Source organism: Butyrivibrio sp. INlla21 (assembly GCF_900116875.1).
Lineage (GTDB): Bacteria > Bacillota > Clostridia > Lachnospirales > Lachnospiraceae > Butyrivibrio.
Map to the genome: position 1 here is coordinate 1 of NZ_FPCC01000005.1, position 57,671 is coordinate 57,671.

Below are 57,671 nucleotides of genomic sequence, written 5' to 3' on the forward strand. Positions count from 1 at the left end.
GAAAGGGATTTTAATGAGTGTGACAGGATCCATGCTGGGCCTGCCCATATCTGATGAATACTTATCTTCAACAAGGTCATATATGAATGACCAGTCAATTGCTTTATCAATAAGCCTGAGCATGTGATCCTGAGGTACCAGATCATCCATGCTCACAAACTGCATCTGTTCACGCTTTCTTTCGGTATTAGAAGTCATCATAAAGGCTATCCCCATCCACAACTTTGATACTTTTATTATACCATAAAAAGTGCCTCAATCCCAGATAAATACAGGGCTTGTGACACTTTTTAAAAGAAAAATCCACAGCATTTGCCGTGGACTTTGTCTACAGTCTGAAAGCCACGCATAAAGCGTGGCTTTCTATTATCAATCTCAATTTGTTGCAGTTGCAACCGCTGCAACTCTTACGAAAGCGAGAGGTCCGTGCTGTGTAAGGTTTACGGTTACGTGGTTATCTGTAATGGATGTAACCATTACCTGAACCCAATTCTTGCCCTGAAGCTGGTATACTGCAATTGAGTCGTTTGCACTTACGCCGGTAATAGTGAAATTTACTACCGCTGTCTTAAACGAAACTCCGGGTGAGCTTGTTGTTACGCAGTGAAGAAGTGTTCCGCCGACACTGTTTGCATACTTGTTTGCAGAACTCAGAACACCTGCTGTGGGAGCTGAAAGTGTAAATGTAACATTGCTCTTTCCGCCGTTGATCTGAACATGTCCGCCCTGAGCAACGTATCCGCCGTCTCCGTCACCGACAGCGTTATTTCTGCTAAGCACCTGTTCTCTTGAAGGAGTCTCTCTTCTCTTGGGAGCGGCTGTCGCATTTTTATATTTTTCTTCGTATTTTTCCTTTGCTGTAACAGCTGCGCTAAGACTCTTATTTGTTGATTCAAGCTGCTTTGTCAGTTGTGCTTTCTTCTGTTCGAGTTCTTTATTATCATTTGCGAGAGTGGCAAGTTTCTTACTAAGTTCCTCTTGTACTGATTTAAGCTCACCAATCTTCTGATTTAGTTCGGCTTTGTCCTTTTCAGCCTTTTCCCTATCAGCCTGAGCCTGTTCTTCTTGTTTTTTGAGCTTGTCTTGTAACCCCTTTATAGTCGGGCTGGGATCCACGTCAGAATTTGCCTCCGTAACTGTATTCTCACCGGTAGTATCCTCCGCAGCAAAAACACATACGGAACTCGTCACCAAAAGTGTACCTGCAACTGTAAGAGCCAGAATCTTTTTCATAATTTTTTTGCCTCCGTTCTTTTATCTAAACAACATTATCCTTCTGTTACCATTCAGCCTGAATATTAATGTCGTCTTCATCTCCGTAATCAACATCTCTGTCAATTTTCCCGGCTACGTCCCCCATCAGACATCCGATAACCACCGTCTGCTTTCCCGGTTCATCGATGCTGTCCGTAGTAAGCGTAATAAGGAAATGTTCGGGTTTAAGCCCCGTCTCGCAGCCATCCCTGATAATCTTAGAATCATCTCCTTTTCTGTAGATCTCATTGATAAACTCCATACATCCGGAAGCATATGTGAAATCATACTGTGCAAGAAGCTTTGTATCATCACGGATATAAGCGGCAATTATATAATATATAAGGGAGTTATCCTCCATATATACATGTACATACTCGTGCTCATCAAAATATTCTTTATCCAAAAAATTGTTGAGCTGCGCAAATCCGGTTCCATCCTTAGGCGACGATCCGTAAATGACTTCATTAAAGTCACACATGTCATTAAGATTTGCAGCCTCGATATGGATAGCCCCGTTTTCATCAGGCTCTTTGTACTCGTTATGACTTTTGTAAAAAGAATCATCACCTTCAGAATCCTGAAGAATGGGACAATTTATATCCGTCCCCGGAATGTATAGCCATGCAAAAGCATCCTCATTTAAGCTCCTGATGTCTTCAAATCCGGTTTTCTGCTCCGTCGGAAGAGCACTTTTTTCATAAGCGGTGTTACGTCCGGCATCTGTATCCTTCCGTGAACATCCGATAAGAAAAACTACCATCAGCGGTAAAAAGAGTCCTTTTACGGCTATCATCTCTATTATTCTATATCGTCTTTTCGTATACATTTCATTAGCCTGCTTGATCAATTTTTTCATAAAAAACATCTATTATAGTCTCATAGAGGCTTGCATCATCAACTCTAAACTCCTCATACTTGCCATCTCTGGAAGTTTCACCGTCAATTGATATGATGTCATCTGCATTAAACGTATACGATACAAGATACGGAGCAAGATATGAGATCTCATCAGCGGATATATTCGTTACCATCTTACTTCCGATCGCCGTAAAAAGCTCCACTGCAGCATTATTATTTTCACTGCACTTAATTCTGGCAGCATTTATAAAAGCATTTATATACTGTTTCTGCCTTTCAAGCCTTGAGCTGTTTGAGCCCGATATGTGTATATCTCTGCTCTTTATGTAATGATATGCCGTCTTTCCCTCAAGATGAACTTCGGCGCCCTTTTTCAGTGTCTTATCAAACTTTGTGAGGTCCTCGAGAACAACAACATCAACTCCTCCGACCTGATCGTTTATCGTAGGAATCGCGCTCATATTTATAGCAGCATAGCCGTGAATCGGAAGCTGGTAAAAAAGACTGGACACCGCCTTCACCTGATATTCACAGGATTCTTCCATTCCGTCACCGAAACCGTGTTGCAGACAAATCTGCGCTTCTACCGTAGTCTGATATCTTCCGTATTCATCATAAACATCCACATCGGTCATTGTATTTCTGTTGATGCCTATAATGCTTATCTTCTGAGTGTGCGGGTTGAGAACAAGAAGAAACAGCGCATCTGCCTGTCCTCCTTCGCCTCCCTCAGATACCTTCGAGACAACTTCATCATCTTTGTCTATTCCCATTATTAAAAAAGTAATTATATCTTCATTGTAATCATATACATCACCGTTATATGTGATCCAGTCATCCTGCCATTCCGCGCTTGCATTCGAAACAACATTGGGATCTTGCTGTCCCATCATCGGCGCCGATGTGGCCGATTTGGAACCCAGATTTGCTTTTCCCATTACTCTCATTATCTCAAATCCGACAAGTCCACCCGCAACAAACGTCATGAACACTGCCCAGATAATGAGAAAAACTTTTCCTTTTCCCCTCATTTACTGCTCCTGATCATCTGTAGAGGCGCCCTCTGCACTCGCGCCTTCAACAGCTCCTTCTCCTTGTGTTCCGTCCGGGACCATATTGGGAAAAAGAGGATCCTCCATAGTCTCAGATGAATCTCCGTTAAAATCTATATCTCTGATGTCTGCGGGAAAAACACGTGACTGTTTGGCAACATTGCCGCTAAAGTCCGCTACCGCATAGTAAACAACCGCTGTCTCCGCGTCTCTGTTAAGAACAACCTTTTCGACAACGATCCTGCCTGTCATGTCTCCGTCCTTGGAATCGTAGGCGTTGACACCCTGTATCAGATCCTTGTCTGTTGTCTTGGAATCATAAACAAATCCAACCGCGGAAAATCTAAACTCAGGCGCTAGTTTGTCGCTTCTTCCGTAAGCGATAACGATAAGCGCCGCAAGAACCCCGCTTAATATTGTAAAAAATATTCCGAGAATATTTCCTCTCACTTGTCTCCTCCAAATCAGTCTTTCCTCGTAACTCCTGCGAGGTAATTAAGCTCATCAAGATCATCATCGTCAAGTCCGATATCGGGTTCCGGTGCCTTGGGTCTTGTCATTGAACTACTGTCACTGTCACCGCCGTTGCCATAATATTTGCCATAATACTTACCATAGTACTTGCCGTAATAATGTCCGTAGTGACCGTAATAACCTTTACCGTTAAGATCGACCTTATTAAGCACAACGCCAAGCATCTTGGCTCCCGCTTTATCAAGCTGATCCTTAACTCTCTGAGCAAATCTGTAGCTGATAGCATTGTTCTCAACGACCATGATCGTGCCGTCGCACTGCTTGGCAACAACGGCTGCGTCAATAACGCTTCCGAGTGGAGGCGTATCAATGATTACATAATCAAATACCTGCTTCATATTCTCAAGGACCTTACTGAAGATCCTTCCACCCAAAAGCTCACTGGGGTTGGGAGGAACAGGTCCGCTGAATATCACATAAAGATTGGGTGTGTCGGTCTCGCAGATGACGCTGGAGAGCCTCTCTCTTCCAACAAGACAATGTGTAAGTCCAAGCCTTACGGAGCCTGTCTTGTAACGTCCGACAAGAACTGACTTACGCATATCGGCGTCGACAAGTATCGTCTTTTTGCCAGCCTCGGCAAAAGCTCTCGCAAGAGCCATGGCAACCGTAGTCTTTCCTTCACCCGGAGTACAGCTCGTGACCGAGATAACCCGTACGTTCTGTCCGCTGAACTCAACGTTACTGCGAAGGGTCTTATATGCTTCTTTTACCTGATAATTGTTTTCCGCCTGACTGAAATGAAGCTTCGCGCTCTGCATAGAATCTCCGTTTCTGTTTACCCAACAAATTTACTTTTTCTTAGATTTCTTTTTTCCCTGCTCTTCAAGAGAAAGCGGGATAAGGCCTATCGTGCTGAGTCCCAAGTATCTCTCGACATCATCGGAACTCTTGATCGTATCGTCGAGAAGGTATCCGAGCACAACAAAGAACGCAACAATGACCGCGCCCAAAAATCCCGAGATAACAGTCCATCTTCCGACTCTGGGACTAGCTTTCTTGGTAGGAACGTTAGCAGTCTCCGCAACATTGATGGCATCGATATCCATAACGTTGGTGATGTGCTCACTCGCAACTTCTCTGATACAGTTCGCGATCTTCATCGCCATCAAAGGATCCTCGTCCCTTGCGGTGATCGAAACGATACGCGTATCCGAAGGTGTATCTACTTTGAGAACGTCCGCGAGATCTTCATAGGTTATGTCCACGAGATTGAGTCTCTGCGCAACCTCTTCAAGCACGTATCTGCTCTTAATGAGCTCTGCGTAGTCCTGTGTGAGCTGCGTTGAAATCTGAACGTCCGAATAAGTAACGGTCTGATTTTCCTCTTTATTCAATATGTAAATCTTGGTGGTCGATTCATATGTGGGGTGAAGAACAAACTTACTGACAAAAAGACCTGCCAGCGCAAAAAACAGTCCGGCGCTGATGATCAAAAAAGCTCTTCCCAATATGACAGACAAAAGCTCGCCAAGATTAATTTCAATTATGTCTTCTTTTCTGTCCATGCTCCTCCATGCTTGCCGCGCACCGGGCCTGCGCAGTGCCGCTCTAAGCTATATTATCCGGCCGCGGATGACGCTCATAGGGTTCTCATAAAAGATCCTGTCTGCATAATCCTTGCCGTATTTTCTCTGAATATATGATCTGCAATCGGCCATGTACGGTGCTCTTCTCTTGGTATCATGAGCATCCGTAGCGACAAAATGCACCAGCCTGTTCTTGAGAAGTTTTTTTACAAAAAGCTTTATTCCAAAGCCGTACTTACCCATGACGGATAAGGCGTTAACCTGAATATAACAGCCTTTGTTTATAAGCTCTTCCACATAAGCAGGGTGTGACACTATATCGCTGTATCTCTCAACATGCGCTATTATCGGAATAAAACCGGCGCCCTGGATCTGATAGACCGCATTGCTTATAGCTCTGTATGGATTGGTGGGATGAAACTCTACAAGAACATACTCTGAATCTGCGAGTGTACATATCATTCCTTCTTCGAGTTGTCTCTGTGTCTCATCGCTGTAATATATTTCATTTCCGGAATACAATCTGATGTCGATGCCGGCGCTCCTTACCGCTTCATTAAGCCTCTTGGTATAGATCTTGTTGCGCTCGACACTCACGTTGTGATGCAGTGGCTTATGGTGAGGCGTAAGAATAACGTCCGTGATGCCTTCCCTTGCTGCTATCTCCAGCATCTTTAAACTTGTATCCATATCCCGAGAGCCGTCGTCAACTCCCGGCATTATGTGACAGTGTATATCGACAGATGCTTGCATTTCATTCTCTCTTTGCTATTTTTAGGCAATAACTCACATTTATTATACACCTTAAAAATGAGCCGTTTCAATATAATGTGGTAATAAAAAAACATTCCCAACATCTTGGGTTTTGGGGTATAATGATTTTATGATTTAAAAAAGAAGCGGAGCAGTCCGCTTATCACACTCCCGGAGGTGGAAAGATGCCGGAAGATCCGATCATGTTATTCAGTTTTTTGAACATGAAGCTAAGAGACATGTATAGCAGCCTTGATGCGCTTGCCGACGATATGGACATAAGCGCACAGGAGCTTGAGAATATTATAAAAAAGTTGTCAGACGCAGGTTTTACGTATGACGAGAAAAGAAATCAGTTCGTTTGAGAATTCTTTTCACCTAAACACGAAGCACTTTAAACCAACATAAACCCAAAAACGGGAAATCCCAAGAGCATTTAAGCTTACCCTCTATAAGCTGCCCTTGGGATTTTTCGTTTTTCTTATATTTCGCGAGCTTTTTCTTTATGCTCTGCTGCTCTTTGCTACGAGTTCTCCGTTCTCCACGCCGAACTCTATCGTATCGTGCGGCTGAACCTTATCTTCAAGAATAAGTCTCGCCGACAATGTCTCTACGTACTTCTGAATGTATCTCTTAAGCGGTCTTGCGCCGTAGATCGGATCGTACGCGTTGTCTATAACGTAGTCCTTTGCTTCCTGTGAAAGCCTTATGGAAATCTCTCTGTCCGCAAGTCTCTTGTTAAGGTCATCTATGATAAGCTCGATGATTCCGCCGATGTTATCTTTTGTAAGAGGCTTGAACATGATGATCTCATCAAGTCTGTTGAGGAACTCGGGTCTAAAGTGTGCTCTAAGATCCTCCATTGTCTCTTTCTCGGCTTCCTCACTGATACTTCCGTCACTACTTATTCCGTCGAGCAGGTACTGCGCACCGATATTGGAAGTCATGATAAGGATCGTGTTCTTAAAATCTACGGTTCTTCCCTGAGAATCCGTGATACGTCCGTCGTCAAGCACCTGTAACAGGATGTTGAAGACATCGGGATGTGCCTTTTCAATCTCATCAAAAAGAACTACCGCATAAGGTTTTCTTCTTACGGCTTCCGTAAGCTGTCCGCCCTCCTCATAGCCCACGTATCCGGGAGGTGCTCCGATAAGACGGGACACACTGTACTTCTCCATGTACTCACTCATATCGATACGTACAATATTGTTCTCATCGTCAAAAAGAGACTGTGCAAGGCTCTTTGCAAGCTCTGTCTTTCCGACACCTGTGGGTCCGAGGAACAGGAATGAACCTATAGGTTTTCTCGGATCCTTGATTCCCGCTTTCGATCTCATGATCGCTTCGGATACTTTTGTAACCGCATCGTCCTGGCCAACTACTCTTTCGTGAAGCTCGTCCGCAAGGTGAAGTGTCTTGTTTCTCTCGCTCTCAGTAAGCTTATTTACGGGGATTCCGGTCCATCTGCTGATGATACCCGCGATCTCTTCATCTGAAACTCGCTCATGAACAAGAGTTGTGTCGGCTTCTTTCTTGTGAGCAGCTTCCTCGGCTTCCTCAAGCTCTTTTTTAAGAGCAGGGAGTTTGCCGTACTGAAGCTCTCCGGCCTTCTCATAATCACCGTTTCTCTGCGCGATGGCGATCTCCGAATTTATCGTATCGATCTGCTCACGCATTGCCGCAAGCTTATCAACCGCCTGCTTCTCGTTCTCCCACTGAGCTTTTCTGGTATCAAAGTCTTCCTTGAGATCGGCAAGCTCTTTTTGCAGGTTGGATAATCTCTCTTTACTGAGGCTGTCGTCCTCTTTCTTAAGAGCGGCCTCCTCGATCTGCATCTGCATGATCTTACGATTGAGCTCATCGAGCTCCGCCGGCATCGAATCCATCTCGGTCTTTATAAGCGCGCACGCCTCATCGACAAGGTCAATCGCTTTATCGGGAAGGAAACGATCGGAAATGTATCTGTTAGACAAAACTGCAGCACTTACAAGCGCACTGTCCATGATCTTAACGCCGTGGAATACTTCGTATCTTTCTTTTAAACCTCTAAGGATACTGATGGTATCTTCAACCGTAGGTTCATCAACCATTACAGGCTGGAAACGTCTCTCAAGCGCTGCGTCTTTTTCTATGTACTGTCTGTACTCGTTGAGCGTTGTTGCACCGATGCAGTGGAGCTCTCCTCTTGCGAGCATGGGCTTAAGCATGTTTCCCGCATCCATTGCGCCGTCTGTCTTTCCGGCACCGACTATCAGATGAAGCTCATCGATAAAAAGAATTATCTCTCCGTCCGAACCTTTTACGTCTTCAAGAACGGCTTTAAGTCTTTCCTCAAACTCGCCTCTGTACTTGGCTCCCGCTACGAGAGCGCCCATGTCGAGTGAAAATATCTTTTTATCCTTAAGAGCCGAAGGTACGTCACCGCTTGCGATTCTCTGTGCAAGCGCCTCAACAACCGCTGTCTTACCGACACCGGGCTCACCGATGAGCACAGGATTGTTCTTGCTCTTTCTTGAAAGGATCCTTATAACGTTTCTGATCTCGGTATCACGTCCGATAACAGGATCCAGCTTCTGGTTCTTGGCCTTCTCGACAAGCTCTGTTCCGTATTTGGAAAGCGTATCGTAAGTAGCCTCGGGGTTATCCGTCGTCACGTTCCTGTTACCTCTGACCTCGGAAAGCACCTGAAGGAATCTGTTCCTGTCGATACCGAACTGAGCAAAGATCTCTTTTACCTCTTTATTGGCATGCTTAATAAGCGCAAGGAAGAGGTGTTCCACGGAAACATACGCATCGCCGAGTGCCTTGGCCTCATCCTCCGCAGACAAAAGAGCTTTATTAAGCTGCGCTCCGATGTAAGGCTGGCCGCCCTGAACCTTGGTTCTCTTGCCGATTCCTTGCTCGATTCTTGTTAAAAAAGAACCTGTATCAACGCCCATTTTCTCTACAAGCTTAGAGATAAGGCTATCTTCTATTGTCATAAGAGCGTAGAGCAGATGCTCTTGTTCAATCTCCTGATTTCCGTATTCAACGGCGATCTTCTCGCATCCGCTCACAGCCTCTATGGACTTTTGTGTGAACTTCTGTATATTCATAATTTCCTCCTCAAAAGATGAATATGCGCTTGTTTCGCCTTTTTTACGCGCAGACGGAACTTAATTCTATTTGTTCTACTACAACTATAACACGATTATTTTAAATGTCAACACATAAAAAAGCAGACCGAATTGCCTTTATACAGCAATCGGTCCGCCAAAGCATCTTCAATATTCAATTCCGCGCCTTGCATCAATTCCCTTATCGTACGGATGACGTATCTTTTCCATGTAGGTAATGTAGTCCGCTTTCTCGGAAAGCATCTCATCGGCGTTTCTTCCGGTCATTACTATTTCCATGTCATCCGGCTTGTTGTCGATAATATCTTCAAGCTTCTTTTTATCTATAACACCGTAGTTAAACGGATATGTAATCTCATCCATAATGAGCACGTCGCACTCGCCGTTCTGAATTAGCTCTGCGATCTTATCAAGTATCTCGTTATGAACCACGCGGAACATCTCGCACTGCGCCTCGTCGTCTCGTTTGAGCCAGCCAAGCTCCTTCTCGCTTCTAACTATCGTAATTCCCGGAATCAGCTCAAGGCTGTTAAGCTCGGAAGTTTTCCTGCCTTTCATAAACTGTGAAAAGACAACCTTCTTTCCCGCGCCTGCTGCCCTAACGGCAAGTCCGATCGCCGCCGTGGTCTTTCCTTTTCCTTCTCCGGTGTAGAGATGGATAAGACCTTTTCCGCTCTTGTCATCATCCTTGGAAGCCGCTATTTTCTTAGCCGGCTCTTTTCTCATGGGACAGCTGACCGCGCTGCAATTCTCGCAGTCTGAATGCTTCCTGCTTCTCTTTTTATGAAGCTTTGCGGAAAAGACAACGCTCTTTTTCGGAACAAGCACGAAAGATTCGTTGCACTTTACAATCTTCTGTCCAAGCTTTTTCATTACTGCGGCAAGCTCTTCAAGCGGCATCTTATCGCTGCCCGCAAAGACATAGCTTCCCACGTAAAGTCCGGTCTTTTCGAATATCTTTTTATCAACCTCTTCGTAAGCAATCGAGAGCATCTCCGTTCCGAGACAGTCGACGATAAACGCCTTTTGGATCTCACCTTTTTGCAAAAGAGAATCCTGAAAGCTATCGAAGGCATCTCCGAGCGTAACGACAACATAGACGGTCTCGCCCTCGATCACATGGTGAAAGCTCGCATGCACTCTCGGATGAAGCTGCCTATATAGCATCACAATATCTTTTTTCTCACTTGTCTTAAAATGGTAACGCTTGATAAAGCCTGAAATCCCGCTCTCATCAAGCTCAACCGCCAGAGGTTCAAAGGTCATGACCGTTCAATCTCCATTACATCTTTTTACAGGTTCAAAATAAAATTACAACTATTTTCGCCTTTTTACAACTACTTACCGGTTTTTACAGATTTGGATTTATTAACTTTTTATAACTAATATTTCGCACGTCTTTCACCGATATATAATAGAGGTATCCACTGATTCAATTATGAGGGTTATGTATGGTAATACAGCACAACATGGCATCGATGTTTGCACATCGCCAGCTGGGAATTACAACAAATACAAAAGCAAAATCCGCCGAGAAGCTATCGTCGGGTTATCGTATAAACCGTGCTGCGGATGATGCGGCAGGGCTTGCTATCAGTGAGAAAATGAGAAGGCAGATTCGCGGACTGGGGCAGAACATGCTGAACATCCAGGACGGAATCAGCTTTATTCAGGTTGCGGACGGATATCTCAACGAAGTTCACGACATGCTTCAGAGAATCAATGAGCTCTCTGTAAAAGGTGCCAACGGCACTCTTACCGACAAGGACAGAGAATTTGTCAATGAAGAAGTTCAGCAGATAAAGGACGAGATTGAAAGAGTCTTCGGTTCCGCTACTTTTAATGAAATGAAGATCTTTAAGGTGCCCTATGCACCTTCTGTTACTCCCAATACAGAACCGTATGATATCCAGGTCTTTTACAGTGCGCCGGGCACTATCGGAGGTCTGGACTTTAATAATGTCAGATACAATCTTGATGAGCTAGCCGCAAAAGGTCTTGAGCTGGACGGAAACGGCAACTCGACCAAAGATCAGACTGTGGAATTCGATCTTTGGGACGGTGAAAAGGTTCATATAAGCCTTAAAGAGGGAGAATCTCTTGATAAAGTCGTAAGAAAATATGAGTGGAAAGCCGATGAGACAGGTATAAAAGTCAACAATGTAGACGTTGCCACATGGGCGGATCTCGGAATAAGCGGAAACGGAACAGACGCAGGCACCTACTCTTTTGACTATCACGGAACCACAGTAAGCTTTGATGTAGAAGAAGGCGACGATCTTTCTTCAATAATTGAAGGCATCAACGGTAACAGCATCACCGAGCCTTCATACTGGAACATATCGGCTTCTTCTGCAACATCAAAAAGGATCTTTACACTTCCGAATGGTGTTAATAGCGTTACTGTTACCAACGCCAACAAGAATGTTGCGGATGACAAATATGAGATACTTGCCACTACCGAAGGTCTTTCTGTCAAAAGGACCGATAGAAATGATTCGACCGAAACATCAACGACAGGAGTAACCTCATGGGGCAGCTTTAAAAACATTTCAAGTAATCCTGTTCCGAGGACTCCTGCAGAGAGTACAGATTATCCGATTTCCAACTGGGGTCTTGAAAATGATTCCAACAACTCAAGCAGCATAACTTTTGATTCCGATGCAAAATACAACTATAACAAGACACTCGATAACGTGAGTATCAACTATAACTTTAAGCTTGCCGATGTTTCGAGTAGAGATGAAGTTATAAGCGCCATAAACGAGACCAATCTTGGCGGAAGTGTAACTCCGGGAAATTCATCTCTTACAAACGAAAACAATTTGGGATTCAGCATCAGTAACAATAATAAAAACATCTCGGCAAACAACTACAACGCTTTTGTTCTGCAAAGAGCATACGGTCGTAACTTCGATCAAACAGGTTCAAGTATTACCGGTGAGATCAGTTGGGCCAGCACCAAGACTAATGAAACAGAGCATGAACTGCGTACGGGAACTCCAAAATCCATAAGCAGTAACACAACTTATTCGGATCCGACAAGCTATTATTACCAAACAGATGACGGAAAAGTTTATCTTAGATCAAATGAAATGACTGTAACCAGAACCGACAATATGCAAAGGGTTGATACTTATACCTGGCGTGAAGATTATAATGTTGCTTTCAGCGGTTCTCTCGGAGACAGCACAATGGATGGAGAAACTCGTAATATCAGTTCTAACTATACTCAGACCAAAACATATAACTACACTGTAAAAAGCTATACATTTTCTTATTCGAGCGACCGCTTGATCACAGGTGCCGAGCTTGACGAACTTAGGCAACGAGTTGACGAGGGTAACGCCATAATTGAAAACGGTGCTCACCAGATCCCAGCAGAAGAATCAACCACTCCAACCCTTGCAAGTGACACCACTTCTCATACAAGCGGTACATTGAGCTTAAGCTCAAGCTATGTTGACAACAGCAAGTCCAATCTCAGTGCTTTTGATTACAGATATGATGTTTCTTACAACGATATAATAAATAAAGCCGGTGCGGCTAAAGGCGACAGCGTAAACCTTAACCTTACATTTAACCAAAACGCCACAAGAAGTTTTAATCCTTCGCTCAGAGGAAATAGTGTCAATGAATACGACTTCATGAACATTGTGATCGTTCCTCCGAGAAAAGAAATGATCATACAGGCAACCCCCGATGGTGTATTGGGAGAGCAGATTCCTATAAATTGGAGTGCACTCAGTCTTTCCATTATCGGAATGACCGGCGCAAACACTCTTACACAGGAAGCATCTCAGGGATCGATCGATCTCACCAAGGCGGCGCTTGATAAAATATCACTTGAAAGATCCGGCTTTGGTGCGGCACAGAACAGACTCGAGCATGCGTACAATTACACCGCAAATGCTCAGGAAAATACTCAGCACTCGGAATCTATAATCCGTGATACGGATATGAACGCCGAGATAACAAGACTTCGCAATCATGAAATCCTTCAGCAGGCCGGTGAAGCAATGCTTGCTCAGGCCAACCAGTCCAAGCAGGGCGTTTTATCATTATTACAATAAAAAGGAAGTTCAATGTATGGATCGCATTGAACTTCTTTTTTATTTCCTTTTTTAAATCTTTCCTTTTATAGCACTTTTTCTTAGATATTACTTACCGCTTTCCTTGTATGCCTTAGATATGTAATTAACATTGCTGACCTTATCGTTTTCGTTTATTACGAAGCCAAGCTCAAAACCATCATATTCATATGTGAGGATCGGTTTGCCACTATCTTCTTTTGGCTCACCGTATGAAGCAATGACATCGTCCTTACTGTCTCCAACACTAATTCCCTTTGCTGTTTCCGGGCCCTGAATATTGAAGTCAATCTGTGCGGCAGACTCTTTTCCATTGTCCGTATATGTAACAAAAAGGATGCCTTCGTCCACCGTATCTGTGTGGGTACCGTAATCATAATAATTCATATCACCGGCACCTGAATTCTTTTGCTCAGGTTCTCCAAGTGCAGCAAGGATTGTAGCTACATCATCAAGAATTGATACCTTCTTGCCGTTATATGCAAAAGCATCATCGGTCATAGAAGATAAATCCACGGATGTCTCTGTAGCTGCTCCCTCCGTAACTTCAGAGTCTGCGGAATCCGCCGCATCGGTCTTGTCTGCATTGCCGGTATTATCTGCATCACTTTCCGAAGCATCGATAACGGCTTCAACAGAAAGCTCTGTCGCAGAAGTATCCGATGTTCCGGAACCACACCCCCATAGCCCGCACATCATTACAGATGCCGTCATGATCGCCAATACATTTTTTGTTTTCATTGTGCCTCTCTCCTTTCGTTAGCTGATATATACATCAAGATATAAAGAGCTTTTGCTCTATATCAGATGTTCTCATTTCTGATCGTTTCAATCGTATTTTGCTTCTTTATTTTGCCGATTGAATAATTCATGATCAACGAGATAAGGAAGAATACCGCCAATACAGCTATTATTATGGGGATGATAGGTAAGCTGTATCCATGTGCCGTACCGGAGGTATTTGAACCATACATGGCACGATACATTGCAAAAGATAATGCTGCTCCTAATATTGTTCCGAAAAACAACGATTTAACACCCATAAAGACGGTTTCCAAACGGATCATTCTGTTAAATTCTTTTGTAGTCATACCAACGGACCTAAGCATGGCAAATTCAGGTTTCCTCAGTTCCATGTTGGTCGTTATGGTGTTAAAGATATTAGTAACACCAATCAAAGAAATAACTATAATGAATCCATATAAGAAAATACCAACAAGGGTAACCAAATCTCTGCTCTGTCTTACACTCTCTTCAATATTTCTCAAAAAATAATGTGTTTCGGTACTTAATAATTCTTCTATATCATCCTGTAATTTATCAGCATCAGTGGAGTGATAGTAAATAACCATTATTTCAGCCGGTTGCTGTGGCAACAGTTTGTCAAACAATTCATCACTGATGATCACACATGGAGTATCTATATCTCTGACTCCAAAAGGTTTTTTATCTGTTACATACCCGATCTGCAGTGTTTCATCAAAAGTTTCGCTCTGTACCTTGTCTCCGACCTGTCCGTCTCCTATTGAAATTCCTTTTTCTTTGATATCTTCATAATTTAAACCAAGTTCTTTTATATATTTATTGTATTGCTCTTCTCCCACAGCGTAGATATTGTCATAGTATCCCAGTGCTCTAAACACCGTGTACTCATCGATAGTCTCAAGTTTTGTAGTTGAAATATACTTATTGTATCTATCCATGTCACCAAAAGAAGAACATGACATATACACGTTGTATTCCGATACTTTCAACTCATCTTCAACTGATGAAAGTATCATACCCATAAAGCTTGATAGCGCTATAAATATGCACACCGATACAACAATTGAAATAACAGTAGTCCTGTATTTCTTTTTATTTCTCTTTAAGTTCTTATAAGATATTTCTCCGCCGATACCAAAAAGTTTTTTTATTATCTTGGGAGATCTTATCTTTTTGGCATTTATCTTGATGCCTGCGCTGTTTCTTATGGAATCGATGGGAGATACCTTGGAGGCTCTCACAGCCGATCTTAATGCCGAGAAGTAACATGATTCCTATGATAGTGACTATAGTTCGCTTCCTGTTCAGCTTCAGATTCTTGGCAGTAATCTTGTTAAGTAAGTCCATGTTCATACCTCCTCAACAATTTTTCCATCTTCGATCTTGATGATCCTGTCCGCAACCTTTGCGATCTCCATATTGTGTGTGATCATAATAATCGTTTGATCCAATTCTTTATTGGATTTCTTCAAAAGAGCTACGATCTCATCGCTTGACTTGGAATCCAAGTTTCCTGTAGGCTCGTCCGCAAGAACAATTGTAGGTTCGGTGATCAGCGCTCTGCCTATACTTGTTCTCTGCTGCTGGCCTCCGGATAATTCGTTTGGAAGATGTTTTTTTCTTTTTTCCAAACCAAGCAGATTCAACATATTGTCCAATGCTTTCTTATCCACTTCACGGTCATCCAATGACAATGGAAGGGATATATTTTCTTCTACGTTTAATATTGGGATCAGATTATAGAACTGATAGATAAGACCGATCTGCTGTCTTCTGAACACAGCCAGTTCATCATTTTCCATCTACAAAGACTTTACCTGATGTAGGTCTGTCAACTCCTCCAAGCAGATGAAGCAGTGTTGATTTACCGGAGCCTGACGCTCCGACTATTGCAACAAATTCCCCTTTTCCAACAGAGAATGATGCGTTATCCAATGCAACAACTTCGGTTGTATCTTTACCATAGACCTTGGTCAGGTTTTCAACCTTTAAAATATCCATAAAGCCTTTACCTCTTTCCTTTTATTAGCGTGTATTAGTTGTACTAGTACAGTTGTACCACATGAATTTACGCCTGTCAACCCGCGTTTTTGCCTCAAAGGCTTTAATAGTGTAGAATAAACGAGAACCGATAATTAAATTGTAATGGAGAAAAAAATGGTAATTAAGAATGTAAACCTTGAAACGGTTTGTGGAATAACCAGTACTCTTCCCGATAACATACATCCCGAATTTGCTTTTGCGGGAAAAAGTAATGTCGGCAAGAGCTCACTTATAAACGGTCTTATGAATCGTAAGAACTACGCAAGAACCTCACAGGAACCGGGCAAAACTCAGACAATCAACTATTACAACATCAATGATGAGTTTTATCTTGTGGATCTTCCGGGATACGGCTTTGCAAGAGTTCCGGAGAAAGTTAAACAGCAGTGGGGAAAAATGATCGAGAATTACCTCCACACATCAAGGCAGCTTGTAAGAGTCTTTCTGCTTATAGATATAAGACATGAGCCTTCCGCCAATGATGTTCAGATGTATAAATGGGTTGTTCATCAGGGCTTCCAGCCCGTCATCATAGCGACCAAGGCTGATAAGATCAAGAATTCACAGAGAGAAAAGCATCTCAACATGCTAAGAAACGGTCTGGGACTTCCCGAAGATGTAAGAATCTTCCCTTACTCAGCCCTAAGTAAAGAAGGCAGACAGGAAATCTATGATTTCATGGATGAGCTTCTTGCTGAAGTTAACGGAGCAGGCGAAGAAAACTAAACAAATATAATAAGCATAAAAAAGCCGCGGAAACTTTAGGTGTTTAAACACCTAAACCTCCGCGGTTTTCTTTATCTCTTTTTATCTATCAGACAAATATCAATATTCTTTTTCTACAAACACAGCGTCATACACTCCACCGTCCATCACTACAACTCTTATATAATTGGCATCCTTAAGTTCAGGAGCAAAGTCTTTATCTCTTTCCGCTATAACTCCCTTGGGATAAATCTCATAATAGCACTGTGATATTTCATCAACGTAATATAACTGGACATGGTATGAACCATCGGCATTTTTAGTTATCTTTTCCGGAATCCCATAAGGAATTAGGTTGTTATCAGGTGTTGTGTACTGAGACATTCCGCCTTCTATCATTCCTGCAGCGTCAAGCTCAAGATCACCGACTATTTCACCGCCGCCATAGTTACTGTTTGTATTATCTGTAGCTCTGTATACTCCTGCATAATCCCAGAAATCACCGTTAAGTACAAAATCATCACCGGGCAGTCTGTCAAATTCTCCGCCGCCGTATGGAAGCTCTATTCTTAAATGATCTCCGGTAAGAGTATAACCATAAGTATCGCCTTTGAAGGTAGTCATTGTCTTATCGTTAAATTTAAATCCGCCAACTTCACCATCAAAATATGCTCCGGTTCCGTCTTTATGGAAAGCATAATAATATGTGTATTGAATTTCTTTTCCTTTATAAAGTTCCGTAATGGTTCTTGCATATACTCCGCAAGGTGTTGAAGCATTGCTCTGTACACCGGCTTCCGCAGAAGTGTTCGCTGTGTTCTGCATGGCACCGTTATCATTTACATTTTCTTCACTGTAATCATCTGATTTCGCTGCATCGGCTTCAATTAGATCCGCAGCCGCTTCTGAAGTTGATTTAGATTCCGAAGCCTCTGATGTTACGGAAGCTTCTGTTGCCGAAGCCTCTGATGTTACAAAATTTTCATCTGTATCCGATATTTCTTTACTGCATCCGCATAGAACAAGTGTTAATGCGACCGCCCCTACTATAAGTCTTTTCATATTTATCTCTTCCTTTCGTTGCATTTCAATTGTTATCTTAGCATGGAAAAGATTGTAACATATGTTTTATTATTTGTAAAGTTTTGTAACAAATATTTTTACAAATAAAATGGCTGCCTCTCATAAGAAAGGCAGCCTAATATATATCTAATGAAGTTCCGCTCTCGCAGGGTGATTACTTTTATTTAGCCTGTTTAAGTCTCTTGGAATCGTTATGTACGATCAGCGGCTGGCTGTCGCCATCGACACACGCCTCGGTGATAACGCACTCTGTGATCGTATCATCTGAAGGAATCTGATACATAACATCCATCATAGATTTTTCCATAATGGATCTGAGTCCTCTCGCTCCTGTCTCTCTTTCGTAGGCCATCTTGGCAATCTTGTGAACCGCCTCATCCTCGAATGAAAGCTTAACATTATCAAAATCAAAGAGCTTCTGATACTGCTTAACAAGAGCATTCTTGGGCTCTGTCAGAATTCTTACAAGAGCTTCCTCTGAAAGTCCCTCGAGAGTTACAGTGATAGGCACACGTCCTACGAACTCAGGGATAAGTCCAAACTTAACAAGATCCTGAGGAGTAACCTCTTTGAGAACTTCTCCGATCTCTCTTTCAGACTTATCTGCTATCTCTGCGTTAAATCCGATGGAATTGCGGTCAAGTCTTGCCTCAACAATCTTCTCAAGTCCGTCAAACGCACCGCCGCAGATAAACAGAATGTTGCTTGTATCGATCTGAATAAGTTCCTGATGAGGATGCTTTCTTCCGCCCTGAGGGGGAACGCTGGCAATAGTTCCTTCCACGATCTTAAGAAGTGCCTGCTGAACGCCTTCACCGGAAACATCTCTTGTTATGGATACATTCTCGCTCTTCTTGGTAATCTTATCGATCTCGTCGATATAAACGATACCGTACTGAGCTCTCTCAATATCATAATCCGCGTTCTGAATGAGCTTAAGAAGAATATTCTCAACGTCCTCACCTACGTAGCCTGCCTCTGTAAGAGTTGTGGCATCCGCAATAGCGAAAGGCACATTGATAATCTTGGCAAGTGTCTGCGCAAGATAGGTCTTACCTGAACCTGTAGGTCCAACCATGATGATGTTACTCTTCTGAAGTTCAACCTCGTTCTTATCTTCGGACTTAGGTGCCATAACACGCTTATAGTGATTATAAACGGAAACGGCGAGAACCTTCTTGGCCTCTTCCTGTCCGATTACATAATCATCAAGGAAGTTCCTGATCTCTGCGGGCTTAAGCAGGTTAATCTGCTGATTGCCTGTCTGGACAGGCTCATCCTCGAACTCTTCATCGATAATATCTGAGCAGATCTCTACACATTCGTCGCAGATATACACCCCCGCGGGACCTGCTATCAATTTTCTTACCTGATCCTGTGTCTTGTTACAAAAAGAGCACCTGATCTCTGCCGGGTTCTTTGCCATTATTTTTTATCCTCTTTCTTGGGACGATTCTCAACAATTGAATCGATAAGGCCATAATCAAGAGCTTCCTGTGCTGACATCCAGTTATCTCTCTCTGTATCAGCGCATACCTGCTCATAAGGCTTACCTGTGTTCTCAGCGAGCATTCTGTTAAGTTTTTCCTTAGTCTTAAGGATATGCTTAGCAGCGATCTCAATCTCTGTTGCCTGTCCCTGTGTTCCGCCAAGGGGCTGGTGAATCATGATCTCAGCATTGGGAAGAGCCATACGCTTGCCCTTTGCTCCGCCTGCAAGAAGGAATGCTCCCATGCTTGCTGCCATACCGATGCAGATAGTACTTACATCGCATTTGATATAGTGCATTGTATCGTAGATTGCCATTCCGGATGTGATCTCTCCTCCGGGGCTGTTGATGTACATATGTATATCCTTATTGGGATCCTCAGCCTCAAGGAACAAAAGCTGAGCCACAACTATGCTGGCACTCTGTGCATTGACCTCCTCGCCTAAAAAAACGATTCTTTCTTTTAAAAGTCTGGAGTAAATATCATAAGATCTCTCTCCGCGGCTTGTCTGTTCAATGACGTAAGGTATTAAACTCATAATTTCTCCTTCTCTAGCCTTGATAATAATAATCCAATATCCATTATATCAGTTAATAATAAAAAAAACATCCCGCAAACTATTTGTTTACGGGATGTTTATAATTACAAGTCAAAAGAAACCTCATTTTTACTTGATCAAGTTTCAAATATATATTCTTTCATGCTGTCATCGATGCTGAGTATACCTTCAACAGTGACATCCTCAGTCTCTCTTAGAACAACCTCCGGAAGCTTTCCGATAACCCTGCCTCTTTCGGAAGGTCTCTCGTCAAGCGCCATTTCTTTTCTATTGCTCTGATCTGTAAAAAGGATCCTGATATCCTTGATCTCAACGTTAGTAACCGGAGAAAAATTCTCTCCTGCTATTATAATAGGTGCTTCGCTCTTCATGACCATGTGATCTATATAGACATCGTGTACTTTACCCGGGAGTCTGTCAACATTCGCACGCTTTGCCACGGAAATAAAAATAGGTTCACCTTCGCCCCACCAGGTACAGACGCCGTCGATCCTCTCTGCGCAGCTTGCAAAGTTTCTTGTATTTCCGCTGATATGATGTGCGATGATATTATATATCTCTCCTCCGTCACGAGACCATATTCCTATACCTCTTATACAGTCCCTGATGACGCAATCGGATACGATCACATCATGTATGTCGCCGTATGTTTCCGTTCCCACTTTGATCGCAGTGCAATTTGTTTTAAGAATACAGCCGGAAACGACGACATTTTCGCTCTCACCGTATTTTTTGTACATAGGAGCCGTAGACTTTATTACAATGCAATCATCACCGCTAACTATGTTGCAACCTCTGATTATCACATTCTTACAGCAGTCCGGATCTATTCCGTCGGTATTTGGGCCGCGCTTATTATTCATAATCCTGATATTCTCTATCCTGACCCCGTTACAGCCCGCCATATGAAGTGTCCAGAAAGCCGAATCTTTGAACGTAACATCCATTATCGTAAGATTTTCTATATCTTCAAGGAAGCTCATCCTGGGCCTGAAGCCTTTGACATTGAGAGGGCATTCCTTCAATGCCCCTTCGGGCTCATCATCAAAAAAGACTTCTCTACCCTGACCGTCAATGATTCCCGTTCCGGAGATTGTAATATTTCTCTCATGGCACGCATAAAGAAAGCATCCGCCTTCCCAACCCGTATCATCGTTGTCATCGTCAAAATCCTTGGAAAAATCTATCATATCCGCTTCATTAAGACTTGATATCAGCGTGGCACCGCTTTCAAGATGAAGCTCAACATTCGATCTGAGCCTTAACGTGCCTGAAAGGTACTTCCCGGGCGGAAATATAACCCTCCCCCCATTTTCGCTGCATCTGTCTATCGCAGCCTGAATAGCGTCTGTGCACTTCGTGACGCCATCAGGAATAGCATAATAATCCAAAACATTAAAATCCATTATATCTTACCAATACCTTTCCGCTAAGGTCAGTTTCTACTCTACAGCCTCTTTCACAGGAAAAAACTTCTTTTCCGTCTATATAGGCTATGCTCTTATCACTGCAATTCTCAAGTCTGAAAGAGCGGTCAAACCAATGATATTCATAATATGTTTCCGGTCCTTTGGCTGCGCCCCAGATAAGTCTGTCTCTACACAATTCAACACCGTACATTCTACCTATATACTCAAGCACCGAAAGCATCGCAGGGCCGTATGCATCCTGCTCTCCGGTTACACCTGTCAGTGAAGGTTCCATGGTAAAAGGGTCATACTGTTGAACAAACACGCAGTTTTCTCCGATAGCTTCAAAAAGCTTATTTCCAAGCCTTGGTATGAGATCATATAATCCGTAGTTTTCGAGCGCCCTTATTGCTCTTTGATATGTAAGTGCCTGTGACTGTCCGCTCCAGCTGTTGACCTTTTCATTTCTAAAAAGAGGATCACTGGCGGCAACAGAAGGAAGGGGCATATTAGTCCAAAATTCTTTTTCATTTAGAAGATGTTCGTTGACAAAGCGTTTCGCATCAGACTCCGATATGCAATTCCAATACATGAGTCTTAACGTGTTATGCAAAAGCGTGGGCATAAAACCATGATCTTTATCTCTGTCAAAAAAAGCACCTCTCTCATCGTTCCACAGATAGTCTCTTAGACTTTTTTTTATCTTTTCGGCGTCCTTTAAATGCTTCTGTGCAATTTCTTTTTCACCGAGTATTTCCGCTATATCCGCCATGGTTTTTCTTGAACTGTAAGAATAACCCATAAAATCCATTGACGCGATAGGAACCACTCTGTATCCGGTAGGCGCCGTCTCTCCCTCCCAGTAATTGGGAGCATCTGCGTATCTTTTGCCATTATCCTCACCGGTATCATAAACGCACCAGCTTTCAAGACATCCGTCATTATCGGAATCTCTGTACTTCCATAAGTATCCGTCAAACCTCAGCAGCGTCTCATATAATTGTTCCAGGTATTCCTTATCTTTACCCGCCAGATAATATACATCCAGTGCAGGCTCCGCAAAACAGAATCCCTGAAACTTATCAAATTGCGGTATTATCTTACCGTTTATATTCTCTATGCTTCCGGGAAGCCTTCCGTCCAAGCTTTGATAGTCCATAAAGATTCTTTGGTTATTGATGGCAGCCTCAAGATCTCTTTTGGCATACATAGCTCCTCCCATAGGTTGAGTTTCAAGCCATACCTTCTCGTAACCGCCTCCTTCTATCAAAACCTTTACATCTCCAAATTTTTTTAGATTAAGTTTGCTTTTTTCATCCGCGGAATCACATAGTTTTTTTAGTAATCTGTCATTAGTGTCGAACTTAACATATGTTTTTCCCATAGATGTCATCCCTTCAATCCACTGGTTCCGATTCCTTCAACAAGATACTTGTTAAAGAACAGGAATATCAAAAATACAGGCATAAGTGAAAGAGTTGACATGGCAAACATCGCACCAAAATCCGTCACGGACGCAGAATCCGCAAACAGCTTGATCGCGATGGATGCTGTGTAAGACTGCGGTCTTGATAAATAAAGCAGCGGTCCCATATAGTCATCCCACTTCCAGTAAAACTGTATAATAACTGTTGTAACGATCGCAGGTTTTAAAAGCGGCAGAATTATTCTTGCATAGATGCTGTATTTGCTGCATCCGTCAATCTTGGCTGCCTCGTCAAGTTCTCTGGGAATTCCCTGCATAAACTGCATCATCTGATATATGAAAAATGCCTGTCCGCAAAAATACGGAAGTATGAGCGGAACATAGCCGGGTACCAGATGTAATCTGTAGTAGATCAAATACTGAGGGATCATGATAACCTGCGCAGGGAGCATCATAGTTGCAAGCATACAGGTAAACCACAGATTTCTTCCTCTGAATTTGATCCTTGAAAGAGCATAAGCTACAAGTGAAGACGAAATAACCGTTCCAAAGGTAGCAACCGATGTAACAACAAAAGAATTTAAAAAGAATGTCGCGAAAGTGGTTCCTCCAAAGCCCTTCCATCCGTTTGGATAATTTGAAAGAACAAGCTCTTTTGGAATCAGACTAAGAGTTCCCCTCAGTATCTCCGCGTTGTTTTTAAACGAACCGCTTATCATCCACAAAACGGGATATATCATTATAAAACCGAAAAGCAATACCAAAGCATGATACAGTACTTTTCTGATAGTTTTCCTTTCTCTCATGATGTCCTCCTTATGATTCCGACTCGGAAAATACCCAGAACTTGGAACTCTTAAATATTGCCAGAGTGATCAAACTCATAACCACAAGCATTACCCAGCTCATTGCGCAGGCATAGCCCATCTTGTTGTACTTAAATGCCTGATTGTAGACATTGAGCGCATAGAGCATAGTTCCGTTGTTGGGACCTCCCGCCGTGATAACAAAGGCCTGAGTGAAAGTCATAAATGCAGAAATTGTCTGCATTACAAGATTGTATAAAATGATCGGTGACAGACAGGGCATCGTTATCTTAAAGAAACGCTGGAACCCGTTTGCTCCGTCAATTTCAGCTGCTTCGTAGTATGTAGTCGGGATCTCTTTTAGCCCGGCTGCAAATATGATCATTGATGAACCAAACTGCCATACTGCCATAAGCATCAGCGGATATATCGCAAGCTTTTCATCACCGAACCAATTGACCCTTCCAAGACCTATGCTTGTAAAGAGGGTATTGAAAAGACCTTTTCTTGCAAAAAGCTGTTTCCATACAAGTGCAACGGCAACAGAACCTCCGACAAGCGAAGGTACATAATACAATGATCTGTATAATGTGACCATCTTACTCTTTCTTGTAAGTACAAAAGCAACCAAAAGAGCAAAGGCAAGCTTCATCGGAACTGACATAAGCACATACTTAAGTGTTATCATAATGGATTTGGCAAAAACCTCATCCTTAAAAAGCGTTGCAAAATTCTTGAGTCCTACAAATACTGCCTGCTTATTTCCAAGAGAATAATCCGTAAAGGAATAATAAAGCGACATACATATAGGAATCAGTGAAAAGCATACAAAACCAAAGATAAACGGCGCTGCGAAAACATGTCCCACCACCGTGTCACTGTTAAAGCCGGTTCTGAGTTTTTCCTTCGAACTATTACTCTTGTTATTCAAAGCTCATTCCTCCTGATCACTGCACAAAAGCTTACATAAAAAAGCTTTTGATATAAATTCTCTAATAATAAATCCCGCCTTTACGTTGAAATTAAAGGCGGGATTATAATGAATTATTTGAAGATTGCTTCTGCGTCAGCGTAAGTCTTTTCAGCCGCTTCCGCAGCGGTAATCTCGCCGCTTGCTACCTGCTGAATATAATTCAGGTAATTGTCAACGACCTGATCGTGTCCGTCAGGCGAAAGTACGTTGATTTCCTTTGGTGTAGGGAAATTACTTACTTTATCAACATAGTCATACATTATCTGCTGACCTTCGCTGGCATTAGCTGAAAGCGCAGCTCTTACATCTTCATTTGCAGGAATTCCTCTTTCTGCCTGAAGGATATTGTTACATGCGATATTGGTCTCAAACCATGCTATGAACTCTGCTGCTGCCTTCTTATTCTCGGAATCCTGAGATACACAGAACATCTGAGATGACTGTATATGAGCTCCGGAGTTACCGTCCTTCTTTACTCTCGGAATTGTGGCAAGTGCAAGTGTTCTTCCCTGCTCTTTGCACGCATCATATATTGTAGGGAACTGATTAACCGCAACCCATGTCATTGCAGCCTCACCTGTCACAAGGAAATCGTTCTCAATATTTGTAACCTCTGCTGAAGCTCCCGCATCGGGATATGAGCCCTTCTTGATCATATCTGCTCTCATCTGAATGAAAGGCTCAAGCATCTTGGGATCGTCAAATCCCATCCCTGTAAGATCAAGATTATAGAAGCTGTACTGCCCAAGCTCACCCTGCTGTCCTATATAAGTTGAAAGACCTGCGATAGCATCGGAAGTTACGAATGTTGATGATCCGAAGATTCCAAGCTTATCTGTTATAAGGTCAGCAGCCTCTTTATAGTCATCCCAAGTCCAATCATCTGTGGGAAGCTTGGCACCTGCCTCTTCAAACATTGCAGGATCATAAGCAATACCATATGTATTGATACCGTTTGTAATACCAAGCTGTACTCCGTCCTTGGTCTGAGTTGTCTTGAGATTAGCTTCTGAAATACCGGAAAGATCTATAACTCCGGAAGAAATATACTCATCAAGCGGATAGATCTTATCCATATACTGCGGGAAGTTTCCGCCAAGCTGGAACACATCCCAAACTTCATCTGAAGCTACCAAAGTCTTAAGCTTGGTAAAATAATCATCAAATGAATAATACTCATATTCGAAATGAATATTGGGGTTAATGCTCTCATAGAGTTCGATAGCCGCGATAGTCTTATCATGTCTGTCCTGTGAGCCCCACCAAGCCATTCTGAGAGTAATGTCCTCATTACCGCTTGTGTTTTTTAGCTCATCGCTCGCTGCGTTTTCTGTTTTATTATCTGTCTGAGATTGAGCTGCAGGCTGTTCTGCCGCTGTTCCGGCGCTGTTACCGCATCCCATTAAAGAAACCGCAAGCATTGCTGCTGCAAGAATAGAACTTAATACCTTCTTCATGTTCCCTCCTAAGTTCTTTACCAAATGATTGTTATTTGTTTTTCGTTAAGACGTCTTCCGTTGTACAAATTGTATAGACTACAATAGATTTATTCAATATTTTTGGTTGTTTGTGACATCGGAGTGAAAATAGGGGCATTTTTCAAACTATATTTACCTGTGTCTTGTTATCCTTTTTCTATATTGAAAAGGCGTAACCTCCATTTGCTTCTTAAAAACTCTTTCAAAGTAAGTCAGGCTGTCATACCCAAGGATATTAGCTATTTCAGTCATACTGTATTTCTCGTTCATAAGATACATCTTACTGGCCGCTATCCTGCAAAGATTGATGTACTCAGATATAGTGAAGTTAGTCACTTCTTTGAATATTCTACTCAAATAAGAATTGCTCATATAAAACTGCTTGGAAAGAGACTCCACGGAATCAATATGAGCATAGTTTTCGGCAATATAATCAGCGACCTGATGGACTCTCTTTTGCTTCTCTGCATGTGTCTTCATTCCGTCTTCGCTAAGCTTTGCCGCCTTGCGTTTTTCCCACTTGTTATGCTCCGAAAAGAATTCAAGGATTGCAAGCTTTATCTTGGTTTCCCGAAGATCAGACTTATCCTCTGTCTCGACATTTCGGATAACTTCAATAACCTTTTTAAAGCTGTCAGTATCTCCGACGCGATATACTCCGTGGTGAACAGTAAAAAAAGTTTGCATATCGATACCAAGGAGCTCGCAAAGTGGTTCAAAAATACTCTCTTCCAGCTCAACAAGAAGCCTGTCGTGATATTTTCCTCCAATAATACAGGTCTTAGCGATCATCTTTTTGTCAATTATCGCCAAGCATCCTTTTGTCATCCTATAGCAGACACCATCTACAAAAAAATATCTCTCTCCGTCAAAGATGTATTGGAGCTGATATTCATTGTGATAAAAACCCAGCTTGGATGTGAAATCTCTGTCACGCGCCACACGTCCGACAGCAATACCGTTAAATTTTTCTCTGTAAAACGAACTATACATTTTACTCCTTTGATGCTAATGTATTTGTCATGATGAATCACATATTTGTTTTTTGATCTGCATCTTCCACAATATCATTTCAATATGTGAGGTGTATTTACATGTTATTACAAGAAATAAATATTCGCGACCCTTTTATTTTACCCGATAACGAAACCTATTATCTTTTTGGAACCAGAGCTAAAACCTGTTGGGGTAAAGCAGATGGTTTTGACGGTTACAAAAGTAAGGATCTGGTAAACTGGGACGGGCCGTATGAAGTATTTAATCGTCCCGAGGGCTTCTGGGCAGATAAGAACTATTGGGCTCCCGAAGTTCATAAATACAACGGCTCTTTCTACATGTTTGCGACCTTCAATTCCGAATCCCTGGATAAAAAAGGTACCATGATATTAAAGGCCGACACTCCGCTTGGACCTTACAGACTCCACAGTGACGGTAAGATCACCCCCGACGAATGGAACTGCCTTGACGGGACCTTTTATGTCTCCGGATCCGGAAAGCCTTATATGGTGTTCAGCCATGAATGGGTGGATATCGGAGACGGAGAAATCTGTTATGTCGAACTTTCAATCGATCTTAAGACCGCGGTATCCGCGCCCAAAACTTTATTCTCTGCATCAGAAGCAAAGCCTTGGGTTTCATCCATAACACACAGAAGCCGGAACGAGCCGGTTTATGTTACTGACGGTCCTTTCATGTACCGAACAAATAACGGCGAACTTATTATGCTATGGGCAACTTTTTCAGACGGTAATTATGCCGAAGGAATCGCAAGGTCTGACAACGGTGAAATAGACGGAAACTGGTCAATTGATAAAGTGCCGCTCTTTGATAAAGACGGCGGACACGGAATGCTTTTTAGAACCTTTGAAGGAAATCTCAATCTAGTCCTTCATCAGCCAAACGAAACTCCACTCGAGCACCCTGTTCTTATTCCAATTGACGAAAAAAGGCTGAAAGCATAATTATTTATATTTCTGTTTTTACTACGTGACAGGCTTTTCCGTTTTCTTTAGCGTCATACAGAGCACTGTCTGCAATCCTGTACATTTCTTCAAAAGACCGTGCTCTTGTATCCTCGCATATTCCGATACTGCAGGAGAACCCTGCTGCTTCACCGACCTTGGCAACTCTAAGCTCATGTTGAATCTTTCGACATCTGTTGTCCAAAAAATCTTTGGGCATTTCTCCCATTACAAGTACCATAAATTCATCACCCCCGACTCGCCCTATAATGTCGGTTGTATGAAAATAATCTTTCAACACGCTTGCAAACATTTTCAGCGCCTCATCGCCGGTCTGATGTCCGTAATTATCATTTACATGTTTAAAGTTATCAAAGTCAAATATAAATAAAGTCGCCTTCGCACCTAATATTCTTCCCGAAAGATACTCTTTGCATTTTTCCTCAAAAGCAATCTTATTGTAGAGACCGGTGAGCATATCCGATACGCTCTTTTTTTCAACAATTCTTGTATCCTGATTTTGCATGGAATCCTTTAACATAATTACATAGAATACAAATATCGCCAGAATAAATGTCATGATGACGGTAATCATATCAACATCCGCCACATCTTTCGGCTTCATATACCGGCTAAAAACTATGCCGGCAGCACACATAAGCACTTTAAGTATCGTTGAAAAAAAGAAATAATCGGTATATATCGCTGCTACAACAAAAACTCCTGCCGGGAGTATAAACGATCTCACGTTGGGATTTCTGTAGGTCTCGATGTAGGCCAAAGAAATAGTAAGACATAAATAAAAGCAGAATGCAAAAGTTCTGACTTTCTGCATGGAATCGATAATAGACATATGTATCTTTTGATATAAAAAGCTAAAAATAAGTATTTCAGCAATAAACGGAATAAAGATAACTTCAAATTTTGTAGTTATCCTAAGTGCCCAAGAAACAAAAAGATATACAAACCCTCCAAAGACAGAAAAAGAAATGACAGATCTGATCGCAAATAGGTTTTCTTTTGCAATCCTATTTTCGTTCTTGGATACAAAGAGATAATATTCAGCAAATCTTTCCAGCAGATTTCCAATCATATTACCGCGTGCCTCCGTGTATTTTTCTTCACGAAATTACGTACCGAAATGCATGCTATAGTCTATATATGATTTTATTACAAACCCAACTTCCAGACAAGTCAAATCCCTCGTGCCTTCATGTAAATATGAAAAAGCTACCATATGGATTCCTCCACATGGTAGCTTCGTATACACTGTTATTTTATTACTATTAAGCCTCTTCTGTCTTTTTCTTTCTTGTTGTTGTCTTCTTAGGCTTCTCTTCCTTGGCTTCCTTAGCCTCGGTTGTCTTAGCTGTCTTTGTAGTCTTTGTTGCAGTAGTCTTCTTGGCAGCTGTCTTCTTAGCAGGCTTCTCTTCCTTAGCTGCGTCGTCCTTCTTAGCAGCAGCCTTCTTAGTAGCCTTCTTAGCGCTCTCCTTGACATTCTCTACAAGGAAATCAGCAGCCTTCTGAACTGCAAGATCGCTCTTCATCATCTTCTTCTCAGCATCTGACATGAGCTCTTTAAGCTTATCAAGCTCCATTCTGTACTGAGTAGCCATCTTCTCAAGCTCTTTCTCGAAGTCTTCCTCAGTAACCTCGATCTTCTCCTTAGCAGCAACAGCCTCGAGAACAAGTCTTGACTTGATTCTCTCGATAGCCTGAGGCTTAACCTGCTCAAGCATCTTGTCTACAGTGTTACCTGTGTACTGAAGATACTGATCCATGTTCATGCCCTGCATCTGAAGTCTCTGAGCGAAGTCATTAACGATCTGTCTTGACTGTGTCTCAACCATAGCCTCGGGAAGCTCCATCTCGGAATCCTCAACAACGGCTCTTACAACAGCATCTTCTCTCTTAGCCTTCTCCTCGCCTGTCTTCTTCTCAACGAGCTTGTTCTTAACGTCCTCTTTGTACTCAGCAAGTGTATCGAAATCAGAAACGTCGCTTGCGAACTCATCGTTAAGCTCAGGAAGCTCCTTAGCCTTGATAGCCTTGATAGTGCACTTGAAAGTAGCATCCTTACCCGCAAGCTCCTCTGCCTGGTAATCCTTAGGGAATGTAACGTTTACATCGCCCTCTTTACCGATCTCAAATCCGATGAGCTGATCCTCAAATCCGGGAATAAATGAACCCGAACCGATTGTAAGAGGATAATCTGTTCCCTTTCCACCCTGGAAAGCAACACCGTCAACGAATCCCTCGAAATCAAGAGTTACGATATCATCCTTCTGTACTGCTCTGTCTGTAACTTCAACAGTTCTGGCGTTGGTGTTTCTCTGCTTGTCGATCTCGGCATCAACGTCAGCGTCTGTAACGTCGATATCCATCTTCTCAACTTCAACACCCTTATATTTTCCAAGCTTAACCGGAGGCTTAAGAGCAACTTCTGCTGTAAAGATGAAGTCCTTGCCTGCCTCGAGCTGTTCAACATCGATCTTGGGTGAAGATACAACATCCTCTCCGCACTCCTCTACAGCCTTGGGATATTCTGTCTCGATAAGCTCGTTGGCTGCATCCTCGTAGAATACTCCCTTACCGTACATCTGCTCGATCATCTTACGGGGTGCCTTACCCTTACGGAATCCGGGAAGCTGGATCTTGTTCTTATTCTTCTCATAGGCTTTCTGAATGGCTTTCTCAAGCTGCTCTGCAGATACTTCGATCTTGAGCTTAGCCATGCTCTTCTCAAGCTTCTCAACTGTTACGCTCATTTTTGTCTGTTTCCTCCTAAAAAATATTTATGTAAAGAGGCGGCTTCATGGTATCCGCGCTCTTTTTGCCTGTTTATAGGCACAATCGCTTTCAGATTATAACACACCTTAATACTAATTTCCATATTTTTTTCATTCTTGGACCTGTATAAAAAATAAACAGCCGAGTGTTGTGATTTTACACAGTTTCGGAGCTGTTTATATGTCTAAAATGACGATTTTTCATTTTTTTCAAAAATTTATTTCACTTTTTAAAAAAATGGACGAAATAAAAATATATTCAATTCGGCAAAACATAAAATATTTATTAAAAATCCCTATTTTACGCCTAAAAACGCATGAAAAGAGTATAATTTTTATATCAGGTTAAACGTTAAATGCGTTAAGTTAACACATTTTATTTTACTTATGATGGAGGCATTAAAATGGCAAAGGATTCCAAACCCAAAAAGAAAAGCAACATTAAATTTGCAAACAGCATCAAGACCAGACTGATAGCCGTCATGCTATTGGTTGCAGCTGTCCCGCTTATCACATCCGTGCTGGTAAGCTACTTATCATCCGCCAAAAAGGCTGTATCCGACGCAGAACAAGGATTGGTATGGCAATCATCATACCTTCAGTCTGAATTCGAAGGTGTCATAAACCAAAACTTTATGAGTATTCAGGCTGTTGCCAAATCACCGGCAACAACAAGATTCATGGAGAACCAAGGAAACCTTGCTTATATGGAAGACGCGGCTAAATACCTGGCTGAGATCGATACTATGCTTGACGACGGCAACATCACCGTTCTGACAGGCGCAGACGGAATGCAGGTACTTCGTAACTCCGGCAAGCTGGTTGATGTAGGTAAAAGAGAATATTTCCAGGAAGCTATGAAGGGACAGACCTACGCTTCCGACGTTATAGTATCTGCATCTACCGGAGTTCGTCAGATGACAATGGCAACTCCGATATACGGAAGTACAGGACAGGCAATAGGTATCGTTCAGCGTAATTATGACATGAATGAATTCCATAAGCTCCTTGAAGCCGAAGCAGAAGATGCTTTTATATGTGACAGAACAGGTCTTGTTGCCGCTCATGCTCAATATGAGATCACAGCAGACAACGAAGACGACAGAAGCAAGTCAACATTTATGACTTCAGGTCTTGAACAGGGTGTATATCAGGTTGATACAGGAAGAGGATATAATGCGATCGTATCTTATGTAAAATCTCCGCTTACCGGATATACGATCTGCGCCGCATCCGACACAAAGAATGTAACATCAAATGCCAGATCTGCAGCAGCTGCGGTAATTATTGTAGGATTGATCCTTCTTATCATCGCTGCGATCATCTCCGTAAGAATGGCTATTTCATTCACCGCTCCTGTAAATGAAGTTAATGAATCGCTTGCAAAGCTTGCAGACGGAAGATTTGCCAAGGTTGATAAATTCACTAAGAGAAAAGATGAATTCGGAGCCATCATAAACAATACAAACAGTGTTATAGAGGCTCTCAATAACATTGTTGAAAACATTAAAAATTCGGCCTCAACTCTCGGAAAATCATCCGAGGAGCTCTCTGATATGGCTAATCAGATCTCTAATACGGCTGATGATGTGTCTAATGCAGTTCAGGAAATCGCTTCCGGCGCCACACAGCAGGCTGACGAGATTCAAAAAGCATCTGCCAACGTTGTTCAGATCGGTGAAGCTGTTTCCGACGTTCAGGATTCAACGGGAACACTTGAATCTCTTGCTTCAAGGATGAAAGATGCTTCAGAGGCTTCTTCACAGTCTCTTTCGGCTCTTCAGGATTCAAGTACAAGCATGACGGAAAAGATCGACGACATTTCAAGAACGATCTCCGCAACTCAGGAAGCGGTATCAAATATCAATGAGAAGGTTGAAGGTATTTCTTCAATCGCCACTCAGACCAACCTCCTTTCACTCAATGCTTCCATTGAGGCCGCAAGAGCGGGTGAAGCAGGAAAAGGTTTTGCGGTTGTTGCTGAAGAGATCGGTAAGCTTGCCGATGATTCCAAGCAGATGGCAGATGAGATCCGTCAGCAGATGGATGTTCTTCTTGAGCAGAGTAGAGCCGCCGTTGAAGCTTCGGATGAAGTAAGAAAAGGAAATCTCGACCAGCAGAGTGCTCTTGGAGAAACACTTGTATCCGTCAAGGGAATGCTCGCAGATATCAGCGAAACGGTTACCGGAGTTCAGACAATCTCCTCAGGTGCCGAAAGCTGCGTATCCTCCAAGAACGTTGTATCGGATTCGATGTCTTCGCTTTCAGCTATCTCCCAGCAGAACGCTGCATCATCGGAGCAGACCGGTGCTTCCATGGAAGAGCTTTCCGCAACGGTTACAACTCTTGCAAGCTCTGCAGGTAACTTAAAAGAAATTGCAGAAAAGCTCAACGAAGATATGAAATTCTTCAAGTAAAAATAACGTGTTAAACATACAAAAAAACACCGAGGCGGTTTTTCCGCTTCGGTGTTTCTGTTTGCTCCTATTTATATCAGCTGTTAAAAACAATTCCCTTCGCCATCTGATCAGCCGCCTCTTTTCCCTTGAAATGCTCAAGGATGGCAAGTGCAAAAGGTATCGCTGTTCCCATTCCTCTTGATGTTATGAAGTTTCCGTCTTTGATAACGGCATCGGTTGTCGTTGTTGCGCCCAAAAGATCTCCTTCACATCCGGGATAGCAGCAAGCTCTTTTGCCGTTTAACAGTCCCATCTTACCGTAAACGGTAGGTGCTGCGCAGATTGCCGCAAGCATCTTGCCGGCATCGTTAAACTCTTTTATCTTAGCCTTAAGAGGTTCGCACGCATCAAGATTCTTGGTTCCGGGCATTCCGCCGGGAAGAATGATCATGTCAACATCTCCAAGGTCAAAGCTTTCGATCGTAGCATCCGCTTCAAGCTTAATTCCGTGTGATCCCTCAACCGCCTTGGTTCCCGTGATCGAAACCATTGTAATGTCTATCTGCGCTCTTCTGAGAATATCAACTACAGTAAGTCCCTCTATTTCTTCAAAACCGTTTGCAAGAAAAATCGCTGTCTTTGCCATTTCTTTCCTCCATAATTTTTACTTCGAATAAATTGTCATAACTGATTATAACAGATTTACCGATGTTCTTCTGAATGATATGATTATAAAAAAACCGAAAGGCGTTCACTATGGGAATTGAAATAGAAAAGAAATTCACGGTAAAAGTGCTTCCGAAGGATCTGGATAAATATCCTTATCACATAATCGAGCAAGGCTATATGTGCGTTAATCCCGCGGTCCGCGTAAGACGTGAAGACGATAAATACTATATGACCTACAAGTGCTCTTTACCTGAAGATGAAGGCGGCATCGGAAAAACAGAATATAACATGCCTCTTGATGCAGAGAGCTACGCTCATCTTGTTGAAAAATGTGATGGAAATATCATAAGAAAAACCCGCTATCTGCTGCCACTTAACGATAATGCATTTGATCTTGAGTATTTATTGAATAATCCTATGATAAAAAACGCTGTTGAATCCGATGATATCAAAATCGAACTTGATGTATTTAAATCACCGTTCAATGGTCGTCTCCTTGCAGAAATAGAATTCCCCACAGAAGAAGCCGCAAACGCATATCATCCCGCGGAATGGTTTCTTGAAGATGTGACGGGCAACCACAGATACAGTAATTCATTCATGAGTATTGAAAAACTATAATTGACTTGAAGCTTATTCGCCCCAGTAATCGATAGATTCTTGGGTCCTTCCTGATATTCCAAAAAGCTTCATCATAAAATCTTCTCTCTCGTGAAACATCTGAACGATTACTACTTTTTTATTTTGAACTCTATAGATAAGATAATGTTGATGCGTGAAAAGATACCAATAATCTGTATCTATTTCATACATCTCGGCAATATTAGTCCCACATTTTTCATTCTCAATAAGAATATCAGTATCAGAAATCATTCCTGAAAGAACTGATTTAGCTGTTTCTTCATCAAATTGTCCAGAAAGCCATTCCTTTAACGCTTTCATCTTCTTTTTTACAAGTGGTGAAAAAATAATCTCATTCATCTATCAGAGTCCAAGCTCCTTTTTTAATTCCCCGGATGAAACCGTACCTTCTTCAAGAATAGATCTCTCGCCCTTCTCCATCTCCAGTTTAAAACGATATAAGGCAAGTTGTTTCTCCAGCTCATCTAGTTCTTTTGTGTTAATCATGGTTATCTGATCATAACCATTCTTTGTAAGATAAACTCGATTTCCATATCTAACATTCTTTACTACATTTGTATAATTTCGTAGTTCTGAAATAGGCATAATATTTGGCATAATCAAAAACTCCTATCTTAAACAAAGACCTTCTTACAAAAAAATAATAGTATAAAAAAGAAAAAAATGCAACATAATTAGTAGATAAATTATGTTGCAGATACATCTATTTATTTCTTCTCTTTTTTACTCGTCGACTCCCCTTCAACAAGCTTTCCTGGAAGAACAATATGTTTATGCGCGCTCTCTTTATCGATGATGTTAAACAATAGCTTCATCGTCTCTTTTGAGATCTTATCAAGCGGCTGTTTGATCGTTGTAAGCCTCGGAATACAGTACTGCGAAAGTTCCTGTCCGTCAAAGCCCGCAACGCTGACATCCTCGGGAACTCGAAGTCCCGCATCTTTAAGCGCCCTTAGCGCGCCGAATGCAAGCACATCCGAAATACAATAAATTGCAGTGAACTTTGCTCCGGATTCTATCAAAGCCTTTGTTGTATCGTATCCGTTGTGTATCGCATAAATCTGTCTGTCGACATATCTGATAAGATTCTTATCCTCTTTTATCCCATGCTCTTTAAGCGCAGCTTTGTAGCCTTCAAGTCTTAAACTTACAACGGAAGGCTCATCATTACCTTCGGTAAGAATAGCGATTTTCTTATGTCCGAGTCCGATCAGATACTCCGTCATCTTCTTACTCTCAAGAGCATCGTCAACAGAAACCGTTGAATACGCACTCTTACTAAGTTCATCCGAAATATCGGAGCCGACGGTAGAAAAAATCACCGGTACATTCAGCTGTTTCATCTTTTCGGCGGGATGTTTGTTGCTTCCGCCCATAAAAATGATCCCGCGAAGTCTCTTTTCTTTTTCCAGCTCAAGTGCGACGTCAACCTCGTTCTCATAAGCCTCGACGTGCCTAAGCACAAGTGCATATCCGCGCTTTTTCACCTCGTTCTCAACCACCTCGATCACAGGTGTAAAAAAAGGATTGGTTATACCCTTAACAAGAACGGCAATGCACTTGGCATCCGTCCTTTTAAGGTTACGCGCGCTGTTGTTGGGAATATATCCCGTCTCTTTTATAACATCAAGAATCTTCTGCTTGGTCGCAGGATTAATATCGGAGTGATCGTTAAGCGCTCTCGAAACCGTGCTGACTCCCACTCCGCATCTTTTTGCAATTTCTTTTATAGTGATATCCGACATATCTCTCCGCCCATCATCTTAATCTTCCATAGATCTCGGCATAATCATACATTTTCTTGCAAAGCTCGTCTGTAAGTGCATCCTTCTTCATGCGCCACTCCCAGTTCCCCCCAAGAGTCGACGGAATGTTGATCCTCGCTGTCTTATCGAGTTCAAGATAATCCTGCATCGGAATTATGACCGTGTCGGATACACTGGCATGCGCCGTACGTATCATTGCCGGAACTATGTCCTTAACATATCTTACACCGAGATATCGCTTTGCAAAAGATTTATCTGTTCTGCTGATGGCTTCGTACCAGCCTCTGGTCGTATCGTTGTCGTGCGTTCCGGTGTAAACAACGCAGTTGCTGTCATAATTGTGAGGAAGATAATCGCTCTCTTCCCTTGCGTCAAAAGCAAACTGCAAGATCTTCATGCCGGGAAAACCTGTCTTTTTAACAAGCTTCCTGACCGAATCCGTGAGATATCCAAGATCCTCGGCAATGACTCTCTTGGAACCCAGTTTCTTTTTCATCGTATCGAAAAGATCGTATCCGGGACCCTTTCTCCACTCTCCGAACTCAGCAGTGGGATCTCCGTACGGGATCGCATAATACTCGTCAAAGCCGCGGAAATGATCGATCCTTACAACATCGTACAGCTCATAGCAATGCGCTATTCTCTTCATCCACCACTCGTAGCCTGTCTTCTTGTGATAATCCCATCTGTACAAGGGATTACCCCAAAGCTGGCCTGTAGCGCTGAACGCATCGGGCGGACATCCCGCAACATCGATAGGCATGTTCTCCTTATCAAGTAAAAAGAGCTCCGGGCTTGCCCAGGTGTCTGCGCTGTCAAAAGCAACATAGATCGGAATATCTCCGACTATCAGGATGCCCTTTTCATTCGCATATTTTTTAAGTTTCTTCCACTGCTCGCTGAAAAGAAACTGCAAAAAGCAGTAGAAATCGACTTCCTTTTTATATTTGATAAGCGCGTTGTTGATCGCAACGGGCTTTCTGAATCTAATATCATCTTCCCAGGTACTCCAGGCTCTTCCACCGTTTTCATCTTTGAGCACCATAAAAAGAGCATAATCTATAAGCCAGTCGTTCTCAGGTGCCTTTTTAAAAGCTTCAAACGCCTGTCTGATATCTTTTGTCTTGGGAGAATTATCGATTCCCTCATATGCCTTCATAAGAAGCGCAAATCTCTCTCTGTATAGTCTCTCGTAATCGACTTTTTCTTCATCTTCTCCGAAATTGCACTTATCTGCATCCTCAGCCGTAAGCAGTCCGTCGGCAATAAGTGCCTCGATATCTATAAAATACGGGTTGCCCGCAAACGTCGAAAAAGACTGATACGGAGAATCCCCGTAACTTGTAGGCCCAAGCGGAAGTATCTGCCAGTACGTCTGTCCCGCCTTTTCCAAAAAGTCTACAAATTTATAAGCTTCTTTTGAAAAAGTTCCTATTCCGTATTTTGATGGAAGTGAAAAAACAGGAAGCAGAACGCCACATGTTCTCTTTGAATTCTTCTTGGAGCCTCTTTTTATTTCAGCCATATACCCTCCTATCACCGGCTTTAAGCCGTCACCCCTTAACTTCTCAATTACATTAAAAAGAAAAGTTACGGAAATGCTCCCTGTTTCCGGTAACGTTTCCGTAACTTCATTTTAGTCGTTTTTTTATACCATTTCAAGTTAAAAAATACTTGTTATTTTATCTATTTGTTCACTTAATTCCCCATATCAGATTTCTCCACTGAGCCAGCTGATCGGTCGTCATGAAGCCATTTGAAGTTCCCATGTATCCGATCTTGTAGGAAGCAAACAAAAGCGCATTTTTGATAGCATTGACGCTGTCGCCGTTTTCCATATAGTAGTGAAGGAAACATGCAAAGAGCGCATTTCCTGCTCCGATCGTATTTACAACCTCATTGGTCTTAACGGTCTTATAATGAACCCTAAGGTTCTTGCTTCTGTCAAACAGTATCAAGCCTTCACTTCCCTGACCCAGAATAATGATCTCTGTTCCGTAAGTCTCAGCCATTCTGTCGATAAATGCATATGGATCTTCTGTAAGGGTATCGTCACTAAAGTAAAGAACACGAGCAGGCTTAAGGAAGTCTTCGTTGTAAACTTCCTTTTCCGGATCGTAATTCCTTATATTGACGGCAACGGGCTTTCCGTGCTCAAGTGCAACCTTGGAAAAAGGTCTGCAGAAATTCGCATTGGCAAGCACCATCATGTCACATGAACTCACGATGGGCGTTACCATAGACATATCGTAAACAACATCTCGAAGATCCTTAATATCTTCAAAGATCTGTTGCTTTCTGTCTTTATCATACAAAACAACCTCAGTCGGTGTTTCATTCATCTGAGGAATAATGTATTCCGTAGAAAGAGTTATCTTCCTATCGGGAGGATTGATGATACTTAGGTCCTGATTTCTTCCCACAACGGACATGAACGTAACTTCATCTCCAAGCCATTCAAGCGCAAGAGATTCGTTATACGCATCTCCTCCGACCTCGGTAAAAATGGAATCATTCACGCTCGTTATCGGCGCATACTGAACGGGAATCTTATCAACTCGGACAATAGTTTCAATCTGTGTTACACCAGCCACTAAAAATTTACTCATTTTTTAGCCTCCTTGTTATGTAATCACTGCTTGCTGTATCATCTCTATATATTCCAAAGCTTCTTCCAAAAAAAGTTCCGCTCTGAAAGTATCGTTTTTGATATTCCTTTCAAGTATTCCTTCCACGGTAAAATCAAGTATATCCCACACCTTGTTGTAGTCCGTTCCGGGCTTAAACACGGTGACATCGGCTCTTGCTCTGAGTGCCTCCATTATCCTTCTGTATTTGTCTCTTCTGTCAAAGATCTCGCCGACAGCCTCAACATTGGTCTCTTCATCGGCGTTTTTAAGGAACTTAAATATATAAGGATACTGCGACAGGGAATCGGCCTTGGCCGCCAGTATATTTTTGTACAGTTCAAAAAAACCGTTCTCATCCTTTGAAACGTTTTGCGTAAGCTCAAGAGTTACAAATCTGGTAGCGTAATCATATAAAAAAGAATACAAACCAAGCTTACTTATGAAGTAGTGGAACAGCAGGCCTTTACTGATCTGCGCTGTCTTTACTATCTCGTCCGTGCTGGAATGATAATAGCCGTGCTTGGAAAAAACCTCAAGTGCAGCATTGATCATCCTGTCTTGTTTTTCCTTTTTCAGTTCAAAAAATCTCTCGTTCATCGTATCTTCTCCGGCCGGTAATTGACTGTGTTGGTCTGTTTTTAATATATCATTTCCGATAATCTCATTCAAACGTTTTTACGTTACTTTATCAAATTTTAATACAACGCACTTTCAATTATGCACAATTTGTATTAGAATTAATCTAGTGTTTGGATAGGAGGGAGTAATATTATGTCCAAAGGAAGTGGATTTGGTAAATTCATATTATTCTGCGCCACAGTCGGTGCAGCCGCAGCAGGAGTCTACTACTATCTCACAAAAAGAGAAGCTGAAATAGCTGACAGCTTTGATGATGACGACTTTGAGGAGTTTGATGATTTTGATGATGACGAGCTTACAGATTCATCCGAAACAAGATTCGGCTCCAGAAAATATGTTGATATCAGTTCGAAAGAGGCAGATGAGCCTTTAGACAGCGACGAACCTTCAAGTGACGATAAGACTTCATCTGAGGAATTCTTCGACGACGAAGATGAACAGTAATAATGAATAAAGAATTCGCCCTAAGCATTAAGCTTAGGGCGTTTTTTTACGTTTTATGAATCTTACTGCTGACCTTTTTTCTCGGCCATAAGTTCTTTTAACATACGAGCCTTATCTTTGATACGGCTGTTAGCTGTTCTCGAAGTAAGAAGCTCTGAGATCATCTTACTTGCGATGTCAAACTGATTGGTCTCATAAGCAAGTGCGGCGATAAGATAATCAAGAGTTGTGGAATCCATGCCTGCGATAGGGAAATCTTCCGACTGTCTTGCCATAACAAAACCGTTAAGTGCATTAGTAAGAAGCTCTTTTTCCTGAGCATCGTTCTCTTTTTTCTTGTTCTCATAATCTGCTGCCGAAGGATCGAGACGCTGCGTCTCTCCTCTTACGACCCAAGCAGTCTTAAGGCAGATATAAGCCTTCTCGCTGTTCTTGGCCTTCTTAACGACCGCGTTCGCAAGTGCAAGCTGATAAAGCTTCTTGGCGTGATCGTAGCTGTAGATAGGCTCCTCATATTTCTGTTTCTTATAATTCATGCAGATCTTGAATCTGATATCCTCAATCTGATACTTGGTAAGTGTTGTAAAATATCTTCCAAGCGCTGCGTATCCACACTCGGGACAAGCGATTATGTCGTACTTGTTCTGATCGACCTCCGAATAATCGGGACGAAGATCCACGTCAACGGCCTTCATTCTTACTTTACCTGTACGAACCGTCTTAACCTGGAAATCAGAATCACATATAGGGCACTTGTAGCTTTTATCAAAAAGATAGTCTTCCTCGTTAACGAGAACCAGCTTCTTCTGCGGCTCGTTAGACTTTACATTGACAGTCTTTTTGCTGGGATCCTCAAAAAGATCTCCGCCACTAATATTTCCAAGTCCCATTTTTTCAAGTCCTGAAAAAATATCAGCCATTCTTTTACCTCTTTCATCAATCAGTTTTTAGGTACAACAAAAGAGCTCTTAAGTGAAACAATTCTGTTGAACACAGGTGCACCGGGCTTTGAATCCTTGCTGTCTACGCTAAAGAATCCGTTTCTTACGAACTGGAACTTATCGTAAGGCTGTGCATCTGCAAGCTCCGGCTCAAGCTTAGCATCTTTTACAACGGTGAGAGAATTGGGATTGAGGTTAAGTGATCCGTCCTCGTTATATACACCCTTTTCTTCATCAATGATGTTCTCATAAAGTCTGACTTCGGCGTTAACTGCCTTCTCTGCAGAAACCCAATGTATTGTTCCTTTGACTTTTCTTGCATTAAAGCCGCTTCCCGACTTGGTCTCGGGATCGTATGTGCAGTGGATGGCGGTAATGTTGCCGTCCTCATCCTTGTCACAACCTGTGCAAGTTACGAAGTATGCGTTCATAAGTCTTACTTCGTTTCCGGGGAAAAGACGGAAGTACTTCTTGGGAGGCTCTTCCATAAAGTCTTCTCTCTCGATGTATAATTCTCTTCCGAAAGGAATCTGTCTTGTGCCCATCTCGGGAACTTCTTTGTTATTCTCAATTTCAAGGTACTCGATCTGTCCCTCGGGATAGTTGTCGATTATAAGCTTAACGGGATTGAGAACCGCAAGCATTCTCTTTGCCTTGAGCTTAAGGTCTTCTCTTATGCAGTACTCAAGCATAGCATACTCAGCTGTGGAATGAGCTTTACTGATACCGCACATATCAACGAACATCTTGATAGACTCGGGTGTAAAGCCTCTTCTTCTGAGCGCTGCGATAGTAACAAGTCTGGGATCGTCCCATCCGTCTACTATTCCGTCATCTACAAGTCTCTTGATATATCTTTTGCCCGTTACGACGTTGTTGAGATAGAGCTTTGCAAACTCGATCTGTCTGGGAGGATTGGGATATTCGCATTCCTCTTTTACCCAGTCGTAAAGCGGTCTGTGATCTTCGAACTCAAGCGTACAGAGCGAATGAGTGATACCTTCGATCGCATCCTCAATGGGATGAGCAAAGTCGTACATGGGATAGATGCACCATTTATCGCCTGTTCTTGCGTGTGTCATGTGTGCAACTCTGTAGATGATGGGATCTCTCATGTTGATGTTGGGAGATGCCATATCGATCTTGGCACGAAGTGTCATTGCTCCGTCCTCGACCTTGCCGTTCTTCATATCCTCAAAGAGCTGAAGATTCTCTTCAATGCTCCTGTCTCTGTTAGGGTCATTCTTACCGGGCTCTGTGAGTGTTCCTCTGTACTCACGCATCTCATCTGCGGTGAGCTCTGAAACATATGCCTTGCCCTTCTTGATAAGCTTAACGGCGCACTCATACATCTGATCAAAATAGTCCGAAGCATGATAAAGATGATCGCCGTAATCGGCACCAAGCCACTTAACGTCCTCGATTATGGAATCCATAAACTCGGATCTCTCCTTAGTGGGATTGGTGTCATCAAATCTCATATTGAACTGGCCGTTATATTCCTTGGCCATTCCGTAGTTAAGAAGAATACTCTTGGCATGTCCTATATGCAAAAAGCCATTAGGCTCGGGCGGGAATCTTGTGCAAACGTGGTCGTATACTCCGTCCTGAAGGTCCTTATCAATAGCCTGCTCAATAAAATGCCTTGAAGGAGCAGCGTTTCCTTCCTCTTCTTCGTTTATATTCTTTACTGTTTCTTCTGCCATTTCCTCAATAAAACCAACTTTCTAATTTATTCGGTATTTTTAAGTATACCATAATTCTAAACACGAAAAAACTATCCCGGACTCTAGTTATATACATACTTCTCTTCGAAGGCTGCGCGTCTCATGGGCTTATCATAGTAGAATCCTTGCACGTACTTAACTCCCATGCCTTTTAGGGCATCGAGCTGAGCCTGTGTCTCAATTCCCTCAACACAGATATCTGCGCCGATAGCTCCTCCAAGCTGAGCCATCATTCGGATAAAGGCCTGTGAATAATCGTCCTCCGCAAGATCTTTAACAAAGTTCTGATCGACCTTTATTATGTCAAAAGGAAGAGCTCTTATACTGCTGAGCGCCGAATAACCCGTTCCGAAATCGTCGAGCGCAAGTCTTACGCCGAGCGCCTTTATATCAAGAAGTGTCTGCTTGGTCCTTGTCAGATCGTTGATGGCAAGCCTCTCCGTAAGCTCCAGAACAAGATTGTGAGGATTGATGTTGTTGTCCTCTATATTCTTTTTGATGACATCTACGATGTCGTTCTGCATGATCTGTACTACCGAGAGGTTTACACTGACGGAATACTCTCCCGTGCCAGCTTCGTTCCACATTCTAAGGCATTCACATGCCTTCTTAAGAACATGATTACCGATAGGTGTGATAAGACCAAGGTACTCCGCAAGCGGTACAAACTCATCCGGATTAAGGAAGCCAAGCTTGGAGCTGTTCCACCTGACAAGGGCCTCCGCGCCCAGATGCTTATACTGCTTGACGCCTCTGTTGAAATCTATAGGCTCGCTGATAATGGGCTGGAAGAAAACTTCAAACTCGCTGCAGCTCTTTTTGATCGCATCATACATGCTCTTCTCAAGGTCGAGTCTGTGTACCGATGACGAATCAATATTGTCAGAGTACTCAGCGATCCTGTTTTTACCGGATTTCTTAGCTTCGTACATCGCAACGTCGGATTTTCTTATAAGCTCGGAAACATTGTCTCCGTGGTCCGGGAATTTGACGATACCCATACTCATAGTGCAGTAGTAATCGCTGTCCTTGAGATACCACGGCGTAGCAAAGGTATTTTTTATCTGCTCAATTATAGTTTCCAGCAGCTCAAAGCTCTGCGGTGGAACAATAATAACGAACTCGTCGCCGCCCATACGATAACAGGAATTGGTGATTCCGTCTATCCTGCTGATCGCTTTCGAAATATCCTGAAGGAGCACGTCTCCGTACTGATGTCCCAAGCTGTCGTTGATATGCTTGAAATCATCAAGATCAAGATACATAAGCGCTCCGTGAGTGCCCTTCTGATGTGCCTCGTCAACGTACCTCGCAAGGTCTTTTTCGCAGCACATTCTGTTGTAAAGGCCGGTCAAGAAGTCCGTATACGCTTGCTGCTCAATCCTTCGCTGGTAAAGCTTTTTCTCTGTAATATCATATATCGCGCACAAGGACACCGGGCGTCCGTCCACCCATTTGATCCTTGTGTAGTAGACGTCATACCACTTTTCTCTGTCTTTGTGATGGATCTCGTAGTTACCGCTCCTACTTCTGGGCGGAATATTTGATTCAAAGAGCTCGGCGATTGAATTCTCAGAAAGCTCTCTGCTAAAGTTCTTTTTAAAGCTTCTGTTTGCAAACAGGATCACTCCGGTGCCGATATCTCTTACGTAGATCGAGCTTCCGACATTATCAAGGACCGCTTCCAGTGAGGCAAAAGAGCTTGCTAAGGAATTCTTCTGAAGTCTCTTTGTGATAATACTCTGAAGCACCTTGATGGCGTCGTTGACGAATTTTACATCATCAATCGACCATATCCTGCTCTCATTGTTCTCAGTCACGCATACATAGAAAAGAGCTGAATCATTGACTATAACAGGCATTGAAACAAGTGCTTTTATCCCCAGTTCGTCGAGCTGTTCACGCTCTCCGGCGTTCATCTGAGTATCGCTTGATACAACAACCGCTTTTTCGGAACCCATAAACCAGCACAAATCCTGATCGGTGGTCTCCGTAAACATCTTTTTTGCCCCGGGCGCAGTCCATTGAACGACTATATCCATGAGCGTGTTATGATGCTCCTTGCAGGTAAAACCATTGCTTACTTCAAGGTAAGCGCAGAGCTTCTTAAGAACATCAGACATGATCTCTTCTATTCCGTCATCGCTGTCAAGGAGCGATACTATCTCGGTCATGGTCTCCGCACGCCTGAACGAGTTGGTCATCTCAAGCTCCTGCTGCTTACTCTCTTCACTTATGGCAACAGCCTGAGACCTTGATGTCTCAATGTTGATAAGTACATTAAGTGTCTCCCTGAGAAGGTCCAATGTCCTATAAAATTTAGTCTCTGTGGTCTTATACCCAAAAGAATCTATGGGCGGAAGATGAAAATATTCTTTATCATAGTCATAGTCCGAGAAAATACCGCAGACTATCCAGACTGCCGACGTTCTTTGTCCGTCTTTGACGGCAACGGCGGCAAGCTTAAGATTTGGAACTTCCGTAAGTTCCACTGCCTGATCTTCCAGATCGCTTTCCGACACTCTTCTGAATATTTCCTTTATTCTGGCATCGGTAACGTATTTTTTGATTATATCTACTTCACTCGGATTGCCCGAAAAAGAAGTAAAGGGATTGCCTGTATTGTCGAGACAATAAGCGTAGACTCCTGCCATGGCGCAAAAATCGTCCTGCCATCTTTGCATTTCTTCGGCATTTTTGAGCGCAAAATCACCAAGAGCTCCACTTGCTGTTGAAGAAGAGCCCTTGGCTGCTGCATTTATAGATTCCGCTTCAATAATCGTCTCTTGCAAATTTCCCCCTCTCTCAAGAGCAATTACAATTAATGGTCATCTACGCTATAGTTAGGTGCTTCTTTTGTGATCTGAATATCATGAGGATGTGACTCACGAAGTGCTGCAGATGTCATCTTGATGAACTTACCGTTCTCCTTAAGCTCTTCGATAGAGCCGCATCCACAGTAACCCATTCCTGAACGAAGTCCACCCATCAACTGAAATACTGTATCTTCAACTGTTCCCTTGTATGCAACACGTCCCTCAACGCCCTCGGGAACAAGCTTCTTGGCATCTTCCTGGAAGTAACGATCCTTAGAACCGTTCTCCATAGCTGAAATAGATCCCATTCCACGATATACCTTGTATTTTCTACCCTGGAAGAGTTCGAAGTCTCCGGGAGCCTCGTCACAACCTGCAAACATTGATCCCATCATAACGAGGTTACCGCCTGCTGCGATAGCCTTGGTAATATCTCCCGAATACTTGATACCACCGTCTGCGATGATCGGGATGCCATACTCCTTGGCAACATTGTAGCAGTCCATGATAGCTGTAATCTGAGGAACACCGATACCAGCAACCACACGTGTTGTACAGATGGATCCGGGTCCGATACCAACCTTAACGGCATCAGCACCTGCTTCGATAAGATCCTTTGTAGCTGCTCCGGTAGCGCAGTTACCTGCTACAACCTGAAGATCCGGGAATTTCTCTTTTATCATTCTGAGGCACTTGAGTACGTTCTCGGAATGTCCGTGAGCCGAATCAAGTACGATAACATCAACCTTAGCATCAACAAGGGCTGCAACACGGTCAAGGCAGTTAGCTGAGATACCAACGCCGGCGCCGCAGAGAAGTCTTCCCTGATCATCCTTGGCTGCAAGGGGATATTTAATAGTCTTTTCGATATCTTTTATAGTGATAAGTCCAACAAGATTATAGTCGTCGTCAACGATAGGAAGCTTTTCCTTCTTTGACTTAGCAAGGATGCTCTTTGCTTCCTCAAGAGTGATGCCTGCTTTGGCTGTGATGAGGTTCTCGCTTGTCATTACATCCTTGATCTTCTGAGAAAAGTCTTTTTCAAACTTAAGATCTCTGTTAGTAATGATACCTACAAGCTTTCTGCCCTCTGTGATGGGAACACCCGAAATACGGAACTTAGCCATAAGTGAATCTGCATCTGCAAGTGTATGCTCCGGTGAAAGTGAAAAAGGATCTGTAATAACACCGTTCTCAGATCTCTTAACCTTATCAACCTCTTCTGCCTGAGCCTCGATCGACATATTCTTATGAATAATACCGATTCCGCCCTGCCTTGCCATTGCGATAGCCATTCTGTGCTCTGTAACAGTGTCCATTCCGGCACTCATCATAGGAATGTTAAGTCTGATCTTCTTGGTAAGCCATGTTCCTACATCAACCTGATTGGGAATAACCTGTGAGTAAGCAGGTACCAACAACACGTCATCAAAAGTAATTCCTTCGCCTATAATCTGTCCCATTTCAAAACTCCAATCTACTATAATCTTGTTTACTAGGTATATTTATTAAAAAGAAAAAATTAGTCCGTGAAAACCTTACGGGGAGCCACGTTCTTGATTGCCTGAACAAACTCGTTTGAAGGCTCGATGATTATCTTTTCTTTTCCGTCATAGATAAATGTATAAGTCGGATCAGGTTGCGCATCTTTGTTCCTTGAAGAATAATCGTGAACATTGAGCGTCCTGTTTTTATACTCATCAAGATGATAGGATTTAGAAGGTGCGAGCACCTCTATCTTATCAACAGAATAATTACAGATATGCTTACGGGAAGCTTTATTAAGAACTTTATCAACCGTGATCTCTCTGTCACAGTACTGATACTCGAATTCGATGTCGGCATTGAGCTTAAGGAAGTAATAGCCAACGCATGCGGCTATGAAAAGAATCAGTCCGATAATTCCCATATTCACCAATACAGATCCTGCCAGAAAAAAGATTGCCAGAGCAAAACAGACGTACTTGCCGATAACAACAAGGGGTGAAGCCTTGCTTGGAACCAGGCACTCTACATAATTAGCATCGTTAGACATGTCAGATATCATCCTCCTATAGTCTTGGCTACTCGCCATTTTATCGACTATCTTATATTAATATTTCAAATCTTTCAAGGTGTTTTTTAAACAAAAAAATTGACAATTATACCCCAACGTTTATATCATTTAATAATCTGAAAAACACCTATTTTCATTATATATGCTTTTCAGGGCAAAAAATATTATTTTTCTGTTAATTTAAGGAGCAGTCATGTCAATTTATGAGGAAATAAGAGATCAGCAAAAAAAGCTGAAAGATAAGGATTTTAAGACCAAATGGAATTACTTCTGGGATTATTACAAGATTCACGTTATAGTCGGTCTTATCGCCCTCATAGCTATAATTTTGACCGTAAGGAGCTTCATCCTTACCAAGCCGAATGCAATATATGCGGTCATGTTAAACAGCGGATACGAGGTTTCCTCACAAGATCTGGAAAACGGTTATATGGAGTACGCTGACGTCGATCGTTCCGAATACAGTTGTCTTATAGATGCCTCTTCATCATTCGATCAGACTCATATTGACCAGATGACGCTTGCAACAAGCCAGAAGATCATGGCCAATGTCGCAGCACAGGAGATGGATGCACTTGGTGCCGACGTTCCTACATTTGCTTATTATGCCGCACAAGACGTCTTCAAGGATCTCAGAACCGTTTTTTCCGAAGACGAGCTTAAGTCCTTCGGAGATGATATCTTCTATATAGACGGCGCATACATGGATTACATTGCGTCCGACGAATACCAGACCGACGCCATGGACGGTACCTACAACAAAGACAACAAATACGCCGTCATCGCACACGAAGCAATGACCGAAGGCAAATTCGACATAGTACCGAAAGAGGAAATGGAACGCCCCATCCCCATCGGAATTATCATGAAAGATTCCAATGTATTAAAAAATGCCGGCGCTTATGAAAACAGTGTTCCGGTTGTCGGAATAATTGGAAATACCACAAGATTAGATAACACAATAACATTTATTAATTATCTTTATGAATAATCATTATTACCGGATAATGGTGTTTGTCTATAATTTCTTTAATATGCACAATTTTAACGGAGCGGCCGAGCATGCATTGGTCTAAAATGCATGCTCGGCCGCCCTGATCACAACTGTACCGTTACAAAGATATCATAGATGGCACGGATCGCCTTTTCGAAGTCGCGATTCTCTACACCGATGATGATGTTAAGCTCGGATGAACCCTGATCGATCATACGAACGTTAACATTGGCATGAGCAAGAGCCGAGAAGATTCTTCCCGCTGTTCCTCTTGTTGATTTCATTCCGCGTCCAACAACCGCGATAAGCGCAAGATCCGACTCAATCTCAAGCATATCCGGATGAGCAAGTCTGTGAATCTCTGATACAACCGACTGCTCTTTCTCAATGAACTCATCCTGCTGAACAAATACAGTCATAGTATCAATTCCTGAAGGTACGTGCTCGATTGAGATCTCCTGGTCTTCAAATGCCTGAAGAACCTTTCTTACAAATCCAACCTCGGAGTTCATCTGATCCTTAAGGATATTTACGCAGCAGAAGCCTTTTTTACCTGCAATACCTGTGATAACGAACTTAGACTTCTTGGCTGTTGATTCAACGATCCATGTTCCAGGATCCTCGGGCTTGTTGGTATTTCTGATATTGATCGGAATGCCCTCTTTACGTACAGGGAAGATAGCATCTTCATGAAGGACCGATGCTCCCATGTATGCAAGCTCTCGAAGCTCTGTATATGTAATGGTCTCGATGTGAGGAGGTGTGTCGATGATCCTGGGATCCGCTACAAGGAAGCCTGAAACATCAGTCCAGTTCTCATACACATCAGCCTTAATAGCTCTTGAAACGATTGATCCTGTAATGTCGGATCCGCCTCTTGAGAATGTCTTAACACTTCCGTCGGGATACGCGCCGTAGAATCCGGGCACAACGGCCTTAGGTGTATTCTCAAGCTTTTTAGCCATGAGCTTATTGGTCTTCTCACCGTCAAACTCACCGTTCTTATCAAAAGCAACTACTGTAGCCGAATCGATAAACTCATATCCGAGGTAGTTGGCCATAATGATACCGTTAAGGTACTCTCCGCGGCTGGCAGCATAGTCATTTCCCGCTTTTTCCTTGAAGTTCTTTTCGATAGTCTTGAACTCATCGGAAAGATCGAGCTTGAGCTTAAGGCCGTCTATGATCTCATCGTAACGCGCCTTAATATCGGCAAGCTGCTTCTTAAAGTCCTTACCGGCTTCAGCAAGAGCATATGTCTTGTAAAGCATATCGGTAACCTTGGTATCTTTTGAATTTCTTTTTCCCGGTGCGGAAGGAACTACATAAACTCTGTCGGGATCTGCCTTGATGATCTCTCCGACCTTCTTGAACTGCTCTGCACTTGCAAGTGAGCTTCCGCCGAATTTAACTACTTTTTTCATTTCATTTGATCCTTTTCTACATTTTCTACTATTACTAATATATTTTTATTAAAAAGACAAAAATCAATAAAGTCTTAAATATCCCTTTACGCTGTCAAGCTTCCAAAGCTTCTCTTCAAAGTCTTTCTCTGAAGTGAGATCTGTGATAAATGCAAACTCTCCTACCACTTCCTCACACTCTATGATCTCAACATTGTGTCCGAACACTTCAAGAGCCTGATCCTTAAGATCCTCGGTTACTCTTACAAAGAACTTTCTTACAGCGTTGTCCTTTGATGTAAGAACAGCCTTCTCTGCGTTAAGATTAACTTCGATATGCTTTCCTTTGTGCTTTAAGATGTCTACAACATCCGCCACTACCGCACTTGCTGTAGCATTCTTACCTGCGCCCTTACCATAGAACATAACGTCTCCGAGCATATTTCCGTGAACATTGATGGCATTAAATACTCCGTTAACGTTCGCAAGAGGATTCTCATAAGGAATCATGAAAGGAGCAACGAGAGTAAAGAAGCCGTTCTCGTTCATCTTGCACATACCAAGGAGCTTGATGGCCATATTAAGGCTCTTTGCATAAGCAAAATCCTCGATATTGATCTTAGTGATACCTTCTGTATATATATCCTCGTAGTTTACGTGCTTACCGCTCATAAGGCTTGAAAGGATCGCAATCTTACGGCAAGCATCATATCCTTCGATATCTGCCTCGGGATTTCTCTCAGCATAACCTTTATCCTGAGCAGCCTTAAGAACTGTAGCAAATCCGATACCCTCTTTATCCATCTTGGTAAGGATATAGTTTGTTGTTCCGTTTAAGATACCTGTGATGGCATCGATCTTCTCATGCTTAAGTGAATCGTTGATGCTGCGAAGAACAGGTATACCACCACCTACGCTGGCTTCGAACAGATAGCTTACGCCGTTCTTCTTGGCAATCTCAACAAGCTCGGGGCCTTTTGCGGCTACAAGCTCTTTATTTGATGTACAAACGCTCTTGCCCTTCTCAAGTGCCTGCTTTTCAAATGTAAATGCAGGCTCGATTCCTCCCATTGTCTCGCAAATAACATCAATCTCGGGATCATCAAGAATAATGTTGATGTCATGTACTACCTGAGCTTCATGCTTATCACCGGGGAAATCGCGAAGATCGAGAATATATTTAACCTCAACCGCTTCTCCCGCGCTCTTTGCTACTTCTGCGACGTTGGTATCAATAACTTCAACAACTCCGCTTCCTACTGTTCCATATCCCAAGACTGCTATTTTTGCCATGATTTCCTCCAAAGTTTGTATTTATTCATAACGCCTGAACATGGGAACACCCATGCGGCAGATCATTCATCAGAATGATGCACTTCTTCCTGTGATGTGCACCTTATGTATGCCTTCTTTTCCCTCCATAATGGAGATCATCTCCATTATGTCCTTTGTAGCTTCCAAAACCTGAATTGTGATCGATATGGATGCCACTCCGTTAAGTGGAATTGATTGGTGAATCGTAAGAATGTTGGCTCCGAAATCCGCTATCAGATTAAGTACATAAGAAAGAAGTCCGACCTCGTCGTTCATCTGGAATGTAAGCGTGAACGTCGTTCCCTGCAAACTGTCATGAAATTCATAAATATCTTCTTTGTACTTATAAAAAGAGCTACGACTGATCCCAAGCATTGCTGCCGCTTCGTTGACCGTCTTGACCTTACCGGACTCAAGCAGCTTCTTGGCTTCGACAACCTTAAGCAACACTTCCGGAACGGCCTGTCTTCGCAGTACATAGTAAGATGTATCCTGTTGCATGTTCTACCTCTTTTTGTCAAAAACGTGTATCTCTGCTGCGGACATTTGTGTGCACCGTAAAGAATTTTAGCATGGTAAAGTTATGAAGACAAGCACAATTTTCTATAAAAAAACGTATTCCATGCCACTGTACTTTGGTAAACATGCTATAATTTGACCATATTATGATACGGAGGTTCATATATGTCTGAGAACATACGAATTATACCGCTTGGCGGCTTTGACAAAATAGGCATGAATATGATGCTCATAGAAAATGACGACACTATAATCGCAATTGACTGCGGAATGTCTTTTCCGCCTCATAATATGCCCGGTATCGATACTTCCATACCGGATGTCGATTATCTTATAGAAAACTCAGATAAACTAAAAGGTATCGTTCTCACTCACGGACACGAGGATCACATAGGAGCAATCCCTTATATTATTGAGTCATTAAACGTTCCCATCTACGGAACTCCGCTCACTATTGCTCTTGTTGAAAAAAAGCTTACAGCTCACGGTATAAAAAAATACAAGACCAAAGTGATTCGCCAGAAGAACACAATTGTTCTCGGGAGCTTTAAAGTCGAGTTTATTACTACAAACCACAGTATTCCCGATGCTGTAATGCTCGCTGTACATACTCCCGCAGGAACTGTCATCCATACCGGAGATTTTAAGATCGATTACAGTCCCATTACAGGCGATTCCACAGACCTTAGAAGGATCGCAGCTCTGGGTTCCAAAGGTGTGCTCGCTCTGATCACGGATAGCACAAACTCTCTGGTTCCCGGCTCCTCGCCATCCGAGTCGGAGGTAAGCGCTTCTCTTGACCTGCTTTTTAACCTTCATAAAGAAAACCGCCTTATCATTGCAACTTTTGCTTCCAACATGGATCGAGTACAGCAGATAATAACTCTGGCCAAAAAATACAACAGAAAAGTTGTACTTCTGGGCGATACCATGCTCAGCATATTCGAGGCGGCAAAAAAGCTTAACTATCTCAATTATTCAGAGGACGTTCTTATAGATATAAAAGACGTTCCTACTTATGAGAGTAAAGAAATAATCTTCCTCACCACCGGAAACCATGGCGAACCCATCAACTGTCTTACAGAAATTGCCGAAGGAACACATGATAATATAAAACTTCTTCCCGGCGATACCGTTTTATTCAGTTCAATCGCCATTCACGGAAGCGAAAATCTTTTTTCAAAAACAATGAATCTATTGGAGGAACAAGGTGCAAATATTATCTTTCAGGACATTCATGCAACAGGCCATGCCTGCATCGATGAATTAAAGCTAATGTACAATCTTGCCAAGCCAAAGTATGCCATACCTGCGCATGGCGAATACAGATACAGAAAATCCGGTGCCGCTATAGCTCAGCAAGTCGGAATAGACAGAAAAAACATCCTAATGCTTGATAACGGCGATGTTCTGTCCCTTTCGGCTGACGAAGCAAAGCTCATAGATCATATTTCGTTAAAAGAAGTCCTTATAGACGGTCTGGGCATTGGTAATATCGGAAAAAATATCATAAGTGACAGAACCAAAATGGGAAAGAACGGTATCGTTATAATTGAGACCTGCTTCGGTGCGAGCTCCGGACGACTCGTAGCCCCCACACGCATCACCACAAGAGGTTTTGTAAACACCAAAGTTTCAACAGATATCCTTCCGGGACTTGAAGATGCCGTTAAATCTGAAATAGCAAGACTTATCGCTCAAGGAGTGACAGGTAATAAATTTGATTCTCTTGTACAGAAGGCTGCGGAAAAATATATTATAAATGAGTGTGATCAGCGCCCTCTTGTCATTGTACTAACTAATGAAATTGTGCTATAATACAGGCGATGTAAGACTTATTTACATCGGTGATCTACCAATCACATAATGTTGTATTTGTTGTTTGTTTCAGCCAATACGGTTAACGCTTTTATATCGCTTCCGTGGTCATGGGCATATTCTTGGGATCAATCCTTGAAAAAGTCATGAGACGTTAGCTTTGTGAAAAGAAATGATATCAAGCGGCAGAATATGAAATTTAGGCATCTTTAGATGTCTGTTTTTCATATTCTGCCGTTTTTTTATTGGGAGAATTATGAGAGATTATTTTAAAAAAAATTGGCATTTCATTATTGTTTTCGGAATTATTATTGCGGAACTGATAACCTTTCTCTGCGCAGGCGAGATGGGGACATACATAGGTGTACACGATAATCTTGATATACACATCACGGATTACAAACTTCTTAGGGATAACCACGCTTTCTTTTCCCACGGACAGATAATTCCTCTTCTTGGCGGTATAGACAGAAATTTCCTCCTATCGGAGTTCTATCTTTATTCATTACTCCACGCCGCGTTGCCGACTTACACCGCATATATCGCGGGACATTTTATAAAAATACTTATAGCACTGTTCTCGGGCATTCTTTTGGGAAAAGACATCCTCAAAGATTCATACAAAAAGTACGATAAGGCCGTTGTTCTGTTTAGCTTTATCTATGGTCTTTTGCCGCTTTATCCCGCCTTCTCCTTCTCTTTTTCATCAATTCCGCTTCTTGTGTGGCTCATAAGAAAAATCGAAAGGCGCGAAGGTAGGCTTTATTATTTACTTTTATTCTTATATCCGACGCTGTCTTACTTTACGTTCTTTGGGCCTTTCATTCTCGGATATGTGTTTATTTACTTTGTTTACAGATGGATCGTGTCAAAAAAGATATCGCTCCCGCTCTTATCATCAGTATTCATCCTCGCTTCCGGCTATGTCCTTATTGAATACAGGCTTTTCCTTATCATTTTCACATCCGGACAGGCGACAATACGAGATACGATGGTTGTCGATAATGCTACGCCACCTGAAATACTGTCAACTATCGGGGATGTTTTCGTAAACAATATGTTCCACTGCGACGACCTGCACAGATTCTTTGCTTTGCCGGTCACAATAGCAGCTTTCTTTGTGATCAACTTTCTACATATAAAAAACAAAGAATTAAAACAGCTTATTAAAGATCCGTTTAATCTCGTCCTTTTGTTTATACTCCTTAATTGCACTGTTTACGGCCTTTACAACAGCTTTTTTGTACGCACCCTATTTGAAAAAATAGTTCCTCCGCTTAAAGGCTGGCAATTTAACAGAACTTTGTTCTTCAACCCTTTCTTATGGTATCTGGAAGTATTTATCGTTATAAAAAGGTTGATCGATGACAAAAAGAAGAAATTTGCCGTAACACTGACTGCGTTTACCCTTATCTCCGTCTTAGGTGTTCAATCTCTTTACAATGACTTTTTTAACACTCTGTACGTCAACGCCTGGCAGCTTGTTAAACACGAAAAATCCGAGACACTCTCTTACGGTGAATTCTTCTCGGAAGACCTCTTTGCGGAGATAAAAAAAGACATTGGCTATAGCGGAGAATACAGCATAGCTTACGGTTTCCATCCCGCCGTACTATCTTACAATTCAATCTCCACACTAGATGGGTGCCTAAGCTACTACTACCAGTCCTATAAAAACTCTTTTAGGAAGGTAATAGAACCGGCGCTGAACGAATCTAAAGAAGCCAGAAAATACTATGACGAATGGGGCGCAAGAGCATATATCTTCTCAGGAAGTGTAGAAAGTATCTGGAATCCCGAGCGAACCAAAGACCCCGATGACAAACGCCTTCTGATCGATACCTCTTCGATGAAAGCACTGGGCGGCAAATATATCTTTTCAAGGATAGAAATATCCAACGCAAAAGAGCTGAATGCAAGCCTGATAGGAAAATATAAAAACGATTCATCACCATATAGCATATGGGTTTATGAAATTTAACATTTGGAGAAATAAAATGAAGAATTACATTAAAATAGCAAGACCCGATCACTGGATAAAAAATCTGTTTATTTTGCCCGGAACAATAATAGCCGTGCTTCTTACGAAGCATTCTCCGGCCGATATCAACCTAATAAAGCTTGTTACAGCCTTCCTTGCGACATGCATGATAGCCAGTGCCAACTATGTTATAAACGAATGGCTGGACGCTCCTTTCGACAAGTTCCATCCCACCAAGAAAAATCGGCCGGTTGTCACTACAAACATGAAGCTTAGCATAGTTCTGCTCGAATACTTTCTGCTTATAATAATAGGAATAAGCCTTTCGCTTTTGATAAACCTACCCTTCACCGTTACAAGCGCCGTTTTGCTGGTCATGGGAGTTCTATATAACGTAAAGCCTTTCAGGACCAAAGACATTCCTTATTTCGATGTTTTATCGGAATCAGTCAACAATATGCTCAGACTTCTTATGGGCTGGTTCGTGATAACAGCTTCATCCGTACCTCCTTCAAGTATTCTTATTGGATATTGGATGACAGGGGCCTTTTTGATGGCAACCAAGCGTTTTGCGGAGTATCGGATGATCGGAAACCCGGAAACAGCAGGCTTATACAGACGTTCATTTATTTATTACACAGAAAAGAAATTGCTTACTTCCGCACTGTTCTATGCACTTGTATCAACGTTTTGCCTGGGCGTTTTCCTGATAAAGTATCGCATTGAGTATTTACTGTGTATGCCCTTTGTATTCCTACTTTATTCGTATTATACAGCCATGTCACTGGACCCTGATTCGGCTGTTCAACGCCCCGAAAAGCTCTATAAAGAGAAAAAACTAATGTTTATTCTGCTTATTATGCTCATTGTATTTATCATATTTACATTCATAGACGTTGAATTTCTACATATCCTCACGTCAAATGCCCTTGTAAGCATCCCGATTGAATAATTCTTCAACAACATATTTTTAAGCAAGCGAAAGACCGTGGTATGGGGAAATACCACGGCCTTTCTTAACGCTTATAAAAGGAAAGAGTATCTCCTCCCGTGTTGCCACGGAAGAAGAAGAGTAAATAACAAATTCAATTATCCCTTAACACCGCCGAGTGTAAGACCACCAACGATATTCTTGGATAGTATCAGATATACAATTATAACAGGAAATATGGAAAATGCAATCATGACATAAACCTGTCCCATATCAAACTTAAGCCAGTCAGCACTACGCAGCTGTGCTATAAGGATAGGAAGTGTCTTCTTGCTATCTGTATGTAATACAAGTGCCGGAGTAAAGTAGTTATTCCAGCTTGTTACAAAACTAAAGATTGCCTGAACCGCAATAGCAGGTTTCATAAGAGGAACTACTATTGAATTAAAGGTTCTAAGCTCACCCGATCCGTCAATTCTTGCAGCCTCAACAAGTGAAAGCGGAAGAACGGAATCCATGTACTGCTTCATATAGAAGAATACTGCAGGTGAAGCAATTGCAGGGACGATAAGAGGTGTAAACTTATCGTCAAGTCCCATTTTACCAATGAGCTGGATGAATCCAAGAGCAGTTACCTGAGTTGGTATCATCATTACCATTAGTATAAATGTAAACATGAATTTTTTCAATTTAAAATCGTAAGCATGTATAGCATAAGCAGTCATTGTCGAGAAATAAGTCGCAAGAGCTGCTGTTAAAGTTGCCACGATTAATGAGTTTACCATACCTGAGAAGATTGGTAAAGTACCATTTTTAAGATTTATCCAGTTTGTTTTTAAATATGTACTTGGGAATGGTGTAAATCCCCTTGTAAGCTCTGCATTTGATCTGGTTGAGTTAATAAAAAGAAGATAAAACCAGAACAGACACAAAAAAGATACCAAAACAAGTACTGTATATGCAAGAACTCTTCTCGCATGTACGGAAGCACCGTTGTTCTCCGTACTCATCATATAATTATTCTGATTGTTCGCCATATTCTCTCTCCTTATCTCAATTCTTCTCGCCGGAATTGGTGAACTTAAACACTATAAGACTAAGAATACCTGTAATAATGAACATAAATACGGAAAGTGCTCCGCCAAGTCCATAGTTCTTACTATATAAGTGTTTGTTCAAATACATTATCAGTGTCATTGATGATCTCATAGGATCACCTGTTCCGTTAGTTAAGATCTGAGGAACATCAAACATCTGCAATCCGCCGATAAGAGATGTGATCATAACATAAATAAGAATAGG

Annotated in this window: 50 protein-coding genes and 2 pseudogenes (1 of these 52 running past the window's edge); 11 read left to right on the forward strand and 41 right to left on the reverse strand. The window is 42.2% G+C overall.

Going from position 1 to position 57,671, the window contains the following annotated elements; all coding sequences use genetic code 11:
• From BM377_RS03610 to BM377_RS03645, 8 genes and pseudogenes are all read right to left on the reverse strand, one after another.
• A pseudogene (locus tag BM377_RS03610) lies at window positions 1-201 on the reverse strand (IS5/IS1182 family transposase); the annotation flags it as partial.
• Window positions 202-375: 174 nt separating this feature from the next.
• Window positions 376-1,233, reverse strand: coding sequence for a coiled-coil domain-containing protein (locus BM377_RS03615; protein ID WP_092243876.1), 858 nt, complete (start codon window positions 1,231-1,233; stop codon window positions 376-378).
• A gap of 46 nt (window positions 1,234-1,279) precedes the next feature.
• Window positions 1,280-2,113, reverse strand: coding sequence for a class B sortase (locus BM377_RS03620; RefSeq protein WP_177223785.1), 834 nt, complete (start codon window positions 2,111-2,113; stop codon window positions 1,280-1,282).
• Window positions 2,088-3,146 carry an LCP family protein gene (locus BM377_RS03625; protein ID WP_092243882.1) on the reverse strand — a complete coding sequence of 353 codons (1,059 nt, stop codon included), beginning with the start codon at window positions 3,144-3,146 and terminating at the stop codon, window positions 2,088-2,090. Before BM377_RS03625 ends, BM377_RS03620 begins: the two co-directional genes overlap by 26 nt.
• Window positions 3,147-3,617 carry a hypothetical protein gene (locus BM377_RS03630; RefSeq protein ID WP_092243885.1) on the reverse strand — a complete coding sequence of 157 codons (471 nt, stop codon included), beginning with the start codon at window positions 3,615-3,617 and terminating at the stop codon, window positions 3,147-3,149.
• A gap of 14 nt (window positions 3,618-3,631) precedes the next feature.
• Window positions 3,632-4,462 (reverse strand): polysaccharide biosynthesis tyrosine autokinase, encoded by an 831-nt coding sequence (locus BM377_RS03635; protein WP_092243887.1) that lies wholly within the window; start codon window positions 4,460-4,462, stop codon window positions 3,632-3,634.
• A gap of 30 nt (window positions 4,463-4,492) precedes the next feature.
• Window positions 4,493-5,209 (reverse strand): YveK family protein, encoded by a 717-nt coding sequence (locus BM377_RS03640; RefSeq protein ID WP_092243890.1) that lies wholly within the window; start codon window positions 5,207-5,209, stop codon window positions 4,493-4,495.
• A gap of 48 nt (window positions 5,210-5,257) precedes the next feature.
• On the reverse strand, window positions 5,258-5,983 hold the full coding sequence (locus tag BM377_RS03645) for a CpsB/CapC family capsule biosynthesis tyrosine phosphatase (RefSeq protein ID WP_092243893.1): 726 nt from the start codon (window positions 5,981-5,983) through the stop codon (window positions 5,258-5,260).
• A 185-nt stretch (window positions 5,984-6,168) separates the two neighbouring features.
• On the opposite strand from BM377_RS03645, the gene BM377_RS03650 reads away from it, so the two are divergent.
• Window positions 6,169-6,348, forward strand: a complete 180-nt coding sequence (locus BM377_RS03650; RefSeq protein ID WP_092243896.1) for a DUF4250 domain-containing protein — start codon at window positions 6,169-6,171, stop codon at window positions 6,346-6,348.
• Window positions 6,349-6,486: 138 nt separating this feature from the next.
• Here BM377_RS03650 and clpB read toward each other — a convergent pair whose 3' ends face one another.
• The gene (clpB, locus tag BM377_RS03655) at window positions 6,487-9,081 is read right to left on the reverse strand and encodes an ATP-dependent chaperone ClpB (RefSeq protein WP_092243899.1); all 2,595 of its coding nucleotides are present in this window, start codon (window positions 9,079-9,081) and stop codon (window positions 6,487-6,489) included.
• Between the two features lie 168 nt (window positions 9,082-9,249).
• A complete protein-coding gene (locus tag BM377_RS16490; protein ID WP_242948083.1) occupies window positions 9,250-10,368 on the reverse strand; it encodes a cob(I)yrinic acid a,c-diamide adenosyltransferase in 1,119 nt (372 codons plus the stop codon).
• Window positions 10,369-10,553: 185 nt separating this feature from the next.
• On the opposite strand from BM377_RS16490, the gene BM377_RS03665 reads away from it, so the two are divergent.
• Window positions 10,554-13,175, forward strand: coding sequence for a flagellin (locus BM377_RS03665; protein ID WP_092243902.1), 2,622 nt, complete (start codon window positions 10,554-10,556; stop codon window positions 13,173-13,175).
• Window positions 13,176-13,262: 87 nt separating this feature from the next.
• Here BM377_RS03665 and BM377_RS03670 read toward each other — a convergent pair whose 3' ends face one another.
• From BM377_RS03670 to BM377_RS03680, 3 genes and pseudogenes are all read right to left on the reverse strand, one after another.
• Entirely contained in the window at window positions 13,263-13,934 is a 672-nt protein-coding gene (locus BM377_RS03670) for a hypothetical protein (protein WP_092243906.1), read from the reverse strand.
• A gap of 62 nt (window positions 13,935-13,996) precedes the next feature.
• Complete coding sequence (locus BM377_RS03675; RefSeq protein ID WP_092243910.1) at window positions 13,997-15,199, reverse strand: ABC transporter permease; 1,203 nt, start codon at window positions 15,197-15,199, stop codon at window positions 13,997-13,999.
• A gap of 108 nt (window positions 15,200-15,307) precedes the next feature.
• A pseudogene (locus BM377_RS03680) lies at window positions 15,308-15,959 on the reverse strand (ABC transporter ATP-binding protein).
• A 156-nt stretch (window positions 15,960-16,115) separates the two neighbouring features.
• Here BM377_RS03680 and yihA point away from each other — a divergent pair.
• Window positions 16,116-16,727, forward strand: a complete 612-nt coding sequence (gene yihA, locus BM377_RS03685; RefSeq protein ID WP_092243913.1) for a ribosome biogenesis GTP-binding protein YihA/YsxC — start codon at window positions 16,116-16,118, stop codon at window positions 16,725-16,727.
• Window positions 16,728-16,826: 99 nt separating this feature from the next.
• Here yihA and BM377_RS03690 read toward each other — a convergent pair whose 3' ends face one another.
• The 9 genes from BM377_RS03690 to BM377_RS03730 form a co-directional block, all read right to left on the reverse strand.
• On the reverse strand, window positions 16,827-17,768 hold the full coding sequence (locus BM377_RS03690) for a hypothetical protein (protein ID WP_092243916.1): 942 nt from the start codon (window positions 17,766-17,768) through the stop codon (window positions 16,827-16,829).
• A gap of 181 nt (window positions 17,769-17,949) precedes the next feature.
• Complete coding sequence (gene clpX / locus BM377_RS03695; protein ID WP_092243919.1) at window positions 17,950-19,215, reverse strand: ATP-dependent Clp protease ATP-binding subunit ClpX; 1,266 nt, start codon at window positions 19,213-19,215, stop codon at window positions 17,950-17,952.
• Window positions 19,215-19,817 carry an ATP-dependent Clp endopeptidase proteolytic subunit ClpP gene (clpP, locus tag BM377_RS03700; RefSeq protein WP_092243922.1) on the reverse strand — a complete coding sequence of 201 codons (603 nt, stop codon included), beginning with the start codon at window positions 19,815-19,817 and terminating at the stop codon, window positions 19,215-19,217. The genes clpX and clpP overlap by 1 nt, the downstream gene beginning before the upstream one ends.
• Window positions 19,818-19,954: 137 nt before the next feature.
• Entirely contained in the window at window positions 19,955-21,244 is a 1,290-nt protein-coding gene (locus tag BM377_RS03705; protein ID WP_092243925.1) for a glycoside hydrolase family 28 protein, read from the reverse strand.
• Window positions 21,234-22,631, reverse strand: a complete 1,398-nt coding sequence (locus tag BM377_RS03710; protein ID WP_092243928.1) for an MGH1-like glycoside hydrolase domain-containing protein — start codon at window positions 22,629-22,631, stop codon at window positions 21,234-21,236. Before BM377_RS03710 ends, BM377_RS03705 begins: the two co-directional genes overlap by 11 nt.
• A gap of 5 nt (window positions 22,632-22,636) precedes the next feature.
• Complete coding sequence (locus BM377_RS03715; RefSeq protein WP_092243931.1) at window positions 22,637-23,479, reverse strand: carbohydrate ABC transporter permease; 843 nt, start codon at window positions 23,477-23,479, stop codon at window positions 22,637-22,639.
• A 10-nt stretch (window positions 23,480-23,489) separates the two neighbouring features.
• Window positions 23,490-24,410, reverse strand: a complete 921-nt coding sequence (locus tag BM377_RS03720; RefSeq protein ID WP_092243933.1) for a carbohydrate ABC transporter permease — start codon at window positions 24,408-24,410, stop codon at window positions 23,490-23,492.
• A 113-nt stretch (window positions 24,411-24,523) separates the two neighbouring features.
• On the reverse strand, window positions 24,524-25,909 hold the full coding sequence (locus BM377_RS03725; protein WP_092243936.1) for an ABC transporter substrate-binding protein: 1,386 nt from the start codon (window positions 25,907-25,909) through the stop codon (window positions 24,524-24,526).
• Between the two features lie 153 nt (window positions 25,910-26,062).
• Window positions 26,063-26,923 (reverse strand): helix-turn-helix transcriptional regulator, encoded by an 861-nt coding sequence (locus tag BM377_RS03730; RefSeq protein ID WP_092243939.1) that lies wholly within the window; start codon window positions 26,921-26,923, stop codon window positions 26,063-26,065.
• Window positions 26,924-27,024: 101 nt separating this feature from the next.
• On the opposite strand from BM377_RS03730, the gene BM377_RS03735 reads away from it, so the two are divergent.
• Window positions 27,025-27,891 (forward strand): glycoside hydrolase family 43 protein, encoded by an 867-nt coding sequence (locus BM377_RS03735; protein WP_092243942.1) that lies wholly within the window; start codon window positions 27,025-27,027, stop codon window positions 27,889-27,891.
• Between the two features lie 4 nt (window positions 27,892-27,895).
• Here the strand turns inward: BM377_RS03735 and BM377_RS03740 are convergent, their stop codons facing one another.
• Window positions 27,896-28,984, reverse strand: coding sequence for a GGDEF domain-containing protein (locus BM377_RS03740; RefSeq protein WP_092243945.1), 1,089 nt, complete (start codon window positions 28,982-28,984; stop codon window positions 27,896-27,898).
• A gap of 193 nt (window positions 28,985-29,177) precedes the next feature.
• Window positions 29,178-30,659, reverse strand: coding sequence for a trigger factor (gene tig, locus BM377_RS03745; RefSeq protein ID WP_092243948.1), 1,482 nt, complete (start codon window positions 30,657-30,659; stop codon window positions 29,178-29,180).
• Window positions 30,660-31,084: 425 nt separating this feature from the next.
• Between tig and BM377_RS03750 the strand changes: the two genes are divergently transcribed.
• Entirely contained in the window at window positions 31,085-33,097 is a 2,013-nt protein-coding gene (locus tag BM377_RS03750; protein ID WP_092243951.1) for a methyl-accepting chemotaxis protein, read from the forward strand.
• 76 nt (window positions 33,098-33,173) lie between these two features.
• Here BM377_RS03750 and BM377_RS03755 read toward each other — a convergent pair whose 3' ends face one another.
• Complete coding sequence (locus BM377_RS03755; protein ID WP_092243955.1) at window positions 33,174-33,725, reverse strand: DJ-1 family glyoxalase III; 552 nt, start codon at window positions 33,723-33,725, stop codon at window positions 33,174-33,176.
• A 110-nt stretch (window positions 33,726-33,835) separates the two neighbouring features.
• On the opposite strand from BM377_RS03755, the gene BM377_RS03760 reads away from it, so the two are divergent.
• On the forward strand, window positions 33,836-34,369 hold the full coding sequence (locus BM377_RS03760) for a CYTH domain-containing protein (RefSeq protein WP_330392939.1): 534 nt from the start codon (window positions 33,836-33,838) through the stop codon (window positions 34,367-34,369).
• Window positions 34,370-34,381: 12 nt separating this feature from the next.
• Here the strand turns inward: BM377_RS03760 and BM377_RS03765 are convergent, their stop codons facing one another.
• The 6 genes from BM377_RS03765 to BM377_RS03790 all read right to left on the reverse strand — a co-directional run bounded on the left by BM377_RS03765 (window position 34,382) and on the right by BM377_RS03790 (window position 39,383).
• Entirely contained in the window at window positions 34,382-34,729 is a 348-nt protein-coding gene (locus BM377_RS03765) for a type II toxin-antitoxin system RelE/ParE family toxin (protein WP_092243958.1), read from the reverse strand.
• Window positions 34,730-34,732: 3 nt separating this feature from the next.
• Window positions 34,733-34,987 carry a type II toxin-antitoxin system Phd/YefM family antitoxin gene (locus BM377_RS03770; protein WP_092243961.1) on the reverse strand — a complete coding sequence of 85 codons (255 nt, stop codon included), beginning with the start codon at window positions 34,985-34,987 and terminating at the stop codon, window positions 34,733-34,735.
• A gap of 110 nt (window positions 34,988-35,097) precedes the next feature.
• Complete coding sequence (locus BM377_RS03775) at window positions 35,098-36,135, reverse strand: LacI family DNA-binding transcriptional regulator (protein WP_092243964.1); 1,038 nt, start codon at window positions 36,133-36,135, stop codon at window positions 35,098-35,100.
• Between the two features lie 13 nt (window positions 36,136-36,148).
• Window positions 36,149-37,681, reverse strand: a complete 1,533-nt coding sequence (malQ, locus tag BM377_RS03780; RefSeq protein ID WP_092243967.1) for a 4-alpha-glucanotransferase — start codon at window positions 37,679-37,681, stop codon at window positions 36,149-36,151.
• A 169-nt stretch (window positions 37,682-37,850) separates the two neighbouring features.
• The gene (locus BM377_RS03785; protein WP_092243969.1) at window positions 37,851-38,765 is read right to left on the reverse strand and encodes a carbohydrate kinase family protein; all 915 of its coding nucleotides are present in this window, start codon (window positions 38,763-38,765) and stop codon (window positions 37,851-37,853) included.
• A 15-nt stretch (window positions 38,766-38,780) separates the two neighbouring features.
• Window positions 38,781-39,383, reverse strand: coding sequence for a TetR/AcrR family transcriptional regulator (locus BM377_RS03790; RefSeq protein WP_092243972.1), 603 nt, complete (start codon window positions 39,381-39,383; stop codon window positions 38,781-38,783).
• A 174-nt stretch (window positions 39,384-39,557) separates the two neighbouring features.
• Here BM377_RS03790 and BM377_RS03795 point away from each other — a divergent pair, with 174 nt between their 5' ends.
• Window positions 39,558-39,869, forward strand: coding sequence for a hypothetical protein (locus tag BM377_RS03795; RefSeq protein WP_092243975.1), 312 nt, complete (start codon window positions 39,558-39,560; stop codon window positions 39,867-39,869).
• A gap of 62 nt (window positions 39,870-39,931) precedes the next feature.
• Here BM377_RS03795 and BM377_RS03800 read toward each other — a convergent pair whose 3' ends face one another.
• The 5 genes from BM377_RS03800 to BM377_RS03820 form a co-directional block, all read right to left on the reverse strand.
• On the reverse strand, window positions 39,932-40,789 hold the full coding sequence (locus BM377_RS03800) for a DUF2225 domain-containing protein (protein ID WP_092243978.1): 858 nt from the start codon (window positions 40,787-40,789) through the stop codon (window positions 39,932-39,934).
• Window positions 40,790-40,809: 20 nt separating this feature from the next.
• On the reverse strand, window positions 40,810-42,516 hold the full coding sequence (locus tag BM377_RS03805; protein WP_092243981.1) for a glutamine--tRNA ligase/YqeY domain fusion protein: 1,707 nt from the start codon (window positions 42,514-42,516) through the stop codon (window positions 40,810-40,812).
• Between the two features lie 83 nt (window positions 42,517-42,599).
• Window positions 42,600-45,329 carry a putative bifunctional diguanylate cyclase/phosphodiesterase gene (locus tag BM377_RS03810; RefSeq protein ID WP_092243983.1) on the reverse strand — a complete coding sequence of 910 codons (2,730 nt, stop codon included), beginning with the start codon at window positions 45,327-45,329 and terminating at the stop codon, window positions 42,600-42,602.
• A 29-nt stretch (window positions 45,330-45,358) separates the two neighbouring features.
• Window positions 45,359-46,816, reverse strand: coding sequence for an IMP dehydrogenase (guaB, locus tag BM377_RS03815; protein ID WP_092243986.1), 1,458 nt, complete (start codon window positions 46,814-46,816; stop codon window positions 45,359-45,361).
• Between the two features lie 59 nt (window positions 46,817-46,875).
• Window positions 46,876-47,388, reverse strand: coding sequence for a DUF6106 family protein (locus BM377_RS03820; protein ID WP_092243992.1), 513 nt, complete (start codon window positions 47,386-47,388; stop codon window positions 46,876-46,878).
• 214 nt (window positions 47,389-47,602) lie between these two features.
• Between BM377_RS03820 and BM377_RS03825 the strand changes: the two genes are divergently transcribed.
• Entirely contained in the window at window positions 47,603-48,400 is a 798-nt protein-coding gene (locus BM377_RS03825; protein WP_092243995.1) for a hypothetical protein, read from the forward strand.
• Window positions 48,401-48,507: 107 nt separating this feature from the next.
• Here the strand turns inward: BM377_RS03825 and BM377_RS03830 are convergent, their stop codons facing one another.
• From BM377_RS03830 to BM377_RS03840, 3 genes are all read right to left on the reverse strand, one after another.
• Window positions 48,508-49,827, reverse strand: coding sequence for an aspartate kinase (locus BM377_RS03830; protein WP_092243998.1), 1,320 nt, complete (start codon window positions 49,825-49,827; stop codon window positions 48,508-48,510).
• 63 nt (window positions 49,828-49,890) lie between these two features.
• Window positions 49,891-51,099, reverse strand: coding sequence for a homoserine dehydrogenase (locus BM377_RS03835; protein WP_092244001.1), 1,209 nt, complete (start codon window positions 51,097-51,099; stop codon window positions 49,891-49,893).
• A gap of 69 nt (window positions 51,100-51,168) precedes the next feature.
• Window positions 51,169-51,621: an ACT domain-containing protein gene (locus tag BM377_RS03840; protein WP_092244004.1), complete on the reverse strand. Its 453-nt coding sequence runs from the start codon at window positions 51,619-51,621 to the stop codon at window positions 51,169-51,171.
• A gap of 183 nt (window positions 51,622-51,804) precedes the next feature.
• Between BM377_RS03840 and BM377_RS03845 the strand changes: the two genes are divergently transcribed.
• The 3 genes from BM377_RS03845 to BM377_RS03855 all read left to right on the forward strand — a co-directional run bounded on the left by BM377_RS03845 (window position 51,805) and on the right by BM377_RS03855 (window position 56,390).
• Window positions 51,805-53,457: a ribonuclease J gene (locus tag BM377_RS03845; protein ID WP_092244007.1), complete on the forward strand. Its 1,653-nt coding sequence runs from the start codon at window positions 51,805-51,807 to the stop codon at window positions 53,455-53,457.
• A 256-nt stretch (window positions 53,458-53,713) separates the two neighbouring features.
• Window positions 53,714-55,438 carry a DUF6044 family protein gene (locus BM377_RS03850; protein WP_092244010.1) on the forward strand — a complete coding sequence of 575 codons (1,725 nt, stop codon included), beginning with the start codon at window positions 53,714-53,716 and terminating at the stop codon, window positions 55,436-55,438.
• A 16-nt stretch (window positions 55,439-55,454) separates the two neighbouring features.
• A complete protein-coding gene (locus BM377_RS03855; RefSeq protein WP_092244015.1) occupies window positions 55,455-56,390 on the forward strand; it encodes a UbiA prenyltransferase family protein in 936 nt (311 codons plus the stop codon).
• Window positions 56,391-56,527: 137 nt separating this feature from the next.
• Here the strand turns inward: BM377_RS03855 and BM377_RS03860 are convergent, their stop codons facing one another.
• Window positions 56,528-57,406 carry a carbohydrate ABC transporter permease gene (locus BM377_RS03860; protein ID WP_330392940.1) on the reverse strand — a complete coding sequence of 293 codons (879 nt, stop codon included), beginning with the start codon at window positions 57,404-57,406 and terminating at the stop codon, window positions 56,528-56,530.
• A 16-nt stretch (window positions 57,407-57,422) separates the two neighbouring features.
• Window positions 57,423-57,671: the final stretch of a carbohydrate ABC transporter permease gene (locus tag BM377_RS03865; protein WP_092244018.1), read on the reverse strand. 660 nt of this gene lie beyond the right edge of the window; only the last 249 of its 909 coding nucleotides appear in the window; the start codon falls outside the window, past its right edge — the gene reads right to left on this strand; the stop codon is at window positions 57,423-57,425.

What these genes read in the sequence shown, in the direction of transcription:
- BM377_RS03765 (WP_092243958.1), bottom strand. Translation starts at nt 34,729, where the DNA reads ATGAATGAGATTATTTTTTCACCACTTGTAAAAAAGAAGATGAAAGCG.
- BM377_RS03755 (WP_092243955.1), bottom strand. Translation starts at nt 33,725, where the DNA reads ATGGCAAAGACAGCGATTTTTCTTGCAAACGGTTTTGAAGAAATAGAG.
- BM377_RS03830 (WP_092243998.1), bottom strand. Translation starts at nt 49,827, where the DNA reads ATGAAAAAAGTAGTTAAATTCGGCGGAAGCTCACTTGCAAGTGCAGAG.
- BM377_RS03645 (WP_092243893.1), bottom strand. Translation starts at nt 5,983, where the DNA reads ATGCAAGCATCTGTCGATATACACTGTCACATAATGCCGGGAGTTGAC.
- clpP (WP_092243922.1), bottom strand. Translation starts at nt 19,817, where the DNA reads ATGAGTTTAATACCTTACGTCATTGAACAGACAAGCCGCGGAGAGAGA.
- BM377_RS03790 (WP_092243972.1), bottom strand. Translation starts at nt 39,383, where the DNA reads ATGAACGAGAGATTTTTTGAACTGAAAAAGGAAAAACAAGACAGGATG.
- malQ (WP_092243967.1), bottom strand. Translation starts at nt 37,681, where the DNA reads ATGGCTGAAATAAAAAGAGGCTCCAAGAAGAATTCAAAGAGAACATGT.
- BM377_RS03740 (WP_092243945.1), bottom strand. Translation starts at nt 28,984, where the DNA reads ATGATTGGAAATCTGCTGGAAAGATTTGCTGAATATTATCTCTTTGTA.
- BM377_RS03800 (WP_092243978.1), bottom strand. Translation starts at nt 40,789, where the DNA reads ATGGCTGATATTTTTTCAGGACTTGAAAAAATGGGACTTGGAAATATT.
- BM377_RS03640 (WP_092243890.1), bottom strand. Translation starts at nt 5,209, where the DNA reads ATGGACAGAAAAGAAGACATAATTGAAATTAATCTTGGCGAGCTTTTG.
- BM377_RS03840 (WP_092244004.1), bottom strand. Translation starts at nt 51,621, where the DNA reads ATGCAACAGGATACATCTTACTATGTACTGCGAAGACAGGCCGTTCCG.
- guaB (WP_092243986.1), bottom strand. Translation starts at nt 46,816, where the DNA reads ATGGGACAGATTATAGGCGAAGGAATTACTTTTGATGACGTGTTGTTG.
- BM377_RS03855 (WP_092244015.1), top strand. Translation starts at nt 55,455, where the DNA reads ATGAAGAATTACATTAAAATAGCAAGACCCGATCACTGGATAAAAAAT.
- yihA (WP_092243913.1), top strand. Translation starts at nt 16,116, where the DNA reads ATGGTAATTAAGAATGTAAACCTTGAAACGGTTTGTGGAATAACCAGT.
- BM377_RS03750 (WP_092243951.1), top strand. Translation starts at nt 31,085, where the DNA reads ATGGCAAAGGATTCCAAACCCAAAAAGAAAAGCAACATTAAATTTGCA.
- BM377_RS03690 (WP_092243916.1), bottom strand. Translation starts at nt 17,768, where the DNA reads ATGAAAAGACTTATAGTAGGGGCGGTCGCATTAACACTTGTTCTATGC.
- BM377_RS03795 (WP_092243975.1), top strand. Translation starts at nt 39,558, where the DNA reads ATGTCCAAAGGAAGTGGATTTGGTAAATTCATATTATTCTGCGCCACA.
- BM377_RS03860 (WP_330392940.1), bottom strand. Translation starts at nt 57,406, where the DNA reads ATGGCGAACAATCAGAATAATTATATGATGAGTACGGAGAACAACGGT.
- BM377_RS03730 (WP_092243939.1), bottom strand. Translation starts at nt 26,923, where the DNA reads ATGTATAGTTCGTTTTACAGAGAAAAATTTAACGGTATTGCTGTCGGA.
- BM377_RS16490 (WP_242948083.1), bottom strand. Translation starts at nt 10,368, where the DNA reads ATGACCTTTGAACCTCTGGCGGTTGAGCTTGATGAGAGCGGGATTTCA.
- BM377_RS03615 (WP_092243876.1), bottom strand. Translation starts at nt 1,233, where the DNA reads ATGAAAAAGATTCTGGCTCTTACAGTTGCAGGTACACTTTTGGTGACG.
- BM377_RS03845 (WP_092244007.1), top strand. Translation starts at nt 51,805, where the DNA reads ATGTCTGAGAACATACGAATTATACCGCTTGGCGGCTTTGACAAAATA.
- BM377_RS03820 (WP_092243992.1), bottom strand. Translation starts at nt 47,388, where the DNA reads ATGTCTAACGATGCTAATTATGTAGAGTGCCTGGTTCCAAGCAAGGCT.
- BM377_RS03715 (WP_092243931.1), bottom strand. Translation starts at nt 23,479, where the DNA reads ATGAGAGAAAGGAAAACTATCAGAAAAGTACTGTATCATGCTTTGGTA.
- BM377_RS03775 (WP_092243964.1), bottom strand. Translation starts at nt 36,135, where the DNA reads ATGTCGGATATCACTATAAAAGAAATTGCAAAAAGATGCGGAGTGGGA.
- BM377_RS03710 (WP_092243928.1), bottom strand. Translation starts at nt 22,631, where the DNA reads ATGGGAAAAACATATGTTAAGTTCGACACTAATGACAGATTACTAAAA.
- tig (WP_092243948.1), bottom strand. Translation starts at nt 30,659, where the DNA reads ATGAGCGTAACAGTTGAGAAGCTTGAGAAGAGCATGGCTAAGCTCAAG.
- BM377_RS03725 (WP_092243936.1), bottom strand. Translation starts at nt 25,909, where the DNA reads ATGAAGAAGGTATTAAGTTCTATTCTTGCAGCAGCAATGCTTGCGGTT.
- BM377_RS03850 (WP_092244010.1), top strand. Translation starts at nt 53,714, where the DNA reads ATGAGAGATTATTTTAAAAAAAATTGGCATTTCATTATTGTTTTCGGA.
- BM377_RS03665 (WP_092243902.1), top strand. Translation starts at nt 10,554, where the DNA reads ATGGTAATACAGCACAACATGGCATCGATGTTTGCACATCGCCAGCTG.
- BM377_RS03650 (WP_092243896.1), top strand. Translation starts at nt 6,169, where the DNA reads ATGCCGGAAGATCCGATCATGTTATTCAGTTTTTTGAACATGAAGCTA.
- BM377_RS03635 (WP_092243887.1), bottom strand. Translation starts at nt 4,462, where the DNA reads ATGCAGAGCGCGAAGCTTCATTTCAGTCAGGCGGAAAACAATTATCAG.
- clpX (WP_092243919.1), bottom strand. Translation starts at nt 19,215, where the DNA reads ATGGCAAAGAACCCGGCAGAGATCAGGTGCTCTTTTTGTAACAAGACA.
- BM377_RS03825 (WP_092243995.1), top strand. Translation starts at nt 47,603, where the DNA reads ATGTCAATTTATGAGGAAATAAGAGATCAGCAAAAAAAGCTGAAAGAT.
- BM377_RS03805 (WP_092243981.1), bottom strand. Translation starts at nt 42,516, where the DNA reads ATGGCAGAAGAAACAGTAAAGAATATAAACGAAGAAGAGGAAGGAAAC.
- BM377_RS03835 (WP_092244001.1), bottom strand. Translation starts at nt 51,099, where the DNA reads ATGGCAAAAATAGCAGTCTTGGGATATGGAACAGTAGGAAGCGGAGTT.
- BM377_RS03760 (WP_330392939.1), top strand. Translation starts at nt 33,836, where the DNA reads ATGGGAATTGAAATAGAAAAGAAATTCACGGTAAAAGTGCTTCCGAAG.
- clpB (WP_092243899.1), bottom strand. Translation starts at nt 9,081, where the DNA reads ATGAATATACAGAAGTTCACACAAAAGTCCATAGAGGCTGTGAGCGGA.
- BM377_RS03705 (WP_092243925.1), bottom strand. Translation starts at nt 21,244, where the DNA reads ATGGATTTTAATGTTTTGGATTATTATGCTATTCCTGATGGCGTCACG.
- BM377_RS03670 (WP_092243906.1), bottom strand. Translation starts at nt 13,934, where the DNA reads ATGAAAACAAAAAATGTATTGGCGATCATGACGGCATCTGTAATGATG.
- BM377_RS03785 (WP_092243969.1), bottom strand. Translation starts at nt 38,765, where the DNA reads ATGAGTAAATTTTTAGTGGCTGGTGTAACACAGATTGAAACTATTGTC.
- BM377_RS03620 (WP_177223785.1), bottom strand. Translation starts at nt 2,113, where the DNA reads ATGAAAAAATTGATCAAGCAGGCTAATGAAATGTATACGAAAAGACGA.
- BM377_RS03735 (WP_092243942.1), top strand. Translation starts at nt 27,025, where the DNA reads ATGTTATTACAAGAAATAAATATTCGCGACCCTTTTATTTTACCCGAT.
- BM377_RS03770 (WP_092243961.1), bottom strand. Translation starts at nt 34,987, where the DNA reads ATGCCAAATATTATGCCTATTTCAGAACTACGAAATTATACAAATGTA.
- BM377_RS03625 (WP_092243882.1), bottom strand. Translation starts at nt 3,146, where the DNA reads ATGAGGGGAAAAGGAAAAGTTTTTCTCATTATCTGGGCAGTGTTCATG.